The sequence below is a fragment of the Nitrosomonas sp. genome (genome assembly GCF_020852615.1).
GTDB lineage: Bacteria > Pseudomonadota > Gammaproteobacteria > Burkholderiales > Nitrosomonadaceae > Nitrosomonas.
This window is the reverse complement of record NZ_JADZAJ010000020.1, coordinates 1-52,426: the sequence shown is the minus strand read 5'-3', so window position 1 is coordinate 52,426 and position 52,426 is coordinate 1. Positions and strand designations below refer to the sequence as shown.

Below are 52,426 nucleotides of genomic sequence, written 5' to 3'. Positions count from 1 at the left end.
TCAATACCATACCAGACCCCAGATACCAAAAAATCAATCGGTTACCAAAATCACTACCCCCTCACTACCCCCAGCAACCTATACACACAACTTTATAATAATTAACCATCCCGAAATCATGGTTAATGTTTCTCAAAGATATAAATCGGGTTGTACATACAGGTTCTCAGGCAAAGTAGAACGCTCGGCCAGCCAGCAGGCCGGGCCAGTCTGAGCATTGAGGTACTTCTTGATAGATTGCAGGGCAGATTAAGATACGAAGGTTACCGGTGTTTCTATGCTGACCGGGCCGCTCCATCCAAAAACCAATGGTGACACGCCCACGGAGGTCAATTTTGGTATTGCTCCTCTCAATTTTCTAATCAGTTTTCACGCTGATTACTAACAGTACGATAAGAAAACAGCTTGGCTGCCGCAGGACGGGATCTTGGCAAAACCACACCGAATGAAGAAACACATACACACCAAGCCGTCTGATCCTGCAAAAACAGGCAGATTATTTATTTTCGAATAACCCCCTCGTACTGCAATATTGCTCTATTTTCAATAATGTAAAATTGAATTGGGCAACAGAGTTAGTAATTTTTTTGTACCAATATCGGCTCCGGAGAACCGGAAGCTGTAATGATACTTGCTGTCCGGCCCGCTGCTTCGCGATCGGAGAAAGGGCCAATAAGGATTTTATGGAGCCCGCTTGTTTGGTTAATACGAACCTGCTGGGTTATTGAAGGCAATGCCGACTTCAGCCGCATCAGATAAGACTGTGCGTTATATGCTGATCCAAACGCCGCGAGCTGCAAATAAAAATCTCCCTTATCCTCACCGGAAGCTGATCCCGGTTCAGCCCTGGATTCCACCTGTGTGAGAGCATTACCAGTGCTGCTGAAACGATCCGGAATGATACTTTCAACCTCTACCTGGGCACTGCCGTTTGCCAGAACACCAAGCTTATGCGCTGCCACATAAGACAGATCAATCAGACGATTCCCCAGAAAAGGCCCCCGGTCATTGATACGCACAACAACAGAATTCCCATTCTGTAGATTTGTAACACGCGCGTAACTTGGTATGGGCAGGGTTGGATGGGCTGCAGTCATGGTATACATATCATAAACTTCGCCTGAAGAAGTACGTTTGCCGTGATACCGCTTACCGTACCATGAAGCATGACCGCGAGCCTTATAAGGTCTTAGGGCTGTCATAGGCGTATAGGTTTTTCCCAGTGCTATATAGGGACGCATTGCCGCGGTTTTCAGCGGCTCTATACGGGGAATTGCATCAGGAACAGAATCCAGATTTGAAGGAGGATTTTGCTCCGGGCCATCATCCAGATAGTACCCTCCCCCTGCTCTGGCATGTGAATGTGTTGATGATTGACCCAGTCGCGGAGTATTGCTGCAGGCAGAAACGATGAATATCGTTACGACAGCTAAAAGGAAAAACAACGAATCCCTGCTCGCAGCTGAAAAACCATAATTAAAGTTTATTTTCATATTGTTATGTTTTAACAAGTTTGGGATGGGTATGAATACTCATCAGAATTCCAAATCCCAGCAATATGGTAACCATGGAAGTGCCGCCATAACTGATGAGTGGAAGTGGTATGCCAACAACAGGCAAAATACCACTTACCATGCCCATGTTGACAAATACATAAGTGAAAAGGGTCAAACTGATCGACCCAGCGACCAGCCTTGCAAATCGTGTTGGAGCCTTTGTCGTGATTACCAGGCAGCGCCCGATTACTATCAGATAAAGTGACAACAACAAACTGTTACCTATCAGCCCGAATTCTTCTGAAAATACCGAGAAAATAAAATCTGTACTGGGCTCCGGCAGAAAATCAAGCTGAGATTGAGTACCTTTCAACCACCCCTTGCCTGAAATTCCCCCTGACCCGATAGCGATGCTGGATTGTATCGTATGATAACCAGCTCCCAAAGCATCTTGTGACGGATCCAGCATGGTCATAATTCGCTTGCGCTGATAGTCATGCATGCCAAAATTCCAGAGCAATGGCATACTCACTGCTGCTGCCACAACCAAACCAGCCAGAATCCGCCATGGCAATCCCGCCAGGAAAATTACATAAAAACCGCTGATCAGGATAAGCAGAGCAGTCCCTAAATCAGGTTGACGTATAATTAACAAAACCGGAAGCAGTAAAATCAGCGCTGCAACGACATAATCACGCCAGCGCAATGTAATATGTGCTTTATCAAAATACCACGCCATCATGAGCGGCACCGCAATCTTGAGTAACTCGGAAGGTTGAACATGCACAAATCCGAGGTTCAGCCAGCGGCGTGCGCCATTCTGGATCTCACCAAATAACGCCACAGCAACCAGCAAAATAATACCCAGCACGTAAACCGGCAAGGCTAACCGCATAATCTGCTGAGGCGGGATGTTGGCCACCGTCCACATCACCACACATGCAATCACCATATTGATCAGCTGACTGATTACTCTGGCATGGCTCCCGCCGGCAGCACTGTAAAGCACTATCAGGCCGGTCAACATAAGCAGAAAAATCCCGGCAAGCAAGAAATTATCAATATAGCGAACGAGGTAATGCCATATTTTTCTAATATCCGGGGAGCTCATATTATGCCGGGATCCTAAAATTCACAGCGGCTTTCCGAAATTTACAACAGCCATAAAGCAGCAACCTTTTTATATCGCCAATCAGATCTTTCCGGAAACAGCTTATACCCTACCCTGCTTTTTCAGCAGACTCCGGCATTTTCCCAAGAAAAAAATAATCCAGCACCTTACGAGCTATCGGTGCTGCGGTCGAACCTCCTGATCCGCTGTTTTCAACCAGAACCGTCAGAACGATCCTGGGATTCTCTACGGGCGCAAAAGCCGTAAACAGAGCATGATCCCGGTGTCGTTCATTGATTCTACTGGCATTATAACGTTCGCCCTGTTTGATATTAACCACCTGAGATGTACCGGTCTTGCCAGCAAAAGTATAAGCAGCGTTAGCACCTGCACGTGAAGCCGTGCCACCAGGACGAGTAACATCAGCCAACGCACGCTTAACATAATCCAGATATTCCTGCTTCACATTAAGCCGATACATTTCTTCTGCAGAACTATCCTCGACAAGCCCCTTGTAATGATCCACCTGCTGCTTAACGAAATGCGGTCTATAGGCCTTGCCGTCATTTGCCAGCAGCATCATGGCAAAAGTCAGCTGCAGTGGTGTAGCCAGATTAAACCCCTGGCCAATGCCCACCGAAATGGTGTCGCCTGGCAGCCAGTTCTGTTTGAACCGCTTTTTCTTCCACTCCGGTGATGGTAGTAACCCGGTAGCTTCTCCGGGAATATCAATACCGGTCTCCTTACCAAAACCAAACTGTCCAATAAAATTATGAATATTGGTTATCCCCAGATCATGCGCAAGCATGTAATAGTAGGTATCACATGAAATAACCAGAGATTTATGCAGATCCACCCAGCCATGCCCTCCCGGTTTCCAATCACGAAAACGGTGCGAACTGCCGGGCAAACTAAAAAACCCCGGGTCACTGAATGAATAACGAATAGAGCGCTTCCCCAGCTCCAGCCCGGCCAGCGCCATAAATGGCTTAAAAGTGGAGCCCGGGGGGTACACCCCACGCAATGCGCGATTATTCAACGGGCGATCAATGGACTCATTAAGCAAGCGCCAGTTAGCATGATCAATGCCATCTACAAACAGATTGGGGTCAAAACCCGGCTTACTGACAAACGCAAGGATTTCGCCACTGGTTGGATCCAGCGCAACCAGGGCGCCGCGATAATCTCCGAAAGCCTGTACCGCCGCCTGCTGCAATCCAATATCGAGAGAAAGCGTAAGATCGTTCCCGGCCACAGGAGCCACACGGGACAAAGTTCGTACAGAACGGCCAACTGCATCAGTTTCAACCTGCTCAAAACCCGTCTGCCCATGCAAAGCACCCTCATAGCTTTTTTCAACACCAATACGCCCGATATGTGTAGAGCCACGGTAATTTTTCAGCCGTTTATCCGCTTCCAGCTGTTCCAGATCTCTGTCATTGATCCGACCAATGTAGCCAATCACATGAGAAATCAACTCTCCTTTCGGATAATGCCTGAGTGGGTAAGCCTTAATATCCATCCCGGGAAAACGATACTGATTCTCTGCAAAACGAGCTACCTCAATCTCTGTTAAGCGGGAACGTATAGGCAAACTTTTAAATCGCGTACTTTCCCGTTTTAATTTATTAAAACGCTGACGATCCTCCGGAGTAATTTCAATCACTGTTGCCAGTTCATCAATAGCCGATCCAAGGTTTTTAACCTGATCAGGAATAATTTCCAGCGTGTATGCCGTGTAGTTTTGCGCCAGGATTTCTCCGTTACGATCGAATATGAGCCCGCGGTTAGGCGTCAACGGCTGGATAGCAATACGATTTGCTTCTGCAAGCGTCGTATAGTGCTCGCTTTGCAATACCTGCAAATAAAAAAAGCGGCTGAACAATAAAACAAACAAAACCACAACGACAACTGCACAAATAGCCAGCCTGATACGAAAAGATCGAATTTCCTGTGTATGATCACGCAACTCAACAATTTCATTCATATTTCATCAGGCTCAATTCGTTGCTTCCGAAAACTCCCCAGCAAAAATACGAGCAAAGGCCAGCATAGCGCTCCAGTCACACTGGCAAGCAGAAGATACCACTCCGGAATATAAGTCCCCGCCAGAATTCCGGTCAAAAATAATACTGCCTGCCCAAGCAAAAGCACCCACAAGACAGCAGGAATTTGTCGAAAAGCATTAAACAGCCGTAAGCGCCGATGCAAAACCAGCGCAAAAAAAGTAATGAGGCAGTAAGCAATTGCATGCTGTCCCATAATACTGGTATCAATCACATCCATTACCAGCCCGCATAAGAAAGCAACACCCAACCCCATTTGCTGCGGCTGATGGATGTTCCAGTAAAGCAGCATCAGCGCTAAAAAATCCGGTCGCAGCGCCAGCATCACCTTATCAAACGGCATCAGGTTAATTAAAACAGCTGCCAGCAGACTCAGATAAATCAGGGATTTTTTTGCAGGTAGCAGAAATTCCTGGGTAACATACTCATATCCCGTGGTTCTTGGTTTGCCGGTTTCTCTGTGGCGCATAGGACTCGGGGTTGTCTGAAGTTTTTGGAGCAGATGCAGAATCAATCAGGATAAGCACTTGTCTATGACGATCTACTCCCGCTACGGGGATGCATATAATACGCGCAAATTTATGCGAGCGATCATACTCAATATGAGTTACCCGCCCTACAGGCAGTCCAGCCGGGTAAACACCACCAATCCCGGAAGTGGTCAATAGATCACCCTCCTGAATATCTGTGTTGATTGATAAAAAACGCAGCTCCAGTTCACTGTTTTTACCGGCACCGGAAACCACTGTTTTTAAGCTGTTACGATCAATCTGCACGGGGACCATATAATTTTTGTCGGTAATCAGTGTCACTTCTGACGTCCAGGGAAAAACCTGTGTCACCTGACCGATCACGCCGAGGTCATCAATCACAACCTGCCCTGGCCTGATTCCCCTGGAACTGCCCTTATCCAGGGTTATCTTGCGACTGAACGGATCTCGCGGGGTATAAAGTATTTCAGCCAGAACGGTTTGCATTTCCGTTTGCCTGGCAGCCCCAAGCAGTGCACGCAAGTGCTCATTCTCACTGGTCAAAGCCTGCAGCCGGAAAAAATCACGCCGGCTGTTCAGATACTCACGCCTGAGGTGGTTAATTTCTTCCACGAGTTTAAAATCGGCAATATACTGATCCAGTCTCTCCTGCAGTGAAAAAGGCAGATACGCCAGTTTCTGCAATGGAAAAATAACCGTTCCGATTATTCGCCGCACTTCTGAAATGAAGTCTGACCGGGAATCCGCCACCATGATGGAAATGGACAGTAACACGAAAAAAAACAGCCGTGCCAGCGGACTCGGGCCTGTCTTGAAGAACTGCGGGGAAGTTTGCATGTAGCCTCTCTCAGTATTTCCACATCCCGAGTAGATAACCCTGTGCCTGATGGCCTGAGACAAAATTGTCGATGATCAGGAAATTCAGATAAACGGCATATGTCACTGGAGTATACCAAAGCTCCCGGCACAAGCACACGATGCGGCAAGACAACCGCAGAGCAAAGGGTAACCTGAAAAGTCAGACTGATGTACCGAAACCGCTACTCTGTCAAATCAGCCAGACCAGCAATAGCGACAAAAAATCCTTTATACAATACAATACAACTACAGGTTCTGGCAGTTACACAATGATCGCAACTGTCTGCAAAATCTGAAACCTGATGCAATATACGAGCGCTTTTATGGCTTGAGAAAAAGCATGTCCGCTATCACAGCATACTATTTTGATGAACTGCTCAATAATCTCTGGCAAAAACTCCGACTGAATGATCCATGTTATCCAGTGCTATTCCAGCCCCTCGCACAACACAGGTAAGCGGGTCATCTGCAATAACCACTGACAACCCCGTTTCCTCCATCAGGAGGCGATCAATACCATGCAGCAAGGCACCGCCACCTGTCATGACCATACCCATTTCTGCAATATCGGATCCGAGTTCGGGCGGCGTTTGCTCCAAAGCTGTTTTAACTGCGCTGACAATGCTATTCAATGATTCGGCCAGCGCTTCAAGGACTTCATTACTGGAAATCGTGAAGCTGCGTGGAATACCTTCTGCCAGGTTGCGCCCCTTCACTTCTATTTCACGGACTTCTGATCCCGGATAAGCTGACCCAATTTCTGATTTAATAATTTCTGCTGTTACTTCACCAATCATGATGCCGTAATTACGGCGGATATAATTGATGATTGCCTCATCAAACCTGTCACCACCAACCCGTACTGAATTGGAATAAACAACTCCTCCAAGTGAAATCACTGCAACCTCGGTTGTACCCCCGCCAATATCCACCACCATGCAGCCGGTGGGTGTTTCAACAGGCAAATCGGCGCCAAGCGCAGCGGCCATAGGTTCTTCAATCAGCTCAACCTTGCGTGCACCTGCTCCATACGCAGCTTCCCGGATAGCACGTCGCTCTACCTGGGTTGAACCACAGGGGACCGAAATAACGATACGTGGGTTCGCAGAAAATAAACGAGGGGGGTGCGCTTTCCGAATGAACTGCTTGAGCATTTGCTCGGTTATGGTGAAGTCGGCAATAACGCCATCCTTCATTGGCCGGATTGCCGTAATGTTTCCCGGAGTTCGCCCCAGCATCTGTTTTGCGGCCAGCCCAACCTGCTGAATCATACGTTTACCGCCCGGCCCGCCTTCATGGCGTATAGCAACTACCGAGGGTTCATTCAGCACAATGCCATGACCGCGGACGTAGATCAGCGTATTGGCTGTGCCCAAATCAACCGCCATATCTGTCGAAAAATAGTTACCCGGGAAATTATTGCTCAGGAAGTTAAACATAATGAAGTTATCCAGTATGGCAGACCAAATAGTTTGTACGCAAAGCAGAGATTTATGGTTCCGTTTATCAGACAGACGCCGCAGATGTATAAAAATATGCGTTTAACAGGTGTGCATGATACTCTACTCGCAGCCTTGGTATAAACAGAAAGCTACTAATATGACATTATCACTAAGCGATATCAAACGTGTTGCAAAACTCGCCCGCATTGAAATCAATGAAATGGAAGCACAACAGAATCTGGCTCAGCTGTCAGGAATTTTTAATTTAATTGAACAGATGCAAGCCGTTGACACCCGTGGAATCCAGCCAATGAGTCACTCCCGGGATATGGTGCAAAGGCTGCGCGAGGATGAGATTACCGAGTCTGATCAGCACACCCTGTTTCAATCAATCGCTCCTCAGGTTGAGGATGGCTACTACCTGGTCCCCAAGGTAATCGAATAAAATACAGACTGCGAAACCCCAGTCGCTATCTTGACCCGTTTCTCCACTTATTTATTTTTTAACTCATCCCACTGCACTGACAGACCATGTTAAATGCCAGCCTCAGGCAGCTTTCCCTGTTGCTCTCGGAAAAGAAAATATCCAGCACAGAGCTCACCCATGAATTTCTGACCCGCATCAAGGTACTTAATCCTGATCTCAATGCCTTTATTACGACTGATGAGGAAAAAAGTCTGAATCAGGCCAGGCTTGCTGATGAGATGATTGCCACGGGACGTTCCACTCCGCTTACAGGAATTCCTGTAGCACAAAAAGATATTTTTTGTGCTACAGGATGGCTAACTACCTGTGGGTCAAAAATGCTTTCAAATTTTGTTTCTCCCTATGATGCAACTGTAGTGGCGCGCCTGGATCGGGCGGGGATGGTAAATCTTGGCAAAACCAACATGGATGAATTTGCCATGGGCTCCAGCAACGAAACATCCCATTATGGTCCGGTAAAAAACCCCTGGGACAGACGGGCCGTTCCCGGAGGAAGCTCAGGGGGATCTGCCTGTGCGGTCGCAGCCAGACTGGCCCCGGCGGCAACCGGTTCAGACACGGGGGGCTCCATCCGTCAGCCCGCTGCTCTATGCGGAATTAGCGGAATCAAGCCTACCTATGGGCTGGTTTCCCGTTATGGCATGATTGCATTTGCCTCCAGCCTTGACCAGGGTGGCCCCATGGCCAAGTCAGCTGAAGACCTGTCCATATTACTCAACGCCATGGTCGGATTTGATGAACGGGATTCAACCAGCTTGCAACGGGAAAAAGAAGACTACACACGGGATCTGGAAAAACCGGCAGGCGGACTGCGCATCGGCTTACCCAGGGAATTTTTTGCAGAAGGAATGAGCAGCGACGTCTCCAGTGCCGTTGACGCCGCACTGGCAGAATATCGAAAATTAGGTGCAACATTCGTTGAAGTCTCCCTGCCAAACAGCAGACTGGCCGTCCCCGTCTATTATGTGCTCGCGCCGGCCGAGGCATCCAGCAATCTGTCGCGCTTTGATGGCGTACGTTATGGTTACCGTGCCGCTCAATACGACAATCTGGAAGAACTGTACGCAAAAACACGCGCTGAAGGTTTTGGAGAAGAGGTAAAGCGTCGCATCCTTATTGGGACTTACGTGTTATCTCACGGCTATTACGATGCCTATTATCTGCAGGCACAGAAATTACGCCGTCTGATTGCCGAAGATTTCACCAAAGCTTTTGAGCAGTGTGACCTGATTATGGGACCTACCTCGCCCACCGTAGCATTCAACATTGGTGAAAAATGCGGGGATCCCATCCAGATGTATCTGTCCGATATCTATACCAGTGCCGCCAGCCTGGCGGGGCTGCCGGGCATGTCAATACCGATTGGATTTGGCAATCAGAACAGGCCAGTGGGGCTGCATATCATTGGAAATTACTTCAGGGAAGCGCATATGCTTAATGTCGCCCACCGTTATCAGCAGGTAACAGACTGGCACAAGCTCACCCCACCGGAAAGCGGCAACTAAAACACCCGATCCACTCATTGTTTGTTTAACAGTAAGCGATTAAAAAAGGATTAGCAGATCATGCGATGGGAAACTGTAATCGGCCTTGAGATACACGTACAGTTATCAACCCGGTCCAAAATTTTTTCCGGCGCATCGGTAGCGTATGGCGCCCGACCAAATTCACAGGCCTGCGTTGTGGATATCGCCCTTCCCGGCGTTCTGCCGGTACTTAACCGTGGCGCTGTCGAACATGCAATCCGATTTGGCCTGGCAATCAACGCCACCATTAATTCCCCATCAATTTTTGCACGAAAAAACTATTTTTACCCTGATTTACCCAAGGGGTATCAGATCAGCCAGCTGGAACATCCGATCGTAGAAGGCGGGTGTATTACCATCCAGGCAGGGGAACAGGAAAAAACGATTCGACTGACTCGTGCCCATCTCGAAGAAGATGCCGGAAAATCCACACATGAAGAATTTCATGGCATGACGGGAATTGACCTGAATCGTGCCGGGACGGGCCTGCTCGAAATTGTCTCAGAGCCAGATATGCGCAGCAGTACCGAGGCCGTAGCCTATGCGCGAGCGTTACATTCACTGGTACGCTGGATCGGTATATGTGATGGCAATATGCAGGAAGGATCATTCCGCTGTGATGCCAATGTCTCCGTACGGCCATCAGATTCGGAAACACTCGGAACCCGTTGCGAAATCAAAAATCTCAATTCGTTCCGCTTTCTTGAGCGAGCCATCGATTATGAAGTGGCCAGACAAATCGATATTCTGGAAAATGGCGGTAACATCACCCAGGAAACCCGCCTGTATGATGCCGATCAGGATGAAACCCGCACCATGCGCAGCAAAGAAGATGCACATGATTATCGCTATTTTCCAGACCCTGACCTGTTACCAGTCATTATTCCCCGGGAATGGATCGATCAGCTCGGTGAGAAGTTGCCGGAGCTGCCGGAAGCCAGGCGCGACCGTTATATTCGGGATTTTGGTTTATCGGCCTATGATGCCAATATACTGACCGCAACGCGCGAGCTGGCTGATTACTTTGAGCAGGCAGTCAGGCTGCTCCCCGAGCAAAGTAAACTCTGTGCCAACTGGATTATGGGCGATGTCAGTGCAAGGCTGAACAAGGAAGGACTTGAGATTTCTCAGTGCCCGGTCAGCCCGGCACAATTAGCCGGGTTATTGCTGCGCATCACTGACAATACCATTTCAGGAAAAATCGCCAAGGACGTGTTTGATAGCATGTGGCAAGGAAAGGGTGACAGCGCGGATACAATCATCGATGCCAGAAATCTCAGACAGGTGTCGGATAACACCGAAATTGAAAAATGGGTAGATGATGTAATTGCTGCCAATCCACAACAGGTAGCCGATTATCGGGCCGGTAAAGAAAAAGCTTTCAACTCCCTGGTTGGCCAGGTAATGAAAACGTCAAAAGGCAAAGCCAACCCTGCTCAGGTTAATGCGGCACTAAAAAAACGTCTGGTGATATAAATTGTAAAGCGTAGCGTGCCAGGCAGGCACCAGATAGATCAGGGGAAAAGAAAAGACCGGTTGACGACCACCAAAAAACGGTTGTGTATGCGCCCTGCTGCAAAATAACTAACCTGAATCAACGATTCAGACTCGATTTAATTTTACAGACAACCTTGCAGCAAATCGAGCCTGAACTTCCGGAAAAAAGTATCGCCTGTACTTATTTAGGCAGAGCGTTACATTTATCAATAAACGCCTGGCGCTGTGCTTCATTATTTTTGTAGTAATCCAGTGCTCTTTCCATTCCTCTTCCGGCACAGTTTTCCGAAGATACTTCAGGAGGTCCGCTGCAACCGATTAAAGCGGTACTAAGGCCCAGAATACAAATGATGTAATATTTAAAGTTCATTTACGTTTCCTCTATAAAAATCCGCTAAAACCTGACGCTCGCGCCACAGTTGTTGTCGGTCGGGTTAACTTACCCAAACTTCGAAATTCCGGGTAGGCATAAAAATTTCATTCACCCGGAACTACCAGACAGCCACAGCTGGTGACTAATCGGCACAACCATTCTACCCGACTTCCTGTAATTTGAGATTGTTTCCTGCCCTCCTGTGCAGAGGTTCCTTAAATCTGTCGAAGTGGTAACGTAACAGGGAAGAGCTATTTTGAAAATTCATTCCTGGAGAAATTCATAAATAACTGGCTTTTAACATCGGTATAACAGCAAACAGAGCCTAAAGCCCCATTTGCTGTCCATTACCGCAATTATTTCACTGTGCCGTAATACTGATTTTCTTGGGTTGTACCGCTTCCCGCTTGGGAATCGTAATAACCAGCACCCCATCTTTTGTAACAGCTGAAATCGCACCCAGATCCGCAGTATCCGGCAAGCTGAAACGGCGATAGAAAGAACCGTGAGTTCGTTCTATCCGCTTGTAGCCTTCTTTTTCAGTTCTTGCTTCGGTTTGTTTTTCTCCCTTGATTGTGAGCACGCCATTTTCCGTTGATACATCGATTGCTTCGGGCTTTACCCCGGGTAAATCAGCATGCAGCACAAATTTGTCACTTTCTTCCTTGATATCAACTGCCGGAGCCCATTCAGCAATGGCCGAAGAACCCCCAGCAGCCATATCATCACGGGCCCGCTCCAGTTCACGTTGCAGTTGTGTCAGTAACCCCCATGGTTCATATCGCGTAATTGCCATAACAACCTCCATACAATCGCTACTATTTACAAGACAGGTATCCTGTCTATTACAAACAGTACACCTGAACACTTTCTGCTGCCGGTTTCCCTGCAGCTTCGGTGTCAATATAAGTACACCGTTTGTTTTTTCAAGGGAATAAAAACAGTAAAAATCCGGAATAAAAAAGGAAGTAATACCGCTTTATGAGGATAATACCGGCGCAGCACAGCCAGGAATCCATTCAAAAACACCAGCAGCGAACCACCTTAAACCATGAATATCGCCTCCAATAACGGCATCATTACGGACCAGAATGCCAACTGCTAAGCCTGGGATAAGAACCAGCCGGTTACATGTACTGCGTATCTATGCTCACCCAAGGGTGCTGGGCATGCTGCTGCTGGGTTTTTCTGCCGGACTGCCGATGCTGCTGGTACTCGGCACATTGTCGTTCTGGTTGCGTGAAGCAGGTATTGATCGGGCAACCATCGGCCATTTGAGCTGGGTGGGTCTGGCCTATGGTTTCAAGTGGGCTTGGGCACCGCTGGTGGATCGGATGCCGTTGCCGTTACTCACCCGCTGGCTGGGGCGTCGCCGTGCCTGGCTGTTTTTGTCACAGATTCTGATTGGGGGGGCGCTGATCGGTATGGCCAATACTGATCCGGCCGGGGATTTGTCACGTATGGTGGTTTTTGCGCTGATCGTGGCGTTTGCTTCCGCTGCCCAGGATATCGCGCTGGATGCTTACCGGATCGAAGCCGTTGCCTTGCGACTGCAGGGAGCAATGGCAGCCACGTATCAGGCAGGCTACCGGCTGGCAATGATTCTGGCTTCGGCTGGTGTACTGTGGATTGCAGCAATGTTTGATGCTTCGCCGGGTGAATACAGCGCCTCATCCTGGCAAATAGCCTATTGGTGCATGGCTGGCTGTATGCTGGTTGGTGTTGTAACGACGTTAATGATACGGGAACCTGATGTACCGGCAGATCAGCCCGCTATTAGAGACACAAAACAACCGGCCGGCTCACATTCTGAAAGATTATCCGCACAATTAACCACCTGGCTGCATGACGCAGCAGTTGCGCCGTTCCAGGATTTTTTCCGGCGTTATGGCTATCACGCACTGCTGATCCTGATGCTGATCGCTGTATACCGGATTTCGGATGTCGTCATGGGCATCATGAGCAACCCGTTTTATGTGGATATGGGCTACACCAAGGACGAAGTGGCCACCATTTCCAAAGTGTACGGTGTGATCATGACCATTCTGGGAGCAGCCACCGGTGGTGTTCTGATTGCCAGAATCGGTGTTATCCGTACCTTGTTTCTGGGAGCAGCATTATCAGCCGCAACCAATCTGCTGTTCGTATGGCTGGCCGGCCGGGGACATGATATCGGCGGGCTGATCTTCACTATCTCCGCTGATAATCTTGCAGCCGGTATCGCCTCCTCCGCTTTTGTTGCCTATCTTTCAGGACTGACGCACACCGCCTATTCTGCCACGCAATATGCACTCTTCAGCTCCATCATGCTGCTGCTGCCAAAATTTATTGCCGGATTTAGTGGTGAGTTTGTTGATACTTACGGCTATGCCACATTTTTTACCGGCACCGCCCTGCTGGGTATACCGGTACTGGTGCTGGTATGGAAGGTGGGGCGAATCAATTTTTCGAGATCGGCAGAAAAATCAAGCGAAATCTGATACCGGGGGCAGAACAAATAGTCGTGTCACCAGCCGTCATTTGATCGGCTTCCTGCCGGTATGCTGCTTCGGCCCGTCTTATGCGCTTACATCCGGTATTCCAGACCGGCAAAGAAAGAGCGGCTATCTCCCAGGAAGAACAAGGCCGAATTCGCTCCACCAAAGGCACCCACACCCGCGATGTCGGTTACGGAAACCGTCGCTGCATATTTCCGGTTAAAGTGATTGTAATTACTGCAGGGTATCCGTCATAAGGAGAGGAAAAGAGCATAACAATGTGGCAAATTACCGCGCGACAATCTGTCACATGTTCAACTTCATTTTTTTAATTTACATTTTGCAGATATTGACTGCCGGGAATAATTTTTATGCAATAAGCATACAAGTTAAAAACACAAACTGTTTTCAGGGTAGCCTGGCAAACGGCCTGTGTGGTAACGATGTGTTAATGATTCTGCCTGCGGTAACATCTATCCGGTTACTGTTATACACCAGTATGTTAATCAGCCGAAACAACCCGCCGTTCAGATACCGGAAAATCTGCCATCTGCTGATGCCGGTCATTTCCCTTCCATTTATATTAGCAAATGGTATTGTTTTCGAACCTGAACCCCTCCATCCCAGTCCCTGGCTAAGGTTCCGGACGCAACCGGCTATCAGTAAGGCTGCCTGACGATTTCCGCTGATAACTCTGCTTCCCTGATTCAACTGCTTTGCTTCAACCGGGAAAAACAGCATCACCGTATGGCACAGTGCCATACGGAAACACTGCTGGCTGCACGCCGGGGAGACAAGGGAGATTTTCATGCAGCAACCGGTTTCAATGGCCATGAATTCAGACAAAAGGACGGGCGGGAGTCCGGTTACGCAGCCATCCTGTTCCAGGGGTGTTTGTTATCACACCCGGCAAAATCAGGAGGAAATGGTCGAATCAGTATGGGGAATTTTTTTCTGATGGCCGCGCTTGCAGTGCTGGCTGGCCTTATTGGCCCGCATGACTGTTGAAAAATACCTGTTATCAACCAAGGATGAAAAATGAAAAACTTTGCTGATGTTCTTTCTAATTACCTGCAGCACGTTCGCTGTTTCCAGGCCGCAGCGGCGATGGCAATATTTTTCTCTGCGCAGGTTTATGCACAGGAAACTGGAGAAACCGGACCTGCATCTTTATTACTGCACGCTGCACGAGTTTTTGATGGAAATGAAATGCGCAGTGGTTTGTCGGTACTGGTGAAAGACGGACGTATTGCGAGAATCGGGCCACGTCATTCATTCAAAACGGGCGAGGCATCCGCTGACATTGATCTGGGTGAGGCAACCCTGTTGCCGGGGTTTATCGAATTACATGCCCATCTGGCCTTCCAGAAAGTACCGGCAGACATCGTGTTGAAGCATGGGGTGACTACCCTGCGGGATGTGGGCGGGCCTGTTCATCCACCTTATGGTGGAGAGGGCAGTTTACGTGTGCTCACTTCCGGCCGGATCATTACTGCACCACATGGATATCCGATCGTTACCATGGGTGCCCTGGATCTGGCAATTCCCGTTGCCAGCGAAGCTGAGGCGCGAGAAGCCGTGCGTCACCTGGTTGGTGAGGGTGCAGTGATCATCAAGATTGCGCTCGAACCCGGCAGTGAAGCAGGTGCCCCCTGGTCTTCTCACCATGATCATACGCACCACGATGCAGCGCATACTGCACCAGCTGACTCTCATCATCATGCCCATGCTGCTTCACATGATCAGTCGGCATGGCCCATGTTGCCGGAATCTATTGTCAAGGCTGTTGTCGATGAAGCACACCGGCATCAGCGTAAGGTATCAGCCCATGTGGCGGAGCCATCAGGTGTGCAGGTGGCATTGAATGCGGGGGTCGATGAATGGGCGCATATGCCTTGTAACCCGATTCCTGAGCCGTTGCTGAAACAGGCCAGAGCACAGAATGTCACGATTATCGGTACACTCGATACCCTCTCAAAATGTGGCGGGATTGCGCACAACACAACAACCTGGGCCGAACTTGGCGGTGAACTACTGTACGGTACGGAAATTGCCCACCCCGATATTCCCTGGGGGATCGATGCGCAAGAGCTGATGTATCTGATGCACCTGGGGAAGATGACGTTGCCAGATGCCCTGGGAGCAGCAACAGCGAAAGCTGGCCGGTATCTCGGTATTCCCCTGCTGGGGACGATACAGCCCGGTGCACCGGCCGATCTGATCGCAATCCGGGGTAACCCCGAGCAGCAGCTGAAGCGGCTGGAGTATCCTGATCTGGTCATTTCCGGCGGACAGGTTGTCGTTAATCACTTTGGATCACTGCAGTAGCGTGTTTCGAACAAGTTATCCGTTACACGCATTACCTTTGCTGCGGGAAGATTAATCAGGGATATGGCTGATACGGTAAAATGCCAAGATGCCAAAAAGATTGGGGGAAAAAGACACTTTCCCATCGTTGTTCGTTACTCGCCTTTCCAGAATATTGACCCGGTGCTGCTGACAAAGCTGCTCAAAATCGTGCAAAGTGCAAAGATGTACATTGGGTGTGTCGTACCACTGATACGGCAGATTTGATGAAACAGGCATATTCCCGCAAGCCACCTGTATACGGTTTTTCCAGTAGCCAAAATTGGGAAAGGAGACGATACCTTCCTTGCCGACACGCAATATCTCCCGAATAATGTATTCGGTATTTCTCATCGCCTGCAATGTCTGGGAAAGGATCACGTAATCGAAGGATTCATCCTCAAATCCGGACAGACCGGCCTCAAGGTCATTCTGGATGACATTAACTCCGTTTTTCATACAGGCCAGTATATTGTCGGCATCAATTTCCACACCGTAGCCTCGTATATCCAGTTTATCTTCAAGGTAGCGCAACAATATTCCGTCACCGCAACCCAGATCAAGCACACTGGAACCCGGCCTGATCCAGGCCGCAAAGGTGGCAAAATCCGGACGCAGCGTCAGTACCGGTCTGCCGGCTTCAGTTGTCATCATGTTCAGATAATCCGTTAACAGGTAATCAGCTAAATAGCGATATTGTTCATGTAGGCACGCACCAGCTGGTGATAGTAATCATCCTGCATGAGAAAGGAATCATGTCCGTAAGCGGACGGGATTTCCGCATAACTGACATTCAGCTTGTTATCGAGCAGCGCTTTAACAATATCGCGCGAACGCTCCGGTGAAAAACGCCAGTCGGAAGTAAAGGAAAGCACCAGAAAATCCGCCTGCGCCCGGGCAAAAGCAGCACTCAGATTGCCATCGTAATCCAGTGACGGGTCAAAATAATCCAGTGCTTTCGTCATCAGCAGATAAGTATTGGCATCGAACAGATCGGCAAACTTGTCACCCTGGTGGTGCAGATAGGATTCAATCTGGAATTCCACATCGTAGTTGAATGCAAGGGCACCGTTACGCAGCTCGCGACCAAATTTGCTGGCCATGGAATCATCCGACAGATACGTGATGTGACCGAGCATGCGGGCAAGGCGCAGCCCTCTGCGCGGATACGTACCATGGGAATAGTAATCTCCTCCGTGAAAATCAGGGTCGGTCAGAATCGCCTGCCGCGCGACATCATTGAAAGCGATATTCTGTGCGGTCAATCTGGCGGCTGCGGCCACCACTATTGCATGGCGGACTCTTTCCGGCGCATCCAGCGCCAGTTGCATGGCTGACATACCGCCCAGGCTGCCGCCCATAACCGCAGCAAAACGGTCGATACCAAACTGATCGGCAAAACGGATATAGGTTTTTGCCCAGTCACTCGTCGTTACCAGCGGAAAATCCTGGCCATAGCGCTTTCCGGTTCTGTCATTGATACTGACAGGCCCGGTGGAGCCGTGGCAACCACCCAGATTATTGATACCAATGACAAAAAATTTACGGGTATCAACCGGCTTGCCCGGGCCGATCATATTGTTCCACCACCCTGTATTCTTGGGGTTGTCTGCATAAACGCCAGCCACATGATGGTTACCGGACAAGGCATGACAGATCAGCACGGCATTGGATCGCTCCGCATTCAGCTCACCATAGGTTTCATAGACAAGCTCATAGTTATCCAGTACAGCACCGCTTCTCAAACTGAGCGGAGTATCAAAATGGGCGCGTCGTGCCGAAACTATGCCGATTGAGTCAAAATCTTGCGTAGCCATTTGGGAATGGTAAATGTCGAGGTGTGAAGTGAGTGCCCATTGTATCCAATCCTGTCGGATTGAGGGAAAAGCGAATCAGCTGTTGAGCTTTTGCACCAGTTCCTGAATTTTTTCCGGCTCATCCGCCTTGAGGATTTTTTGTGTCAGACGGGTAATATCCGGCAAATGACTACCGAGAATCTCGCGCTTCACGGTTAGCAGTTGTGTCGGATACATGGAAAACTGTCGCAACCCCATCCCGAGCAGCAAACGTGTGTATTTTGAATCCCCCGCCATTTCTCCGCAGACAGAAACCGGGACACCGGCTTTCCCGGCGCTCTGGATAATTTGCGCCAGCAGGCGAAGGATAGCCGGATGCAGCGGATCAAACAAATGAGCAACGGCCTCATCCGTACGGTCAATTGCCAGAGTGTACTGAATAAGGTCATTGGTACCAATGGACAAAAAATCCAGCCTGCGCATGAACAATTCAAGACTGAGCGCAGCAGCCGGAATCTCCACCATACATCCTACCTTGATGTGTTCATCGAAAGACCGGTTTTCATCACGCAGACTTTGTTTGGCAAACTCGATCATCTGCAGTGTCTGATCGACCTCTCTGCTGCTGGACAGCATCGGAATCAGGATCCGGGTTTTGCCCGGTACGGAAGCACGTAAAATAGCGCGCAGCTGCACCATAAACATGCCGGGTTCAGCCAGACTCATGCGAATTGCACGTAACCCAAGGGCCGGGTTGAGTGTCGTACGATAAGCACTGCGCAGATTCTTATCTGCACCCAGATCAAATGTACGGATCACGACCGGCTGTCCGCGCATACCATTTACAACAGTGGAATAGGCCTCAAACTGCTCTTCCTCCCCTGGCAGGTCATCCCGGTTGAGAAACAGAAACTCACTGCGAAACAGGCCGATTCCCATGGCACCGTATTCTCTCGCCTGTTCAACCTCCTGCGGCAGCTCGATATTGGCCAGTAACTCTACCGCTGCACCATCGAGTGTGATCGCTTTTACCGAACGAATACGCCAGAGTTTGCGTTTTTCCAGTTCAAGCTGGCTTTGCTTCAGGCGGTACTCAGCGAGAATATATTTATCCGGATTGACAATAACGATGCCGTGGTTACCGTCCACGATCAGGTTGTCATTTTCGTAGATCAGCTGCTGGGCGTGTTGCATCGCCACGATCGAAGGAATGTTGAGGCTGCGCGCAACGATGGCGGTATGTGACGTTGGCCCGCCCATGTCGGTCAGAAAAGCGGAGAACTGATGCTGCTTGTATTGCATGACGTCAGCCGGGCTGAGGTCGTGTGCCACCAGAATACTGGAGCCATCGTGCTTCAATGGTGGCGGTGTGTAGCCAGGGTGTCCGAGCAGCACTTTCAATACCCGTTCAACCACTTGAGCAACATCAGTCTTACGTTCGCGCAGATAGGCATCCTCTATCTCTTCAAAACGGGAAATCAGCACCTCCATCTGCTGCGTAATCGCCCATTCTGCGTTGCATTGCGCCTGCTCAATCATTTCCAGTGCCGCCTGGGAGAGCATGGGGTCATCCAGAATCATTTGATGCAGTTCCAGAAAAACCAGAAACTCAGCCAAGCCGGAACCCTGTCCATCCGCTATTTTCAGTGCCTCCAGCTCTCGCCGCACAATGGAAAGCGCATTGCGCAACCGCGCCTGTTCGGCTTCAATCCGGTTTTTCGGCAGCAGGTAATGAGGAACATTCAGCACTGCTGATGAGGCCAGGTGAGCGTGCCCTATCGCAATACCATCAGAGACACCGACGCCATAAAGGATGAAACTCATTCCCCTTCCCCGAAATAATCATTGATCAGTGCTTTCAGTGCCTCCATAGCCTGAACTTCATCGGGACCGGAAACCTCCAGATCAACAACCGTGCCTTTACTGGCAGCAAGCGTCATGACACCCATAATACTTTTTGCATTTACCCGGCGGCCGCTGCGTGTCAGCCAGACCTCACTCTCAAATTCACCCGCCAGTTTTGTCAATTTGGCTGAGGCACGCGCATGCAGGCCCAGCTTGTTACGGATGGTCAGTGATTCAGTTTGCATTATCCTAAAAACCTCAGTTGGACGGACAGGAGTGTGCCTTTCTCCGAGTGCCGGATAAGGCGCAATAACACGAAATGATCTTTCCTTTCAAGGAGTTGCAACAACAGACTGCACCCGGAAAAAGGTGTAATCCCGCTCGTAGCAAACTCACCAGAGAGATGAATACGAAAATGGAAATAAAGTTGAAAATTGTCATGATGTTAAGGCAACAAACAAGCAGTCAACCGGGGTTTTTAGGGTTATTGTTTTCCGGAGGCAGCTGCATAATATTTTCCCGACCACCGGCCAGGGCTTTATCAATCAACTGTGGCAAAGGCAGGTGCCGGTATTGCACAGCACGCAGCAACATGGGCAGATTCAGCCCGGACAGGCATTCGATATGTCCGCTGCGGATCAGCCTGCGCGCAATATTAGCCGGTGTCGCCCCAAACACATCCGTCAGAATCAGAACACCACTCCCCTGATCCAGCTGTTTAAGTGTTACCTGCAATCCGGCAGCTTCAACATCCGGATCTGCCACAGGAGAAACCACATGATTAACCAGCAGCGGAGGACGTTCCCCCAGAACATGTACGACGCAATCAATCAGACTGGCGCCTGACTGCTCATGACTGATGACCAGAATGCCGATCATTTTGTAATTCACCCGCCCGTTTACCCAAAATAAACCCGGATTTTATCACTCACTCCCGCTTACCGAATTCTGATCACGCCTGTTCCGCTGCCGAATATCAAACGGCAGATCTACAAGAGCTAAAGTTGCCACGACAATCGTCGTTAAACCGTAGTACCTCTGAAAAATATCGGTTTTATTCATGAAAACAGAGATGACTGAAACAAACAGCAAAGGTTTTACCCTGGTTGAACTGATGATTACCATCAGCATTGCCTCCATCCTGCTCGCTGTGGCGGTGCCGGATTATCAGTCGATCATGCGGGAATCACGCCTGACCACACAGGCAAACGAACTGATGACTTCACTGCATTACGCCCGTTCCGAAGCCGTAAAGCGCGGTATCAGGGTCACCATCTGCAAAAGCTCGGATAGCGCATCCTGTACCAATGGAAGCAACTGGCAGGATGGCTGGCTGATTTTCAGTGACACAGGCACTGCCGGATCTGTCGATGGTACAGATGAAATATTGCGGGTCTTTCCAAAAATGACAGGCAGCACACTGAATGGCGGGTCAAATTTCGGCAACTGGGTTTCCTATCTGCCCAGTGGACGCAGTCAGGGAAACGGCAACCTGCCTAACGGGATGTTCGGCCTGTGCAATCAGGCAAACGGACGCAACATCATCATCAATACTTCCGGTCGTCCCAGAGTGGAGAAAGTATCGTCATGCTGAACATTCATCAAAAATCTTCAGGAAACATACCGGCGATGCATGCCCAGACGGGTGCCGGCATGATCGAAGTACTGGTGGCTATCATTATTCTGTCCGTCGGATTGCTCGGACTGGCAAAGCTCCAGGCAACCGGACTGGCACATAACCAGAGCGCCGGTTTTCGCTCCACCGCTTCCATGATGGCTTACAACATTCTGGACAGTATGCGTGCCAATCGGACTGAGGCGGGTGCAGGCAGCTATAACCACTCACTGGAAGATGCGGCACCAGCCGGGGATACTCTTCCCGAGCAGGATATAAGCAACTGGCTCAATGAACTTGCCTTGCGATTGCCAGAAGGCACGGGAGGCATTGCAGTTGATGCCAATAACAAAGTAACCGTTCTGATTCAATGGGACGACAGTCGCGGTGCGGTGGCTGCGCAGCAGTTCATCATGACAACCCGGCTGTAAACAGGCGGTGAGATAAGAAATATGCAAATAAACCCAAAATCTGTATGGAATCAGCAGGGATTAACCCTGGTGGAAATGATGATTGCCATGACCATCGGACTGGTACTGCTCGGTGGGGTAATGACTGTGCTGACTTCCAGCAAGAGTACTTACCGCGTCAATGAGGCAATGGCCAGGATACAGGAAAATGCGCGTTACGCTTTTCAGATCCTGTCGCGCGATATTCGCATGGCAGGGTATCAGGGCTGTGTAGGTGACGGGATCACGGTAGCCAATATCCTTGGCAGCAAATCGGATTTCTTGTGGCGATTACATCAGCCTCTGGAAGGATTCGAGGCAACCGGCGCAACTGACTGGACACCCGGATTACCCGGAGACATTCTATCTCCGCAGGGTGACCGGGATATTCTCGTCGTACGCGGGGTTGAAAATACCAATACCAGCGTACTCTCACACTCATCAGAACCCGCCGATCTTGGTGTATCCCCCGGTAGCGGACTGCAGACAGACGATACTGTACTGGTAAGTAACTGCCAGGGAGCGGTTATCTTCCAGGTGACAGACGTCAGCACTTCACCAGGCCAGGACACAATCAAACATGACGCCGGCGGGAGTGCCCCCGGCAATTCTTCAGCATCGCTGGGTCGGGTATTTACCGGAGGAGAAATAGGACGGATCAGCACAAAGGTCTATTACATCCGGGTAAATCCTCGCGGGATTTCCTCTCTTTACCGGAGAAACGGGAATCTGGCTGCTGACGAACTGGTTGAGGGCATAGAGAACATGCAGATTCAGTATGGTGAGGATACCAACGGGGACAGGGCTGTAGATAGTTACCGCACAGCGAATCTGGTGGCGGACTGGGAGAATGTTGTCAGTGTACGTATCGATCTGCTGGTGCAATCCGTGGAAGACGGGATTACCGGTCAGCCGCAAACCTATACCTTCAATGGTGTAAGCGTGACACCAGCGGATCGTCGACTGCGCCAGACATTTTCCACTGTAATTTCGCTGCGTAACCGCAGTGCTTAATGGTGCTTTCTCAAGAATAGAAAACATGGATATGAATTTTTCAGCAGACCCCGGCCGCGACAAAGAATCATTCTTTAAACCTCGGCAGACTGTACCTGCGGATGTTCATCACATTTCATTCACAGTAAAAATCCAGCTGCTTCACAATAATTCAAACGGATCATCACGGGCCGCACCACGCACCTGGTCCAACTGCTCCGATCATCATCGCAATTGGCACAGCAGCGGAATGATCCAGCGCTTTTACATCCGGCTGTCCGGATTGCTTCACGCCACGGGTATCCGCAATGACAACGGTTATGCCACTGCCAGACAGCAAGGGTCTGTACTGATAACCGGCCTGATCTTTCTGGTAATCCTGACGTTACTTGGGACAACTGCCTTGCGGGGCACGCTGCTGGAAGAAAAAATGGCCGGCAATCTGCGCGATGAAACACTTGCCTTCCAGGCGGCAGAAGCGGCCCTGCGCTCGGGTGAAATATTCCTGGAGCAGGTCACCATTCCTGAATTTAATGGCTCGGACGGGTTATATCACCACGCAGACTCCCCTGCACCTGATCCCGTTAACTGGGCAGGCTGGGGAACCATCGGCAGAGTAACAGCCGATATCGATATGGATGGCGTGGCCAGCCAGCCTCGCTACATTATCGAACAGCTTCCCAGCATTCCATCGGAAGGGAAAAGTGGCAGTGCACAGCAGTCCGGCACATCACTGAACGCAAGCATGTTCCGCATCATTGCCCGTGGCGTGGGAGGGAATGAAGCAACGGCCATTCTGCTGCAAAGTACCTACCGAAGATAAATAAATCACAGAGCTGGAACTCAAGGAGCCTGAAGTGAAAATCAACCATATTCTGGCAGGGATTGGAGGGGCGGTATTATCACTTGCCCTGACGCCCTCACCCGCCTGGTCAGCAACCACCCTGTCTGATGTGCCCCTGTTTCTGACATCCCCGGTACATCCCAACATTATTTTTACACTGGATGATTCCGGTTCGATGCAGTTTGAAATCATGCCGGAAGAGCTGATTACAAATAGTGTGTATTTCGTTTACCCCAGAGCGGATGGTGTGTATGGGGGGAGCAGTGATTACACTAACAAGGTTGTCGGTTTCGATTCTAATAACTGGCGTACAACCTCTTTACGCTCCAGCCATGTTAACAGGATCTACTATGACCCGACCGTGCGCTATCTGCCATGGAGCAAAGCCGATGGGACACTGATGGATAATGCCAGCATTACCTGTGCCCCGCACAACCCGTTCAACACTGCCAAAGGCTGCCGCGATCTGACCGTGAATGATACTAAAAAAGTGGATTGGCTTAAGGATAATGGCACGACGACGAATAAAAACCAAACCTTTTATCCGGCAGTTTATTTTCACTACAACGGCAGTGGTGCAACTGATTCAGCTGCCAGTTACACGCAGGTTGAAATCAAACCGGAAAATGCCCCCTTTAACGGCGGAGAAAATCGCACTGATTGTGCAGCTGCACCAATCTGTACTTATGCAGAAGAAATCCAGAATTTCGCCAACTGGTACACCTATTACCGTTCCCGTGTTCTGCTGGCGCGCGCCGGTGTCGGCCGTGCGTTTGCGGCACAGGGCAACAACATGCGTGTCGCATTTGGCGCAATTAACCAGGGAAGCGCACCACTTGACGGAAAATCTACGGCAACACTGATTACCGGTGTCCGACAGTTTGACGGAGCAGACAAGGCTGATTTCTTCGATAAACTTTACGGGCGCACCATTCCGGCACAGGGCACGCCACTGCGCACTGCTACAAAAGGTGTGGGGGAATACCTGAAACGTGCCGATGACAAGGGCCCCTGGAGCAGCAAGCCGGGGACAGGTGGAGCCGACAGCTCTCAACCGGTCTGCCGGCAGAACTATCATATCCTGATGACCGATGGCTACTGGAATGATTCATCCTCTCCCAATACAGGCAATTCGGATGGGACAGCCGGCAGCAATATCACGAACCATTTTCCCAATGTATCGCCAGGATCTTTCAAATACACTCCGGCACTGCCATACCAGGACGGCTACAGTAATACCCTGGCCGATGTGGCGATGGAATACTGGAAAACCGATCTGCGCACTGATCTGGACAACAAGGTACCCACCAACGCCAGGGATCCGGCTTTCTGGCAACATATGGTGAATTTTACGATTGGGCTGGGCGTCGAGGGAACACTGACCAGTTTACCGGGCAGCGCGGGCGGGCCGGCCGGCTGGCCGGACCCAACGGCGGCAGACGCGGCAAAGATTGATGACCTCTGGCACGCTGCAGTCAACAGTCGGGGAGAATTTTTCAGTGCGCAGGATCCGGCTGCTTTTACCAGCGGGCTAAGCAGTGCACTCAACAATATGACTGCCAGAATCAGCTCTGCTGCTGCAGTAACCACCAATACCAGCCGGCTTAATACCGGTGCACGGATTTACCAGGCAAAGTTCAACAGCGCTGACTGGAGCGGGCAGCTGCTGGCGTTCAATCTGGAATCCGATGCGTCACTGGGAACATTGCAGTGGGAAGCTTCCGCGCAAATACCCAATCCTGCTGACCGGAAAATTTTTACGCACAACGGCACAAATGTGCTGGCATTTACTGCCGCCAGCTTTGCTTCGTTTTCTGCTGCGCAGAAAACAGCGCTGAATACGGACATATCCGGGGTGAATGACGGGAAAGGAGCCGATCGTGTCAAATGGCTGCGCGGCGACAAAACAACTGAAATAGAACAGGGTGGCGCTTTCCGCAACCGCAATAACGGGGTACTGGGTGACATCGTCAACTCGGATCTGCTGCATATCAAATCGCTGGATTTCAGCTACGATTCCCTGCCAGGCGGAACACCGGGTCAGACAACCTACCATGTTTACCGGCAAACGAATAACAGCCGCATATCGGCACTTTATACCGGAGCAAATGACGGCATGCTGCATGCTTTCAATGCCGATACCGGAAAGGAGCTGTTTGCTTATGTTCCGGCTGCCATTTATTCCGGGTTAAGCCGGCTGACTGCGCCCGGTTACACACACCGCTATCTGGTTGATGGTAATGCCTACGCCGGGGATGCCTACATTGGCGCAACACCTGCCTGGAAAACAGTGTTGCTGGGAACATTGGGGGGAGGTGGAAAAAGTGTATTTGCACTGGATATTACCGATCCGGCGAATTTTTCCGCATCAGATGTACTGTGGGAATTCACTGACACCGATCTCGGTTATGTTCACGGCCAGGCAAAAATTGCACGATTGAATGATGGCTCCTGGGCAGCCATTATCGGTAACGGCTACAACAGCACCAGCGATAAAGCGTACCTGCTGATTGTTGATCTGCAGACTGGTGCACTCATCAGAAAAATCCCGACAAGCCCAGGTACCGGCAATGGCCTTTCCACTCCGGCGCTGGTGGATACCAACGACGATAAAATTATTGATCTCGTTTATGCGGGTGATTTACAGGGAAATGTGTGGAAGTTTGATCTATCACAACCGGATGCTGCCCAGTGGGATGTAGCATACAAATCCAGCGGTACCAGGTTGCCACTCTTTACCGCCAGAAATGGCAGTAATCAGGTACAGCCGATTACTTCGCCACTGGAAGTGGGCTATCACAAACAGGACGGATACATGATTTTCTTTGGTACGGGTCAGTTTGTGGCTTCCGGTGATGTTACCGACAACAGGACACAGAGTCTCTATGGTATCTGGGACAAAAACAACGGCAGCAGCAGCCGGGTTCCGGAAACAGATCGCAGCGTGCTGCAACAGCAAACCATTACGGCTGAAACGGTCGTCCCGCCTTTTGAGCGTACCGTGTCCGGCAATCCGGTCGACTGGCTGACCAAACGCGGCTGGTATATCGATCTGTTGCAGCCCCCGGCGGCAACCAAGCAGGGTGAACGCTCGGTTATTATGCCTATGCTGAATTTTGGACGGATCATTTTCACTACACTGATTCCTTCCACAGATGCCTGTGAAGCAGGCGGCCGCAACTGGCTGATGCTGCTGGATGCCGCGACTGGCGGGATGATATCCACACCGCAGTTTGATACCAATCATGACGGCAAACTGGACAGTAACGACCGGATTATCGCCGCAGTAGGCTCCGACGGCATTCGCAGTGAATCAGTTGCCATTAGCGCGGGTAGTGTGACACACCTGATTGCTGCGACCACGACCGGTGCAGTTGAGAATGTAACAATCAAAAATGGGGAAGGGCCACCACGCCGGTCCTGGAAACAGATACAGTAAACAGGAGGATCCGTTAAATGAATCTGACTCGAATCCATGCAGGAAATCGCGGGTTTACGCTGATCGAGACGATGATTGTGGTAGCAATTGTTGGTATTCTGGCTTCCATTGCTTATCCATCCTATCAGGAGCATGTGCGCCGCTCCAACCGTACTGAAGCCAGGGGCATCCTGCTGGAAATGACGCAGCTGCTGGAACGCAATTACACCGAAGCCAACCGCTACGACAAGACCGGTAGCGGTAGTGATTTCACGCTACCGGTTACGCAGTCACCCAGAACGGGGACGGCAAAATACACCATTCGGTTTGCAGCAGGCCCAACACAAAATACCTATACGCTGGAGGCGGTACCGGCAGGCTCTATGGCAAACGATACTTGCGGCACATTAACATTGACACACACAGGGGTCAGAGGAGCGGATGGCGATGTCACCGAATGCTGGCGCTGATCATCAGGCTGCACCCGACCGGGTGCGGTGACTCTCTGTCAGGTTTTCAATACGCAGGTCAATATCGACTTTTGCCCACACTCCGATTTCATTATTCAGCAAAGTGTCGGTGAGCGGATTGCGTTCAAGCCATGCCTGCGGGATATGTAACAGGCAGTGTTTCCCGTTCAGGGACAACACCATATCGGGCAAATTGACATGTGTCCGGCTGCGATAAAAAATTGCGGCAATCCGCAGCGCAACTGAACGGACAAGGTTGACGGGCTGGCTGAGAAAATCCCGGGTTTTGGCAAGTGAGCCATGATGCGAAAGCACCAGCTGGCTCAACTGAAACTGTTCCATCCTGGAAAATCCGGGAATATCCGCATTTTCCAGAATATACGCTGAATGTTTGTGATAGCCGGTATGTGCTACTGAAATCCCGATTTCATGTAAGCGTGCGGCCCATGAAAGCATTTTCAGTGCATCTTCCACTTTTTCCTGATCGGGACTGCCGGCCAGAAGCTGTTTGCCGAGCATCACCGCAAGAGATTCGATTCGGGCAGCCTGAACCGGGTCGATCCGGTAGCGCTGCATAAATTCCTGCACAGAGATTTCACGTACATCTTCCTTGTGAAAGCGTCCCAGCATGTCGCAGAGCACGCCTTCACGCAGCGCACCGCTGGCAATCGCCATACGATCCATGTTCAGCTCGGTAAAAACTGCCGACATGATGGCAAATCCGCCTGCAATGATTGCCCTGCGGGCAGGGTTCAACCCTTCAATTTCCAGCTTCCTGATATCGCCCGCCCTGAGCAGGAAGTCGCGCAATTTTTCCAGTCCTGCGAGGGTAATGATTTCCTCGTTATTGCCATCGTTATAACCATTGCGGGCAAGGATATGCGCCAGTGCACGAGCCGTTCCGGAGGAGCCGTAAGCCTTTTGCCAGTGTGACGGGGAAAATTCGGCTGCAATGGCCTGTATTTCGGTACGCGCAGCCAGTTCAGCGCGTTTCAGGGATCCTTTGGTGATTTTTCCATCAGAAAAAAAATGCCGGCTGTGGCTGATACAGCCCATGGGCAGACTTTCCAGCTTGCTGGACTTCAGCTGGCTGCCAATAATCAGCTCGGTAGAACCACCGCCAATATCAACAACGAGCAAAGCATCATCGGAGGAAGGCAGGCTGTGCACAACACCGAGATAGATAAGCCGCGCCTCTTCATGTCCGGCAATGATTTCAATCGGGAAACCCAGCGCGCTTTCGGCCTTGCGAAGAAAATCTGCCGCATTACGGGCAACGCGCAGCGAGTTCGTTCCCACTGCCCTGACTGCATGATGCGGAAATCCGCGCAAGCGCTGACCAAACCGCTCCAGACAGGCCAGCGCACGGCTTTGTGATGCTTCATCCAGAAGCTGATCTTCAGATAATCCTGCTGCAAGCTGTACCGTTTCCTTCAGGTTGTCCAGCAGATAAAGCTGCCTTTCCGCCACTCTGGCGACTTGCAGGTGAAAACTGTTGGAACCCAGATCGACTGCTGCGAGTGTGGAATATTCGTGCATGTTTCCAGTATGGCTCCGGGTAGATTACTTCCCTACTTCGCGCTCAATCTCATCAGCTGAAACATGGCGAACATCCTTGCCCTTAACCATATAGACCACATACTCCGACATGTTTTTGGCATGATCGCCAATACGCTCGACAGCCTTGGCAGCAAACAGTATCTCAATCGCTGTCGATATTTTACGTGGATCCTCCATCATGAATGTGACCAGGTGCCGGATAATCGAGCGGAATTCCTCATCCACTTCCTCATCCTGCCTGACAATTTCCGCTGAAGCATTTGGATCCACTCGAGCAAAGGCATCAAGCGCCTTGCGCAACATATCCATAGCGATCGCTGCAATATGCCGTATTTCAACAAAGCGCGGCATGTGCATCCGGTCTGCAGCGTAGATCAGTTTGGCCATACGGGCAATTTTGGCAGCCTCGTCACCGATTCTTTCCAGATCCGTAATCGTGTTGATGACGGTCATGATCATGCGCAGATCAATCGCCGTTGGCTGCCTGCGGACAATAATCTGGGAACAGAGCTCGTCAATCTTGACTTCCATGGCATTAACGCGATGATCATTATCAATGACCTGTTCAATCATGGCCTCATTACCTTCAGTCAAAGCCTCAATCGCGTTTTTGATCTGTTCTTCCACCAATCCCCCCATTTGCAGGACACGGGTACGGATTTCTTCAAGATCAGCATCAAATTTTTTGGAGAAATGTTCTTTATTGGGCATGTTTGCATCCTGGGAAGAAGTAATCGCGTCATCCTATACATCTATCATGATGGTCTGATGACAGGCTGAATAACTGCCGGAAAGCTGCAGGGCCAGTCGACACTCTGCCGGAACAAGGCAGAATACCGACCTTTTATTGACCTTTTTTATAGCGTAATGGTTTCCACCCCCTGATCCGTACCCATCAGCAGCACGTTGGCTCCCCGTCTGGCAAACAGGCCGTTTGTCACCACTCCGGTAATCTGGTTGAGTGTCGTTTCCAGCTCAACCGGGTTCATGATATTCAGGTTATGAACATCGAGAATAATGTTGCCGTTGTCAGTAGTCACGCCTTGCCGCCAGGCAGGTTGCCCGCCCAGCAGGGTAATTTCCCGGGCGACATAGCTGCGGGCCATCGGGATCACTTCCACCGGCAGTGGAAATTTTCCCAATACGCCGACCAGCTTGCTCCGGTCAGCGATGCAGATAAATTTTTGCGCGACGGCCGCCACGATTTTTTCACGTGTTAACGCACCGCCACCGCCTTTAATCATATGCATATTCCGGGTGATTTCATCCGCACCATCGATATACACCGGGATTTCGCTGACGGAATTGAGATCCAGTACCTCGATACCGTGCTGCTTCAGACGATTTGCAGTCACCTCGGAGCTGGCTACGGCACCCTCAATCCTGTGCTTGATCCTGGCCAGTTCGTCGATAAAAAAATTGGCGGTCGACCCTGTTCCGATGCCGATAATTTCACCTACCGGCACATACTGCAGCGCTGCTTGTGCTACTGCCCGTTTCTGCTCGTCTTGTGTCATGATGGTTTTAATAGTTAGTTCCTGAAATTCATGATTACTGCGGGATATCTCTAAAAATCGTTTTTGCGGGCGGATTATGGTGTTGCACAATGCTTCCTGCCCCACCTGTCCATATTTGATATATTGATATATCTCATTATTACGCTTTGTGTACCTTACGCTCCATCCCGTATAACCGGATTTCCAAAAGTCCCCCTGTAATGAGTCAGATTTCCGGGGTGGGGCTGCTTTCCTGCGGCATCCGGACAATATCGGCCGGATACCGCTTTCCACCCCGACTGCTCAGCCTCAAGCGTACCATAACTTGAAGTCAGTATAATGGTCGATTCAGTCAGTTTTTCTACAGATTTCAGCAACTTTCCTTCCATTTTCCAAATGAGTGCGATCAGATTACTGCCGGATGGATTGATTAGTCAGATAGCCGCAGGAGAAGTCATTGAACGCCCCGCTTCTGTACTGAAAGAATTGCTGGAAAATGCCATTGATGCGGGTGCGGCTGAAATCACGGTCGATATCGCGCAAGGCGGCCTGAAACTGATCCGCGTCACCGATAACGGCTCAGGGATCTCCGCAGAAGAATTGCCACTCGCACTGACGCGTCACGCAACCAGCAAAATTGCCAGTCAGGAAGATTTGCACAAAATCACCAGTCTGGGATTTCGCGGAGAAGGACTGGCCAGTATTGCTTCAGTTTCCTGTCTGTTACTCATCAGCCAGCAACCCGATGAAAAACACGCCTGGCAGATACGCACCGAAGGTACACGGATGTTACCGCCTGAGCCCTCATCCCACATGGCGGGCACTACAGTTGAAGTCCGCGATCTGTTTTTCAACCTTCCCGCCCGGCGCAAATTTCTTAAAACTGAAGCTACGGAGTTTGCACACTGTGAAGAAATTTTTCGGCGTATGGCGCTTTCTCATGCAGGCATCACTTTTACACTGCGTCACAATGGGAATGTACGCCATCACTGGCAGGCGGCAGAAACCGCCACACGCATCAAAGCTGTGCTGGGTGAGACATTTTCGGAATCAGCCGCCTGGCTGGATGAACAATCAGCTGGCATCAGTCTGCGGGGCATGCTGGCGCAACCGGCATATTCACGTGCAGCACGCGATATGCAGTATTTTTTTGTGAATGGACGTTTTGTGCGTGACAAACTCATCGCTCATGCCCTGCGCGAGGCTTACCGTGATGTGCTGCACCTCGATCGCCATGCCGCTTTCGTGCTGTATCTGGATATTGATCCCGAACAGGTTGATGTCAATGTTCATCCAACCAAAATTGAAGTTCGCTTCCGGGAATCACGGGCTATCCATCAGTTCATCTACCATGCAGTCAGCAAGGCACTGTCTCTGCCGCGCGCAGGTACAGAACTGCCCGTTTCTCCGGTGGCGATACCCGCCAGCAACCCGGCTGCTGCAGACCATCCCCCTGCAGCCCGCACACCCGCTGCGCCTGTGCCAGGTTATTCCAGACAAACACATTTGCCGGCAGACAGGATTGCGCAGCCATTCAGCTTTTATCAGACCCTGTCGGGCAGCGGACCGGATTTCGCGGTCACACAGAACCAGAACCGTTCCCGGCAGACCGGAGAAGCAAGCCATGAGGATCCGGTTATCCCCCCGCTGGGTTTTGCACTGGGACAATTACACGGCGTCTATATCCTGGCACAGAACCGGAAAGGGCTGGTAATTGTGGATATGCATGCCGCACATGAACGCATCGTCTATGAACAACTGAAATCACAGCTGGATGAACAGACATTATCCGCACAACGGCTGCTGATTCCGGTCACATTTCATGCAGACAGTCTTGACCGTGCTACAGTGGAAGAAAATCAGCCTCTGTTGCAGCAACTGGGTTTTGAAATATCTGCATTATCAGCCACCACACTTGCCATACGTGCTGTCCCGGCCATACTGCAGCATGCTGATATAGAAAAACTGGTACGCGAGCTGCTGGATGAAATCAGAAACGGCGACCCTGCCCAGCGGCTTGTTGCTCACCGCAATGAATTACTGGCAACAATCGCCTGCCACAGTGCTGTCCGTGCCAATCGCCCGCTGACACAGATGGAAATGAATGAGCTCCTGCGCAAAATGGAAATTACCGAGCGTTCAGACCAATGCAACCACGGTCGCCCGACCTGGTTTGAAATCAGCCTGGCCGAGCTGGATAAAATGTTCATGCGTGGAAAATAATTATAACGTCATAATAAAAGCGGTTAAATACAATTGCATGCACCCGCAACCACACCGGGGCAGGTTAACACTTGAAGCCATTATCCAGAATCATTCTCTCCGGACTGCGACGACATGATTTCAAACCCAATCAATCCAGCGGTTATTCTGTCCGCCACACCGGTCGATACCGTTTCACAAACCCGGCCGGTCAATCCGATAACTCCTGTACCGGATGCCACACAGTCAGACACCCCTCCCTTTGTTCCTGGCCAGAAATATATGGCACAGATTGGTGAACGGCTGGCTGACGGTCATTCCATAGTCAATGTCGCCGGCAAATGGCTGCAGATGCGGATGCCTGCTTCGGTCAATACCGGGGATGTGCTGGAACTGACACTGATCGAGCAGGCTCCACGACTTAAATTTTTGCTGCAAAACAACATTCAGGGCAGCAGCAACCCGACAACACTCAGCCAAACCGGAAAATTTATTGCCCAGCTGTTAAACCAGCCCGTATCCACAGCCACAAAAACCGCAAACGAAACAATCCCGCTGTTACCGGCCCCCCCTGCGACCAGCACAGAAAAAGCACATTTATCCAGCCAGCTGCAGCAGGCACTATCAGCCAGCGGGCTGTTTTATGAATCACATCTGGCACAATGGCTGAATGGCGGCCGTTCGCTGCAACAGCTCCGGCAGGAACCACAGAGCAGATTGCCTGTATTTACACCCACCGCTGCAGCAGCCACTGATCCAGCCTCACCCGTTGCACCACAAGCCGCTGCATTGGTACAGCAGCAACTCCATACGCTGGAAACCGGAGTCATTCAATGGCGAGGAGAAATCTGGCCGGGACAGGTTGCGGAATGGGATATCACCGAGCACCTGGACGATAGAGAACAGGCCGGGGAACCATCCGGAAAATCCGGCCGATGGCAAACCCGTATTCATCTGCAATTGCCCAATCTGGGAAAGATCACTGCCACACTCATGATTGAGCCGCAGGGAATGCGAATCCGGCTGGATACCGAGTCTGATGAGATTACACAACAGCTCAAAAAAGAGCAGCTGACTCTGGCAAATGCCATGCAAACCACCGGACTGACAATACAGGCAATGGAAATTCAGCAGCATGAAAACACCTGATCTGAATGAACAGCAACCGTCAAGCAGCCTGACTGATCCACCTGCCGCCGCCGGGCAGAATGCGGTACCCGGTGCAGTGGCGCTTGCTTATCACGGCGGCATGACGGCTCCTCGCGTTGTCGCCAAGGGCCGGGGAGTAATTGCCGAAGCAATTATTCACCACGCCCGGGAAGCCGGCGTGTATGTGCATGAATCAGCTGAACTGGTGGCGCTGTTAATGCAGGTTGATCTGGATGATCACATCCCGCCAGAATTGTATATTGCAGTCGCCGAATTGCTGGCCTGGCTTTATCGGCTGGAAAACGGTATGACACCCCCGCCTGATCAGTAAAAAACCGGGCATATAAACAACCCGGATCTTTTTTAAACAGTCGGAGCCTGACGATTATTAAGCCAGGTTATCAATGTGAATTTGTACTGTATTTTCTGGCCTGTTGCTCAAGTTTGGTGATATAGCGTTGTATCAGCATCCTGGATTTTTCGGTCAGTTTTATAAACTCACATCCGATACGCGGACAGGTATCTCCATTGGGAAGTATAGTGGTACCAACACAGACAATCCGGATAGTGGCTTCAAACGCACCCAGTTCCGGTAAATCAATCTGACAACGCTCCAGTAACGTACCGGGTTTAAGGGATATTTCGGCACCCGGCTGATCAATCAGCGCCATTCCGCCACAACTGATGTCCAGCAGATTAAAGGCAAGAGATGTTTCCCCATCCTGCTCCAGTGAAGGAATGATACAAACAGCAGGATTGGTGAGCGGCGTGGCAATCCGGTAAAAATTGCGCCGTTGCATGCGCTTGAGCGTTTCCGGAATTGTGGTACTGAATGCGTTACGTCCTTCATAACGAACATGCTGCAGATTGTCGCAATCAAACTCTATCCTGATCCGGTTATGGCTGGTGGTACAGCGCAGTGTTCCGCGCTTGAGCGCCATCTGGTTTAGCGTCTCATTAATCCCGTAATCCAGTATCAGCAGTTTATTCTCCGGATCAACAGCCAACAGAGAAGAAAGGATAACGGAATGGCTGTTCCGGGCAAGCTGCAATGAAATCAGCGATTTTTCCTGCATGATTCCATTCAGGTAGAAGCATATTTCTGCCAGTGAATTTACGTTGTAGTCAGGTACATTCATATTTCCCGCTGCAGATGAAGAACCTGACCACTCTGCCTTTATCGCTGTTTTTGTCTGAGGTGTAACCATGATCTGCCTCGCCGGGTTTTATTATTGCGGATACTTACACCTGCATATTCATGATTTCCTGATACGCGGTTACCAGCCGGTTGCGCACCTGAATCATAGACTGAAATGAAACATTCGCCTTCTGCAGTGAGATCATGACATCATGCAGCTCTACATCCTGGTTACCGCGTACAAATTCCTGGCTGAGCTGGCTGGCTGTCTGCTGAACCGAATTAACCTGGTCCACCGCAGATTTAAGCAGCTGGCCAAAATCCGTCTGTGAAACTTCTGCCGCATTCGCAGCGGATCTGTCGCCACCGGCCACTTCTGCAGCAGCCCTAAGCTGCGTCAGTATCTGATCCATACCTGAAGCAATATTCATATTTTTCTCCAATGTTTATAAATTGATCAGCACTGGGCAAGCCGGTATTGCTGAAGTTTGTAACGTAACGTGCGCTCGGAGATACCCAGTTTCTCGACAGCCAGCTTGCGTGAACCATTTACAGCAGCCAGTGTTTGCAGAATATGCTCCCGTTCAAGTGACTTGATATCGCGCAGGGGTAACTCTTCTTTTCCGGACAGCTTGCCCGGGCGATTTTCTCCGGCAGAAGAAGCCGGCAGATTCAGATGTATTGCCTCAATCAATCCTGAAGCCAGGATTGTGGCCCGTTGAATCACATTCTCCAGTTCCCGCACATTCCCCGGCCAGGAATAGCGCTCCAGATGGCGTTCAGCAGATTCCGCCAGAGCGCAGCGAGGCTGCCCGGCCCGGGCGGACTTATCCAGGATACGTTGCGCCAGCGGCAGGATATCCTGCGGGCGATCGCGCAGTGGCAAAATTTCCAGAGGAAACACATTGAGGCGATAATACAAATCTTCACGGAAACGCCCTTCCTGCACGTATACCGGCATATTCCGGTTGGAAGTTGCAATCAGACGAATGTCGAGCCTGACTGGCCTGCTTCCCCCTATTCGCTCAACTTCACGCTCCTGCAGGACACGCAGCAACTTGGCCTGCAGGCCAAGCGGCATTTCTGAAATTTCATCCAGCAGCAGCGTACCGCCATTGGCCTGTTCGAATTTCCCCGCTTGTGCCTGAGAAGCACCGGTAAATGATCCTTTCTCATGACCAAACAATGTCGCCTCCAGCAGATTTTCGGGAATGGCGGCACAGTTGATGGCAACAAACGGTTTGGATGCACGTGGTGAATGGCGATGGATAAACCGGGCCAGCACTTCCTTGCCGCTGCCGCTCTCACCTGTCAGCATCACGGTAACGCTGGTTACCGCCACCTTCTTTGCCAGCGACAGCAAAGTCAGCGTGCGCGGATCTTCTGCCACCACATCGGATTCATCCTCACTGTTTACAGTCAGCAAATAATGCCTGACATGCGCCAGCAGGCTTTGCGGATCAAATGGTTTCAGTAAATAGTCACTCGCCCCGGCGCGCATCGCAGCCACCGCCTTATCGACTTCCCCATGCGCCGTCATCAGCACGATCGGGACCCAGGGGTGACTTCGCCGGATGGTTTGCAGCAGTGTATAGCCATCCATCGGGCGCATTTGCACATCACTGATTACCAGCCCTACCGGATGGGTCCGCAGCAGATCCAGCGCCTGCTCACCATTACCGGCAGCCAAGCTGGTATATCCATCCAGCCTGAGCGTTGCGCACAGCGCCTCCAGCAAATCCGGATCATCCTCAACGATCAAAACAGGCAAATTCTGCATTTCTTATTTATCCTCATTTTTCTGCTGTTTCGGATTTATCAAATGTGACGAATTTATTTTCAGGGTATTTCTGCAAAGACAGGCGGCACAATAAACAACACACGACACCGCAGCCCGCCTGAAAAACCAGTTACCGGTTTTCAGCAATACGTTTCAGACTTAATTACTTAATTTCTTCCATAGCCTTCCATAACCCTGGGCAAAGTAATCGTAAAACAGGTACCGCCGCCCGGAGCCGGATCAATCCGGATTTCACCATGCATTGACCGGATCAGGTTATGCACGATCGCCAGCCCCAAACCTGTTCCTTCTGTCCGGGTCGTAAAAAAGGGCTCGAATACCTGTTCGTGCAGATCAGGATCTATCCCCGGACCCTCATCACTCACCATCAGCCTTGCCTTATCTGCTGTTACCTCACAAACCAGTGTAATGACACCGTCTGCAGGCGAAACCTGTACTGCGTTATCCAGCAGATTCATCACGGCATTGCTCAGCGCCTCATGATCCACATTCAGGCTCACCCCTCTGCTGTTGTCCTGAACAACAAGCCTGAGATTACGCTGCTGTACCTGGGGTGCCATTACCTGCTGCAGATTTCTCAGCAGTGCTGACAGCGCCACATGCCCGGCCGACACCGGCCCGCCTTTCACAAATTGAAGCATGTTACGGATCAGGTGCTCTAAATGATGAAGACGCTCAATCGTTTTAACGGCAAAGTTTTTCCTTTCCTCATGATTAAGTGCATCTCCGCTTAAATGCCCGGCATATAACAAGGCAGTGGATAACGGTGTACGCAACTGGTGCGCCAGCCCCGCAGCCATCTCGCCCATTGCGGCAAGCCTCTGGTTACGGCGATTTTGCTCACGCAACGCATAAGCTTCTGTCATGTCGTGGAGCAGTAAAATACTCTCCCCGGTCATTTCCGAGACACTGCTCTCAATATAGATCCGGCGCGCACAGAACGCAGATTGCATTTTTCTTCCCACGAGCCATTCACCAGTAACACTGGTAGGCTGCAGGCGCTCCCGCACTATCTGCTGCCACAGCATTCCCAGCAACGGTTCTCCCAGCAAACGGATTGCCGCCGGATTCACCCGGCTGATACGGTTTTGATGCTCCAGCACGACAACTCCGCCAGGCAATGCTGTCAGCAACTGCCCGAGCTGTTGTGACAGCGCCTCTTTGGCGGCCAGCTCGCGCTGTAATTCCCCGTTCGCCAGCGCCAGTTCTTCAGTTAACCGGGTTACCTGCTGCTGCAATTCGCGATACACCACGGAAAGCTGACTGGAAGCCTGACTGAATACAGCAAAGGCATGCCGAAGCTCTTCATGATCTGCCGGTGGCATAACGCCAGCTTCTGTTTTCATGGAGAAATATTCCCGATTTCGATGTTGCGCAGCTTAGCACCTCATTCCGCGCCAGCCATCGGTGAAATAACACCGCCAAACGTTCTCTTTTCAGGAATTCAGGTGCAATAAATATCCCGATAATTCCGGTATCCGCAGAACCCGGCAAATTATTCAAATGACAAACCAGAACAAATTGAAATACTCATCGGGCTTCGTAAATCCAGGCAAACAAGGCAGGAGGTAGTTCTTTATGGCAACCGTCCAGGAAGAAATCCAGGCAGAAAAAAAGACATCCAGTCGACTGGATAAAATCAAACAGCTGCCAACCCAGAAAAAACTGGGTCTGATGGTAGCGGCTGCAGCCGTGATTGCGCTGGTTGCCGGCACCTGGCTGTGGAGCCAGACCCCGGATTATCGCGTTCTTTATGCCAGTCTGTCAGATCAGGAAGGTGGCGCGATCATCGATGCTCTGCAGAAAATGAATGTGCCGTACCAGTTCAGTGAAAGCGGCGGATCGATTCTAATTCCCGCCAGGCAGATCCATGAAGTTCGCCTGCGCCTGGCCGGCCAGGGGTTGCCCAAGGGAAATCTGTCCGGTTTTGAGATTCTGGAAAACCAGAAATTCGGCTCCAGCCAGTTTCTGGAGCAGATCAACTACCAGCGGGCACTGGAAGGAGAGCTTTCCCGTTCAATTCAATCCCTGTCCGCAGTCCAGGGCGCAAGGGTACATCTGGCAATTGCCAAACCAAGTATTTTTACCCGGGATCGCCCGCAGCCCAGGGTTTCCGTGTTACTGAACCTGTACCCGGGCAGAGTGCTGAGCGCCGAACAGGTCAGTGCAATCGTTCACCTGGTGTCCAGCAGTATTCCCGAGCTGTCCGTCAAGAACGTGACCGTTGTCGACCAGCAGGGCAACCTGTTGAGCGGCCAGAAAGATAATGAAACAGAAACCGGGCTTGACCCGAGTCAGCTCAAGTATGTGCAGGACATGGAACAGAATTTCATTCACCGTATCGAGGCGATACTGACCCCGATTACCGGTCAGGGCAATGTCCATGCGCAAGTGACGGCAGATATTGATTTTTCCCGTATCGAACGGGCCGAAGAAGTCTATAAACCCAACAACAGTCCGGCAGAAGCGGCAGCTGTTCGCAGTCAGCAGAAATCCGAGTCAGTCTCTGTTTCACAACCTGAGGGAGGCGTGCCCGGTGCGTTGTCAAATCGTCCTCCTGCACCAGCTGAAGCCCCGATAGAGGCCGGCAAACAGGCATCTGAAACAGCGGCAAAAACGACACCGACTGACACCAGAAAAGAATCCACGACCAATTATGAAGTAGATAAAACTGTTTCCCATACCCGGCAGGGGGGCGGCCGGGTCAACCGGCTTTCTGCTGCAGTGGTGATCAATTACCGTACCAGACTGAATGCTGAAGGCACTCCGGCAAACGAACCGCTTTCCGGCGAGGAAATCGAAAAAATTACGGCCCTGGTGAAACAGACCATCGGCTTCGATGAGGCACGTGGCGATACGCTGACCGTAACCAACAGCCAGTTCAACCTGCAGGAAGATGAAGTGGAAGCACTCCCGCTCTGGAAAGATCCGGATAACGTAATGTTCGCCAAAGATATTGGTAAACAACTGCTGATCGCCGGGATTCTGCTGTTCTTCCTGCAAAAAATCTTCCGGCCATTTCTCAGGAATCTGCTGCCTCCCCCGCCGCCAGCCCCGGTTGCAGCATTACCAGTCAGAAACGGGATGGAGCAGATCGCAGCAGGAACACAGGCCGACATCGCCAGGTCACCGACACTGGAAGAGAATCTGGGAAGAGCGCGGCTGCTGGCCGCCACTGAGCCGGCCATTGTGGCTAATGTTGTAAAAGGATGGGTGACGGGCAATGAATGACGAAGGCATACTCAAAAGTGCAATTTTACTGATGTCTCTGGGAGAAGAAGAGGCTTCCCAGGTATTTCGCCATCTTGGCCCCAAAGAAGTTCAGAAATTAAGCGAAACCATGGCTGCTCTCAACGATGTCAGACAGGAAACCATTGAAAGCGTACTGGCAGAATTCTGCCAGCGGGCCGAAGGGAAAACGTCTCTGGGACAGGGCGCACTCGACTATCTGCGTACCGTTCTCACCAAAGCACTGGGTGATGAAAAAGCGGCAAGTCTGCTGGACCGCATCAGCCAGGGCGATGAAACCAGTGGTATCGAAAGCCTGAAATGGATGGATGCCGCATCTGCTGCCGAGTTAATAAAAAACGAACATCCGCAGATTATTGCCACGATTCTGGTTCATCTGGAACATGATCAGTCCAGCGCGATCCTGGCCCTGTTCACTGAGCGGCTGCGCAATGATGTCCTGCTGCGCATCGCGACACTGGACAGTGTGCAGCCAATCGCGTTACGCGAATTAAATAACGTGCTAAGCAAGCTGCTGTCAGGTACCGACAGTATCAAAAAACCCCGTATGGGCGGCATTCGCACCACGGCTGAAATTCTTAATTTTATGCCGACCAATCTGGAAGCGAACATTATTGAAAACATTACCCAGTACGATGAAGAAATTGCACAGAAAATCATGGATGAAATGTTCGTCTTCGACGATCTGCTGAAAGTGGATGACCAGGGTATCCAGCTGCTGCTGCGGGAAATCCAGTCTGATTCCCTCATTACCGCACTGAAAGGTGCCAGGGAAGAATTACGCACCAAGATCTTCAGGAATATGTCACAGCGCGCCGCCGAAACCCTGCGGGAAGATCTCGAAAGCAAAGGGCCTGTTCGCGTTTCCGAAGTGGAAGCTGAACAGAAAAAAATCCTCAAGGCTTTACGTCAGCTTGCCGATGACGGTCGTATTGCGCTGGGTGGAAAAGGAGGAGACGGTTTCGTCTAAGCTCTTCCTGAAAAACGCCAGCCGCATTGAAGCGGACAGTCATTCCCGTCAGACATTTCGCTAACATAACAAGGAAACCAGATACCATGGAAGCAGCACATGTAATTCCCAAAAAAGAGCTTTCCACCTGGCAAAAATGGGAATTCGGCACGCTTGATTCACTTAAACCCAGACAAAGAAGCATTTTCCCGGAGAAAACAGCTTCAGCAACCGGGTCTCAGAATCCATCCGCAACCCCGATACAGACTGTACAAAAAACAGCAGAACAGGATCCTGTCGTCCTGCCTACCGCTGAACAGATCGAACAGATTTATCAGCAGGCTTATGAAGAGGGTAAAACGACGGGTTATCAGGAAGGCAGGGCACAGGCAGAGGACGAAATCCAGGTGGAAATCCTGCAGTTGCAGTCACTGATTACCCGTATCGAACAGGAATTGACACAGGTGGATCAAACCATGGCACAGGATTTGCTGACACTGGCCATTGATCTTGCCAGAAAAATTACCGGCCAGGCATTAACGGTCAAACCCGAACTGATTGTTCCGGTTGTGGAAGATGCCTTGCGTCAACTGCCTGCCGTCTCGCAGCCCGTCCGGCTAACCTTGCATCCCGATGATGCTGCACGTATCCGCAATCATCTGGAAAATCACACCGCACATCCCAAGTGGCATATCCACGAAGATAACCAGATCGAACCGGGAGGATGCCGGATTGAATCCGGTGGCTGCGAAGTCGATGCAACCCTGGCAACCCGCTGGCAGCGCACATTGGCTTCCATCGGCCAGGATTCACCCTGGCTGATTTAACCACACCAGGCAGAAGCTGTTTTGAATACTTCCAGGTCAGCCCATACCCCGCTCTGGCGTGATTTTATCCAGAATTGCCAGCGGCTGGTCGAACCGGTCAACCCCTTTCTCGTCAGTGGCACACTGACCCGTGTTGCCGGGCTGGTGATGGAAGCCATTGGATTGAAGCTGGCTGTGGGTACCAGTTGTATTGTTTCCCTGCCCAACGGAAACAGCGTCGCGGCAGAAGTGGTAGGGTTTTCAGGAGAACGGCTGTTTCTCATGCCTTCTGGTGATGTTTACGGACTGACTCCGGGCGCAAAAGTCGTTCCTGCCGAATATACCGGTGCAACACCGCGTATCGGGAGCATTCAGCACCCCCGCCGGCGTGTATCGGATCGGACAAAACATATCAGCGTCGGCCCGGAGCTGCTGGGACGCGTGTTAAACGGAGCAGGCGAACCACTGGATCGTTACGGGCCGCTGCATTGCATGCACAGTGCGCCGCTGTACAGTCGGCCATTTAACCCGCTGGAGCGGGCTCCAATTGAAAAAATACTGGATGTCGGTGTCCGTGCGATCAACACGCTGCTGAGCGTAGGTCGCGGCCAGCGCATGGGATTATTTGCCGGCAGCGGCGTGGGAAAAAGTGTCTTGCTCGGCATGATGGCGCGTTACACCAGTGCGGATGTTATTGTAGTGGCATTGATTGGCGAACGGGGGCGCGAAGTCCAGGAATTCATTGAAACCATCCTGGGTGAGGAGGGACTGGCGCGCTCGGTCGTGGTCGCCGCGCCGGCTGATACATCACCATTAATGCGGTTGCACGGTGCTGCCTACGCCACTGCGATTGCTGAATATTTCCGGGATGAAGGCAGGCATGTTCTGCTGATTATGGATTCCCTCACCCGCTTTGCCATGGCGCAGCGGGAAATTTCACTCGCCATTGGCGAACCACCCGCCACCAAGGGCTATCCTCCCTCCGTATTTGCCCGGTTACCGCAACTGGTGGAACGTGCCGGCAACGGCCGGCGAGGCAGCGGATCAATTACGGCCTTTTATACGGTACTGACTGAAAACGATGATCCGAATGACCCCATTGCTGACAATGCTCGCGCCATTCTCGACGGCCACATCGTACTTTCAAGGCGACTGGCCGAAGCAGGCCATTACCCGGCAATCGATATCGAATCTTCCATCAGCCGCGTCATGTCCAGTCTGGTAACACGCGAGCAGCTCAACCAGGCACAGCGCTTCAAAACGCTGTATTCCCGTTATCAGCGCAGCCATGACCTGATCAGCGTGGGGGCTTATGTGAGCGGGACCGATCCGCAACTCGACCAGGCTATTGAACTTTACCCGACACTTGAGTCATTTTTGCAGCAAGGCATGTTTGAACAGGAAGGCTATGCTGACAGTATGAAAAAACTCTCCGCCATCAGGCTCTGAATGTAACAAATGGCCACCCCCCGTTCACTCAAGCTGCTGCTCGACCACGCTCACAGGCAGACAGACGATGCCGCCATCAACCTGGGAAAACTGAATCTTAAGCAGCAGGAGGCTGAAAAAACCTTACAACTGCTGGTTGAGTACCGTGAAAATTACCAGACACAATTTCTGGAATCTGCCGGTAATGGTATCAGCCCGGTTGAATGGCGTAATTTCAAGGCATTTATCAGCAAACTTGACACAGCCATTCACGCTCAGCAAAAACTCGTCGCAATGACACAGCAGCATACAGAGGCGGGAAACATGCAATACCACGCCCACCGGAAAAAGCTGAAGTCCTACGATACCTTGTCACAGCGCGCCAAACTCCGCCATCAATCCTGTTTACAGAAACAGGAACAGGGTCGGCTGGATGAACATACCGCCCATGCCTTCAGCAAACAGCAAAGAAACGAAAATTAATGGCATAGAAACTGCTTGGTATCTGTTATACAGAAACCAACCCCTCTAAGGAGCGCCATGCCAAATCTGCCAGCCATCTCCAGCCCCGGTTTGCCCGCTGCAACCAGCGACCCCATGACAACGCTTTTACCGGGCGCTGCCAGCCCTGATACTACCGGACAACCTGCCGAACCAGTCTTTGGCCAGGTTTTTGGCAACATTCTGACCCGCATGGCGGGAGAAGCTCCGGACGTTAAAGATGATACCGATGCCGAGAATCCGGTGCTTGCGTTACCCGCCGATTCACTCATGATCAGCATGATGACCGCCCCCGTCAGTGAGCCCCGGCCCGTTCCTGAAGCAGCGCCAGAAGAGCTGTTATCCATGTTATCCGCAAATCTGGCACCCGATACCGGTTACCCGGCAGCAGATACGCCCGACATATCCGCTGGAGATACCCCGTTACCGGCAGCAATACCGGCAAATCCGCCATTCGCCCCCGGGGATTTTGCGCAGCGTACTCCCGCCCTGTTGCAGCCAACCCCCGGAAACAGCGGTGCAAGTACCACCATGCTCACACCGGCAAACGAACGCCCTGGCCCCGCCCGCCCCGGACCTGTCGAAGTACATTTTCAGCAAGGTTTGGATATATCCGGCCCAAACGGGACATTACCGGACCTGGCCAATAATCAGACAACGGATACGGCAAATTTTGCCGACAGCGGCAAAATCCTGCCATCTGCCGCGACTCCTGCAGCTGTTCATGCCAGCGGTACGCCACTTATTGATTCCACAGACAGCACCACGAAAGATTCCCCGGCAGTTGCCGCAGAATTCGGACACCCGGACTGGCCGGAAGAGTTTGGCCGGAAAATCACCTGGCTGGCCACACAGCGAATGCAGGCGGCGGAGCTGAAACTGCACCCCGCTCATCTTGGCCCGATAGAAATTTCGTTACAGATTTCGGCTGATCAGCAACTGACCGCCCATTTTATTTCCCATCACGCGGGGGTACGTGATGCCATCGAAGCCAATCTGCCAAGATTGCGCGAGATCATGGCAGAAAACGGCATCACGCTGACGGATACCTCAGTCAGTGCAGATACTCCCGGACAGCAGGCAGAAAACGGACAGCAAACACCCCGCCACCCGGCAGAAAATGGCCGTGGTCATTTCCGCTACGATTCAGCCGGCTCGCAAACGTCAGCCCGGCAGATCATCAGGCATGCGGGCATTATTGATACGTTTGCGTAGTCAGGGAATCGTCGCACGCATCCCGCCCGACTGGATTGCGTGCTTTCCAGAATTATCCGGACTGGAAACGCATCGACAAATCGGCTGCCTGTATATCCTTGGTCAGGCTGCCGATTGAAATCCGATCCACCCCTGTTTCAGCAATCGCCCGCACTGTACCAAGCGTTACGTTACCGGAGGCTTCAAGCACAGCAGGCCCGCCCGGAAACTGCCGGTTAAAAGTGACTGCATCCCGCAGGCCGGGCAGATCAAAGTTATCCAGCAGGACCATACGCGCCCCGGCAGACAGAGCCTGCACCAGCTCATCCTGTGTTTCCACCTCGATCTGGACAAACACGCCAGGCGGAACAATTTCAGCAGCCTTGTGCAGGGCAGCCTCAATACTGCCGGCTGCAATAATATGGTTTTCCTTGATCAGGATGCCATCATAGAGCCCGGTACGATGGTTAACTCCCCCCCCGCACCGTACCGCATATTTTTGTGCAAGACGTAACCCGGGCAGCGTTTTACGGGTATCGACAATCTGTGCTCCGGTGCCCTCAACCACGTCAACAAACCGTCGGGTACGGGTCGCCACAGCAGAAAGCATCTGCAGGAAATTCAGGGCAGTGCGCTCTCCAGTCAGCAGTGCCCGGGCATCCCCTCTGAGCACACACAAAATCTGATCGCCATTAACCTGCTGCCCTTCCTTCACGTGCCAGTCAATCCTGATGGAAGACGACAACTGGTGAAAACTTTCTTCAAACCATGGCATACCGCAAACCACGACAGATTCCCGGGCAACCACCCGGGCGTCCAGGCATTTCCCGGCCGGGATGAGGGACGCTGTTAAATCACCCGTACCAACATCTTCTGCCAGTGCGAAGCGCACCTGGTCACTCATTGCTTCATGCTGCAACATGCTTCAAACTCAGCCCTTTTACTATCTCAAAAATACGGAAAAACTATGCCGGACGGCCTGTTTAGCCTGATTCTCAACGGTATCGGAACCCTTCTCGGATTGATCGTCGCTGGTACTGTCGTGACTTTTTTCATTCGTGATGCCACCCAGGAAAAACACACCATACTGCGTAATTATCCCATTATCGGGCGGTTACGCTATTTTTTCGAAATTCAGGGAAAATATTTCCGTCAGTACCTGTTCTCCGGTGACCGTGATGAAATGCCATTCAACCGCGCCACCCGCCGCTGGGTATATAAAAATGCCAAAAACAAGGGCGGCACTGTCGGTTTCGGTTCCACTTACGATTTACGCGAGCCCGGTGCATTCATTTTCGTCAATGCTGCTTTCCCTATCCTGGAAGAAGATCAGCTGCCCACCCCGGCTCTGGCCATTGGCGAAGGCTACTGTGACCAGCCCTTCCTGGCACGCTCCATCATCAATATCAGCGCCATGAGTTATGGTGCCATTTCCATACCGGCGGTGCGCGCCCTGTCACTCGGTGCAGCCAAAGCAGGCTGCTGGCTGAACACAGGTGAAGGCGGACTGGCCCCCTGCCATCTGGAAGGGGAATGTGATCGCATCATGCAGATCGGTACAGCCAAATATGGTATTCGGGATATGCAGGGAAATTTTTCTGCCGCCCGTGCCCGTGAAATCGCTCAATCTGTCAGCGCATTCGAAATCAAGCTTTCTCAGGGAGCCAAACCGGGCAAAGGCGGCATGCTGCCCGCTTCCAAAGTCAATCCGGAAATAGCTGCCATTCGGGGCATTCCGCCCTGGCAGGATTCCATCAGCCCAAACCGGCATCACGACATTGGCAATATTGATGAATTACTGGATCAGGTAGCTTTTATCCGGGAACTGACCGGGCGGCCGGTTGGTGTCAAAACAGCCATTGGCGGCTGGCATTTCATCAACGAGCTGTGTGATGCCATCCTGCGCCGCGGTCTGGAATATGCGCCTGATTTCCTGACGATTGATGGCGGGGAAGGTGGCAGCGGCGCCGCGCCGCAAACACTGATCGACCACGCAGGGCTACCAATTACCGAAGCATTGCCACGCGTCATTGACTCCCTGATTGAATCTGATCTGAAACAGCGTATCCGCGTCATCGCAGCGGGAAAACTGGTGACTTCCGCACAGGGCGCATGGGCGTTATGTGTAGGTGCGGATTTTGTCAATACTGCACGCGGATTCATGTTTTCCCTGGGATGTATCCAGGCCATGCGCTGTCACCTGAACACATGCCCAACCGGTATCACCACGCATAACCCGCGTCTGCAGCGCGGCCTGGTAGTGGAAGAAAAATATCTGCGGGTAGCCAATTACGCCACCAACTTCAATCACGAAATTGACATGATCGCCCACTCCTGCGGATTGCAGCACGCCCGCGAACTGCGCCGGGAACACATACGCATCGTTGAAACAGCCGGCAAGAGTGTTGCACTGAACATACTGCACCCGTACCCGGAAATAAAACCGGCCAGACACGTATAAAACATTATTTCAACCTGCTTACTGTTTTCAGGTTTCCGCCCGATCATTGCACAATCACCATCTTGCTTCACATAAAATGACTGCCGCATAGCGGCTGGAAATAACGCCAGCCTTGTAACCCATTATCAGCCAGAGAGAAAATTGTGATACCCCTCGTAAAAAATAGGGCTCTACGTCTGTTTCTGATCATTTTGGTGCTTACCTGTTTTCAGCCTGCATGGGCGGAAAAGGCTTCAGGTGAATTTACCGCCAGACAAACCTGCCCGGCTTTTGTCTCCAAAAACAAATCAACCAACCCGGATAATGCACGCATCCAACCGGGTTACAAGTACAACATTATCGAACTTCTACCCGCCGGCAATCCGGCCTGGTACCGGATAACCGTACCCACAGCCAGTCCGAAAGAACGCTGGGTCAATGCCGGTTGCGGTGAAGCCCGATTAAGTGATGGCAGTCATAGCGACAATAATGGCGACAGCTGCCGTATTGCCGGACAGGCTGACAGCTATGTTCTGGCATTGTCATGGCAGCCTGCGTTCTGCGAAACCAGGCCTGACAAAGCCGAGTGCAGGATCACTGATCCCGGAGCCTATCAGGCCAGGCATTTCACACTGCATGGTCTGTGGCCCAACAAAAAAAATTGCGGCACTCATTATGGTTTCTGCGGAGAAATCAAAAACCAGAAAACTGATTTTTGTGATTATCCGGCAGTGACACTTGATACGGATTCCCAAGCTTCTCTGGCTGAAGTGATGCCGAGCGTAAACGCAGGCTCCTGTCTGGAACGTCACGAATGGCACAAACACGGCACCTGCTCCCGCTGGTCAATGGAAAGCTATTTCGATCTGGCAACTGACCTCACCCGGCAATTTAACGATGCCGGCATGGCTTACTTCATGAATCGAAAGATTGGCCAGCAAGTGCGTACCGAAGATTTCATCAGCCGGATCATTGCCGTGCTGGGGCCCGCCGCCAAAGACCGGATCAGCCTTACCTGCGACAAAGGCATGCTGATTGAAGTCAGACTGAATTTATCTATCAGTCTGGCGTATGGCACTGATCTCGAAAAACTGATACCGGAAGCACCCCTGCAAGCAGAATCAGATTGCGGGGAGGCCTTCCTGATTGACGCCATTGGCCAGTGATCATCCGGATAATCGCACAGTACTGCCGGCCCGGATCAATCAGGCTACTTTTCCGGATTCCATAAAAATAGTTTTATTTCCATACAGGAATCACTTGTGCGCCGGCAATCCATCAGACAAGATATGCAAAAATAATATAAGGACATCATATCGGCTTATATGAAAAATTCAGCCGCTCCGGTCGCGTTTCGCAACCATCTGAAAAATATATAACAAGGGGAAAATAATGAGTGAAAGACTTACCAAATCAGCGGCTCGCAATATTTTTTACGGAGGGACAGCTTTCTTTGTAATCCTTTTCATCGCGCTCTCCATTCATACCCATTTTTATATCGTCAACACTTCGACAGATGAATCAACCCTGACTGAATCTGTCGCCCGGGGAAAGCATGTGTGGGAACGCAATGCCTGCATCAACTGCCATTCGCTGCTGGGCGAAGGCGCTTATTTTGCTCCGGAGCTGGGCAACGTGTGGGTACGCTATGGCGGGCGTGATCATCCGGAAGGCGCCAGAATGGGCCTGAAAGCGTGGATGCGGGCCCAGCCGACCCGTGTACCGGGGCGACGCCAGATGCCGCAGTTCAATCTGAGCGAGCAGGAACTCGATGATCTGATCGATTTTTTTGAATGGACAAGCCGTATCAATACACAAGGGTGGCCACCTAATACAGCAGGCTGATTTCCCCCTCTGAACCATTCCATCCAAAGGAGAACATTTATGAAGTATGCAACTCAGAAACTGGCTTATCCGTATTTCATCGCGGCACTATCACTGTTCCTGGTTCAGGTGCTGGCCGGTGTGCTGGCCGGCAGCATTTATGCCATACCCAACTTTCTGTCGGAGAGCCTGCCGTTTCATATCATCAGGATGATTCACACCAACGCTCTGCTGGTATGGCTGTTGCTGGGTTATTTCGGTGCAGCCTATTTCCTGATTCCCGAAGAAAGTGAGCGCGACATCCACAGTCCCAGGGTTGCCTGGCTGCAGTTATTTATTTTCGTTTTCGCCGCGCTGTCTGCTGTGGTGAGTTACCTGTCAGGGATTCATGAGGGACGGGAATTTCTCGAACAGCCGTTATGGATCAAGGTATTGCTGGTAATCGCGTTTCTGCTGTTTCTCTACAACGTCTCCATGACAGTGCTGAAAGGGCGTAAAACGGTAGTAACGACGATACTGCTGCTCGGCATGTGGGGTGCAGCGCTGCTGTTCCTGTTCGCCTTCTATAATCCCAGCAACCTTGCACTCGATAAAATGTACTGGTGGTATGTGGTCCACGTCTGGGTAGAAGGAGTATGGGAACTGATCATGGCATCCATGCTTGCCTTTCTTCTGATCAAGATGACCGGTGTGGATCGTGAAGTGATTGAAAAATGGCTGTATGTGGTCGTCGGGCTGGCATTGTTCAGCGGACTGCTGGGTACCGGCCATCACTACTACTGGATTGGCACCCCCGGCTACTGGCAGTGGATTGGCAGCCTGTTTTCAGTACTGGAAGTGATGCCGTTCTTTGCCATGGTGCTGTGGTGTTTCCACATGGTATACCGCAGCGGGCGCAATCATCCCAACAAGGCAGCCATGCTCTGGAGTCTGGGTTGTCCGGTCATGGCTTTTTTCGGTGCCGGGATATGGGGATTGCTGCACAGCTTCTCACCCGTGAATTTTTACAGCCACGGCACACAAATTACTGCCGCCCACGGGCACATGGCGTTCTATGGTGCCTATGTCATGCTCAATCTGGCTTTCTTTACCTATGCCCTGCCCCAGCTGCGCAACGTACAGCCGTATAACCAGATTCTGAACATGTGGAGTTTCTGGGTGATGACGGCCGCCATGGCGTTCATGACCTTCACCCTGACTTTTGCCGGTGTGCTGCAAACCCACCTGCAACGGGTGGTAGGTATGGGATTCATGGAAATTCAGCAGCAGCTGGGTCTGTTCTACTGGATGCGACTGCTTGCCGGTGCCGTGTTTCTTGTCGGAGCGCTGGTGTATCTTTATGCGGCGCTGGGACCTGCCTCGAAACAGGTTTCACCATCAGCCACACTGCAGCCGGCCATCAAATGACACCTGTATCAGAGCCCGGCTTACCGGGTATTCCAAGGGGATTCCTGTGACTTCGGTGACGATGGAGTTACCTTTCTATGTACCGGTCGGCAATGAGTGCGAACTGTTTGAAACCGCCTGGCAGCGACGGTTGCCACTGCTGCTGAAAGGGCCGACCGGTTGTGGCAAAACCCGCTTTGTCACTCACATGGCCGCACGGCTGCAGCGGCCGCTGTTTACCGTATCCTGCCATGACGACCTCACCGCAGCTGATCTCACCGGGCGTTTTCTGATCAAGGGCGGAGAAACGGTATGGGTGGACGGCCCGCTGACCCGCGCCATCCGTGAGGGAGGTATCTGCTATCTGGATGAAATTGTGGAAGCACGCAAGGATGTGACGGTGGTACTGCATCCGCTCACCGATGACCGGCGCATGCTGCCGCTGGAGCGTACCGGCGAAACGCTGCAGGCGCCGGATACCTTCATGCTGGTGGTGTCCTACAATCCGGGTTATCAGAATATTCTGAAAGCCCTCAAACCCAGCACACGACAACGGTTCATTGCTCTGTCATTTGATTTCCCGCCACCGGAAATCGAGCTGGACATCATTGCCAGCGAAAGTGGCCTGACCAGGGATCGCTGTACCGCGCTGGTCAATCTGGCGACACAACTGCGATTGCTGAAAGAAGCGGATCTGGAAGAAAGTGTTTCCACCCGCTTGCTGGTGTATTGCGCCACGCTGATGGCCGCCGGGCTGGATCCCTGTCAGGCGGCACAGGCGGCATTGATCGAACCGCTGAGCGATGAGCCGGAAATCCAGCGAGGGTTATTTGAACTGGTCCGCGCCACTTTCGGCTGAATACCATGTGGCAATGGCTGGAACTGGAAGAACAGATCGGCCGTTTCTGGCACCGGCTGGTCAGCCGGGCTGAGAGCAGCTTTCCGGACTATCCATCAGCAGCCGTTTCACTCGAATCTGTATATGCTTCGCTATGCACATTCTTTCATGGCATGGGTGGCAGCCATACGCTGCCATTGGTTGCCGGCATGCCGCAACTGTCCCGCCACCGCAGAAAACTGAAACAACGCCTGGGCAGTGATACGGAAAAACTACCGCTGGCAGTGCTGGATCCGGAGCGCTTATTACTGCCGGCTGAAATCAGCCTGTTCCCGGCAGCATCACTCAACCGGCAGTGCTATTTCTGGCTGGCTGCTTTTTTTGCATCGGCCCCGAAATCCACACCCGCCTCATTCCCGAATGACCCGCTGCAAGCGGATCTCATTTTTCTTCACCACGCTGATCAGATCAGCCGCCATGTTTGCAAACACTATCCCGGACTGGAAAAAATTTACCGGACACTGTGCACCCACATGCTGTCATCGCGTTTACACCGCCCGCTGCCGACGCAGGAACAGACGGTAGAAGCAATCGTCCTTACCCTGCTTGGACAGCGATGCACCGATCCGGCAATAACCAGTCTGCTCGCGCGCATCCGGCAGCCCGAACCCGATCTGGAAGGACTGCAGGCAGATACAGGGTATCGCCCGTTCCTGCCGGTACCATTATGGGGAATTATTCAGTCGGGCTCATCGCAGCGAAGTACTGATCGAGCCATGCCTGCAGATACGGATCATGCAAATCCGGCACCTCAGCAGGAAGATAAGCGCAGAAAAAAAGCCAGACGGGGAAAATTCGACCAGAG

The 52,426-nt window shown here is 51.4% G+C and carries 48 protein-coding genes and 1 pseudogene; 27 read left to right on the top strand and 22 right to left on the bottom strand.

Annotated elements, in window-relative coordinates:
• Nucleotides 1–575 precede the first annotated feature (575 nt).
• From IT527_RS04330 to IT527_RS04305, 6 genes are all read right to left on the bottom strand, one after another.
• Complete coding sequence (locus IT527_RS04330) at nucleotides 576–1,493, bottom strand: septal ring lytic transglycosylase RlpA family protein (protein ID WP_292967045.1); 918 nt, start codon at nucleotides 1,491–1,493, stop codon at nucleotides 576–578.
• A 4-nt stretch (nucleotides 1,494–1,497) separates the two neighbouring features.
• The gene (gene rodA / locus IT527_RS04325; protein ID WP_292967042.1) at nucleotides 1,498–2,607 is read right to left on the bottom strand and encodes a rod shape-determining protein RodA; all 1,110 of its coding nucleotides are present in this window, start codon (nucleotides 2,605–2,607) and stop codon (nucleotides 1,498–1,500) included.
• 109 nt (nucleotides 2,608–2,716) lie between these two features.
• Nucleotides 2,717–4,594 (bottom strand): penicillin-binding protein 2, encoded by a 1,878-nt coding sequence (gene mrdA, locus IT527_RS04320; protein WP_292967040.1) that lies wholly within the window; start codon nucleotides 4,592–4,594, stop codon nucleotides 2,717–2,719.
• Nucleotides 4,591–5,142 carry a rod shape-determining protein MreD gene (gene mreD / locus IT527_RS04315; RefSeq protein ID WP_292967038.1) on the bottom strand — a complete coding sequence of 184 codons (552 nt, stop codon included), beginning with the start codon at nucleotides 5,140–5,142 and terminating at the stop codon, nucleotides 4,591–4,593. Before mreD ends, mrdA begins: the two co-directional genes overlap by 4 nt.
• Nucleotides 5,099–6,001 (bottom strand): rod shape-determining protein MreC, encoded by a 903-nt coding sequence (gene mreC, locus IT527_RS04310; RefSeq protein ID WP_292967035.1) that lies wholly within the window; start codon nucleotides 5,999–6,001, stop codon nucleotides 5,099–5,101. The genes mreD and mreC overlap by 44 nt, the downstream gene beginning before the upstream one ends.
• A gap of 398 nt (nucleotides 6,002–6,399) precedes the next feature.
• Nucleotides 6,400–7,461, bottom strand: a complete 1,062-nt coding sequence (locus IT527_RS04305) for a rod shape-determining protein (protein ID WP_292967032.1) — start codon at nucleotides 7,459–7,461, stop codon at nucleotides 6,400–6,402.
• 160 nt (nucleotides 7,462–7,621) lie between these two features.
• Here IT527_RS04305 and gatC point away from each other — a divergent pair, with 160 nt between their 5' ends.
• The 3 genes from gatC (at nucleotide 7,622) to gatB (ending at nucleotide 10,953) form a co-directional block, all read left to right on the top strand.
• Nucleotides 7,622–7,909, top strand: a complete 288-nt coding sequence (gatC, locus tag IT527_RS04300) for an Asp-tRNA(Asn)/Glu-tRNA(Gln) amidotransferase subunit GatC (protein ID WP_292967029.1) — start codon at nucleotides 7,622–7,624, stop codon at nucleotides 7,907–7,909.
• 86 nt (nucleotides 7,910–7,995) lie between these two features.
• A complete protein-coding gene (gatA, locus tag IT527_RS04295; RefSeq protein ID WP_292967026.1) occupies nucleotides 7,996–9,456 on the top strand; it encodes an Asp-tRNA(Asn)/Glu-tRNA(Gln) amidotransferase subunit GatA in 1,461 nt (486 codons plus the stop codon).
• 60 nt (nucleotides 9,457–9,516) lie between these two features.
• Nucleotides 9,517–10,953, top strand: a complete 1,437-nt coding sequence (gene gatB / locus IT527_RS04290; protein WP_292967023.1) for an Asp-tRNA(Asn)/Glu-tRNA(Gln) amidotransferase subunit GatB — start codon at nucleotides 9,517–9,519, stop codon at nucleotides 10,951–10,953.
• Between the two features lie 202 nt (nucleotides 10,954–11,155).
• Here gatB and trbK read toward each other — a convergent pair whose 3' ends face one another.
• The gene (gene trbK, locus IT527_RS04285) at nucleotides 11,156–11,344 is read right to left on the bottom strand and encodes an entry exclusion lipoprotein TrbK (RefSeq protein WP_292967021.1); all 189 of its coding nucleotides are present in this window, start codon (nucleotides 11,342–11,344) and stop codon (nucleotides 11,156–11,158) included.
• A 364-nt stretch (nucleotides 11,345–11,708) separates the two neighbouring features.
• Nucleotides 11,709–12,143: an Hsp20/alpha crystallin family protein gene (locus tag IT527_RS04280; protein WP_292967019.1), complete on the bottom strand. Its 435-nt coding sequence runs from the start codon at nucleotides 12,141–12,143 to the stop codon at nucleotides 11,709–11,711.
• A gap of 295 nt (nucleotides 12,144–12,438) precedes the next feature.
• Here IT527_RS04280 and IT527_RS04275 point away from each other — a divergent pair, with 295 nt between their 5' ends.
• The 3 genes from IT527_RS04275 to IT527_RS04265 all read left to right on the top strand — a co-directional run bounded on the left by IT527_RS04275 (nucleotide 12,439) and on the right by IT527_RS04265 (nucleotide 16,152).
• Nucleotides 12,439–13,827, top strand: a complete 1,389-nt coding sequence (locus IT527_RS04275) for an MFS transporter (protein WP_292967017.1) — start codon at nucleotides 12,439–12,441, stop codon at nucleotides 13,825–13,827.
• A 744-nt stretch (nucleotides 13,828–14,571) separates the two neighbouring features.
• Nucleotides 14,572–14,832, top strand: a complete 261-nt coding sequence (locus tag IT527_RS04270; protein ID WP_292967014.1) for a hypothetical protein — start codon at nucleotides 14,572–14,574, stop codon at nucleotides 14,830–14,832.
• Nucleotides 14,833–14,862: 30 nt separating this feature from the next.
• Nucleotides 14,863–16,152 carry an amidohydrolase family protein gene (locus tag IT527_RS04265; protein WP_292967011.1) on the top strand — a complete coding sequence of 430 codons (1,290 nt, stop codon included), beginning with the start codon at nucleotides 14,863–14,865 and terminating at the stop codon, nucleotides 16,150–16,152.
• Nucleotides 16,153–16,203: 51 nt separating this feature from the next.
• Here IT527_RS04265 and metW read toward each other — a convergent pair whose 3' ends face one another.
• The 5 genes from metW to IT527_RS04240 form a co-directional block, all read right to left on the bottom strand.
• Complete coding sequence (gene metW, locus IT527_RS04260) at nucleotides 16,204–16,824, bottom strand: methionine biosynthesis protein MetW (protein ID WP_292967009.1); 621 nt, start codon at nucleotides 16,822–16,824, stop codon at nucleotides 16,204–16,206.
• A 29-nt stretch (nucleotides 16,825–16,853) separates the two neighbouring features.
• Nucleotides 16,854–17,987: a homoserine O-acetyltransferase gene (locus tag IT527_RS04255; RefSeq protein WP_292967007.1), complete on the bottom strand. Its 1,134-nt coding sequence runs from the start codon at nucleotides 17,985–17,987 to the stop codon at nucleotides 16,854–16,856.
• Nucleotides 17,988–18,062: 75 nt separating this feature from the next.
• Nucleotides 18,063–19,790 (bottom strand): phosphoenolpyruvate--protein phosphotransferase, encoded by a 1,728-nt coding sequence (gene ptsP / locus IT527_RS04250; protein ID WP_292967004.1) that lies wholly within the window; start codon nucleotides 19,788–19,790, stop codon nucleotides 18,063–18,065.
• Nucleotides 19,787–20,056 carry an HPr family phosphocarrier protein gene (locus IT527_RS04245; protein WP_292967002.1) on the bottom strand — a complete coding sequence of 90 codons (270 nt, stop codon included), beginning with the start codon at nucleotides 20,054–20,056 and terminating at the stop codon, nucleotides 19,787–19,789. The genes ptsP and IT527_RS04245 overlap by 4 nt, the downstream gene beginning before the upstream one ends.
• A 220-nt stretch (nucleotides 20,057–20,276) precedes the next feature.
• Nucleotides 20,277–20,690 carry a PTS fructose transporter subunit IIA gene (locus tag IT527_RS04240; protein WP_292967000.1) on the bottom strand — a complete coding sequence of 138 codons (414 nt, stop codon included), beginning with the start codon at nucleotides 20,688–20,690 and terminating at the stop codon, nucleotides 20,277–20,279.
• Between the two features lie 193 nt (nucleotides 20,691–20,883).
• Here IT527_RS04240 and IT527_RS04235 point away from each other — a divergent pair, with 193 nt between their 5' ends.
• The 6 genes from IT527_RS04235 to IT527_RS04210 all read left to right on the top strand — a co-directional run bounded on the left by IT527_RS04235 (nucleotide 20,884) and on the right by IT527_RS04210 (nucleotide 27,600).
• Complete coding sequence (locus tag IT527_RS04235) at nucleotides 20,884–21,405, top strand: GspH/FimT family pseudopilin (RefSeq protein WP_292966998.1); 522 nt, start codon at nucleotides 20,884–20,886, stop codon at nucleotides 21,403–21,405.
• Nucleotides 21,406–21,440: 35 nt separating this feature from the next.
• The gene (gene pilV, locus IT527_RS04230; protein WP_292966995.1) at nucleotides 21,441–21,857 is read left to right on the top strand and encodes a type IV pilus modification protein PilV; all 417 of its coding nucleotides are present in this window, start codon (nucleotides 21,441–21,443) and stop codon (nucleotides 21,855–21,857) included.
• A 21-nt stretch (nucleotides 21,858–21,878) separates the two neighbouring features.
• Nucleotides 21,879–22,889, top strand: a complete 1,011-nt coding sequence (locus IT527_RS04225; RefSeq protein WP_292966992.1) for a PilW family protein — start codon at nucleotides 21,879–21,881, stop codon at nucleotides 22,887–22,889.
• 229 nt (nucleotides 22,890–23,118) lie between these two features.
• Entirely contained in the window at nucleotides 23,119–23,691 is a 573-nt protein-coding gene (locus IT527_RS04220) for a PilX N-terminal domain-containing pilus assembly protein (RefSeq protein WP_292966990.1), read from the top strand.
• Between the two features lie 34 nt (nucleotides 23,692–23,725).
• Nucleotides 23,726–27,151, top strand: a complete 3,426-nt coding sequence (locus IT527_RS04215; protein ID WP_292966988.1) for a PilC/PilY family type IV pilus protein — start codon at nucleotides 23,726–23,728, stop codon at nucleotides 27,149–27,151.
• A gap of 17 nt (nucleotides 27,152–27,168) precedes the next feature.
• Nucleotides 27,169–27,600 carry a type IV pilin protein gene (locus IT527_RS04210; RefSeq protein ID WP_292966985.1) on the top strand — a complete coding sequence of 144 codons (432 nt, stop codon included), beginning with the start codon at nucleotides 27,169–27,171 and terminating at the stop codon, nucleotides 27,598–27,600.
• Nucleotides 27,601–27,603: 3 nt separating this feature from the next.
• Here the strand turns inward: IT527_RS04210 and ppx are convergent, their stop codons facing one another.
• The 4 genes from ppx to IT527_RS04190 form a co-directional block, all read right to left on the bottom strand.
• On the bottom strand, nucleotides 27,604–29,139 hold the full coding sequence (gene ppx / locus IT527_RS04205) for an exopolyphosphatase (RefSeq protein ID WP_292966982.1): 1,536 nt from the start codon (nucleotides 29,137–29,139) through the stop codon (nucleotides 27,604–27,606).
• A 24-nt stretch (nucleotides 29,140–29,163) separates the two neighbouring features.
• Nucleotides 29,164–29,871, bottom strand: a complete 708-nt coding sequence (phoU, locus tag IT527_RS04200; protein ID WP_292966980.1) for a phosphate signaling complex protein PhoU — start codon at nucleotides 29,869–29,871, stop codon at nucleotides 29,164–29,166.
• A gap of 146 nt (nucleotides 29,872–30,017) precedes the next feature.
• Complete coding sequence (rpiA, locus tag IT527_RS04195) at nucleotides 30,018–30,677, bottom strand: ribose-5-phosphate isomerase RpiA (RefSeq protein WP_292966978.1); 660 nt, start codon at nucleotides 30,675–30,677, stop codon at nucleotides 30,018–30,020.
• A 155-nt stretch (nucleotides 30,678–30,832) separates the two neighbouring features.
• Nucleotides 30,833–31,033 (bottom strand): hypothetical protein, encoded by a 201-nt coding sequence (locus IT527_RS04190; protein WP_292966976.1) that lies wholly within the window; start codon nucleotides 31,031–31,033, stop codon nucleotides 30,833–30,835.
• Nucleotides 31,034–31,052: 19 nt separating this feature from the next.
• On the opposite strand from IT527_RS04190, the gene mutL reads away from it, so the two are divergent.
• The 3 genes from mutL (at nucleotide 31,053) to IT527_RS04175 (ending at nucleotide 34,338) form a co-directional block, all read left to right on the top strand.
• Complete coding sequence (gene mutL / locus IT527_RS04185; RefSeq protein WP_292966974.1) at nucleotides 31,053–32,879, top strand: DNA mismatch repair endonuclease MutL; 1,827 nt, start codon at nucleotides 31,053–31,055, stop codon at nucleotides 32,877–32,879.
• 114 nt (nucleotides 32,880–32,993) lie between these two features.
• On the top strand, nucleotides 32,994–34,007 hold the full coding sequence (locus IT527_RS04180; protein WP_292966971.1) for a flagellar hook-length control protein FliK: 1,014 nt from the start codon (nucleotides 32,994–32,996) through the stop codon (nucleotides 34,005–34,007).
• A gap of 100 nt (nucleotides 34,008–34,107) precedes the next feature.
• Nucleotides 34,108–34,338, top strand: a complete 231-nt coding sequence (locus tag IT527_RS04175) for an EscU/YscU/HrcU family type III secretion system export apparatus switch protein (RefSeq protein ID WP_292967050.1) — start codon at nucleotides 34,108–34,110, stop codon at nucleotides 34,336–34,338.
• Between the two features lie 70 nt (nucleotides 34,339–34,408).
• Here IT527_RS04175 and IT527_RS04170 read toward each other — a convergent pair whose 3' ends face one another.
• From IT527_RS04170 to IT527_RS04155, 4 genes are all read right to left on the bottom strand, one after another.
• The gene (locus IT527_RS04170; RefSeq protein ID WP_292966968.1) at nucleotides 34,409–35,215 is read right to left on the bottom strand and encodes a flagellar brake protein; all 807 of its coding nucleotides are present in this window, start codon (nucleotides 35,213–35,215) and stop codon (nucleotides 34,409–34,411) included.
• A 34-nt stretch (nucleotides 35,216–35,249) separates the two neighbouring features.
• On the bottom strand, nucleotides 35,250–35,576 hold the full coding sequence (fliE, locus tag IT527_RS04165) for a flagellar hook-basal body complex protein FliE (RefSeq protein WP_292966965.1): 327 nt from the start codon (nucleotides 35,574–35,576) through the stop codon (nucleotides 35,250–35,252).
• 26 nt (nucleotides 35,577–35,602) lie between these two features.
• Entirely contained in the window at nucleotides 35,603–36,925 is a 1,323-nt protein-coding gene (locus IT527_RS04160; RefSeq protein ID WP_292966963.1) for a sigma-54 dependent transcriptional regulator, read from the bottom strand.
• Between the two features lie 167 nt (nucleotides 36,926–37,092).
• Nucleotides 37,093–38,292: an ATP-binding protein gene (locus tag IT527_RS04155; RefSeq protein ID WP_292966960.1), complete on the bottom strand. Its 1,200-nt coding sequence runs from the start codon at nucleotides 38,290–38,292 to the stop codon at nucleotides 37,093–37,095.
• A 232-nt stretch (nucleotides 38,293–38,524) separates the two neighbouring features.
• Between IT527_RS04155 and fliF the strand changes: the two genes are divergently transcribed.
• The 6 genes from fliF (at nucleotide 38,525) to IT527_RS04125 (ending at nucleotide 45,094) form a co-directional block, all read left to right on the top strand.
• On the top strand, nucleotides 38,525–40,177 hold the full coding sequence (gene fliF, locus IT527_RS04150) for a flagellar basal-body MS-ring/collar protein FliF (protein ID WP_292966958.1): 1,653 nt from the start codon (nucleotides 38,525–38,527) through the stop codon (nucleotides 40,175–40,177).
• The gene (fliG, locus tag IT527_RS04145; RefSeq protein ID WP_292966955.1) at nucleotides 40,170–41,165 is read left to right on the top strand and encodes a flagellar motor switch protein FliG; all 996 of its coding nucleotides are present in this window, start codon (nucleotides 40,170–40,172) and stop codon (nucleotides 41,163–41,165) included. The genes fliF and fliG overlap by 8 nt, the downstream gene beginning before the upstream one ends.
• An 86-nt stretch (nucleotides 41,166–41,251) precedes the next feature.
• Entirely contained in the window at nucleotides 41,252–41,971 is a 720-nt protein-coding gene (locus IT527_RS04140; RefSeq protein ID WP_292966953.1) for a flagellar assembly protein FliH, read from the top strand.
• Between the two features lie 21 nt (nucleotides 41,972–41,992).
• Nucleotides 41,993–43,399 carry a flagellar protein export ATPase FliI gene (gene fliI, locus IT527_RS04135; RefSeq protein ID WP_292966951.1) on the top strand — a complete coding sequence of 469 codons (1,407 nt, stop codon included), beginning with the start codon at nucleotides 41,993–41,995 and terminating at the stop codon, nucleotides 43,397–43,399.
• Between the two features lie 9 nt (nucleotides 43,400–43,408).
• Nucleotides 43,409–43,861: a flagellar export protein FliJ gene (gene fliJ / locus IT527_RS04130; protein ID WP_292966948.1), complete on the top strand. Its 453-nt coding sequence runs from the start codon at nucleotides 43,409–43,411 to the stop codon at nucleotides 43,859–43,861.
• A gap of 57 nt (nucleotides 43,862–43,918) precedes the next feature.
• Complete coding sequence (locus IT527_RS04125; RefSeq protein WP_292966945.1) at nucleotides 43,919–45,094, top strand: flagellar hook-length control protein FliK; 1,176 nt, start codon at nucleotides 43,919–43,921, stop codon at nucleotides 45,092–45,094.
• A 52-nt stretch (nucleotides 45,095–45,146) separates the two neighbouring features.
• On the opposite strand, the gene nadC is transcribed toward IT527_RS04125, so the two are convergent.
• Nucleotides 45,147–45,995, bottom strand: coding sequence for a carboxylating nicotinate-nucleotide diphosphorylase (nadC, locus tag IT527_RS04120; protein ID WP_292966943.1), 849 nt, complete (start codon nucleotides 45,993–45,995; stop codon nucleotides 45,147–45,149).
• Between the two features lie 45 nt (nucleotides 45,996–46,040).
• On the opposite strand from nadC, the gene IT527_RS04115 reads away from it, so the two are divergent.
• The 6 genes and pseudogenes from IT527_RS04115 to IT527_RS04090 form a co-directional block, all read left to right on the top strand.
• The gene (locus tag IT527_RS04115; RefSeq protein ID WP_292966940.1) at nucleotides 46,041–47,534 is read left to right on the top strand and encodes an FMN-binding glutamate synthase family protein; all 1,494 of its coding nucleotides are present in this window, start codon (nucleotides 46,041–46,043) and stop codon (nucleotides 47,532–47,534) included.
• Nucleotides 47,535–47,728: 194 nt separating this feature from the next.
• A complete protein-coding gene (locus tag IT527_RS04110; RefSeq protein WP_292966937.1) occupies nucleotides 47,729–48,679 on the top strand; it encodes a ribonuclease T in 951 nt (316 codons plus the stop codon).
• Between the two features lie 226 nt (nucleotides 48,680–48,905).
• On the top strand, nucleotides 48,906–49,358 hold the full coding sequence (locus IT527_RS04105; RefSeq protein WP_292966934.1) for a cytochrome c: 453 nt from the start codon (nucleotides 48,906–48,908) through the stop codon (nucleotides 49,356–49,358).
• A gap of 39 nt (nucleotides 49,359–49,397) precedes the next feature.
• The gene (locus IT527_RS04100) at nucleotides 49,398–50,744 is read left to right on the top strand and encodes a cbb3-type cytochrome c oxidase subunit I (protein ID WP_292966931.1); all 1,347 of its coding nucleotides are present in this window, start codon (nucleotides 49,398–49,400) and stop codon (nucleotides 50,742–50,744) included.
• Nucleotides 50,745–50,805: 61 nt separating this feature from the next.
• A complete protein-coding gene (locus tag IT527_RS04095; protein WP_292967048.1) occupies nucleotides 50,806–51,582 on the top strand; it encodes a CbbQ/NirQ/NorQ/GpvN family protein in 777 nt (258 codons plus the stop codon).
• Between the two features lie 5 nt (nucleotides 51,583–51,587).
• A pseudogene (locus IT527_RS04090) lies at nucleotides 51,588–52,426 on the top strand (protein norD); the annotation flags it as partial.

Bases quoted from the DNA above. Each gene is read 5' to 3' on its own strand.
- IT527_RS04330 (WP_292967045.1), bottom strand. From the start codon at position 1,493: ATGAAAATAAACTTTAATTATGGTTTTTCAGCTGCGAGCAGGGATTCG.
- rodA (WP_292967042.1), bottom strand. From the start codon at position 2,607: ATGAGCTCCCCGGATATTAGAAAAATATGGCATTACCTCGTTCGCTAT.
- mrdA (WP_292967040.1), bottom strand. From the start codon at position 4,594: ATGAATGAAATTGTTGAGTTGCGTGATCATACACAGGAAATTCGATCT.
- mreD (WP_292967038.1), bottom strand. From the start codon at position 5,142: ATGCGCCACAGAGAAACCGGCAAACCAAGAACCACGGGATATGAGTAT.
- mreC (WP_292967035.1), bottom strand. From the start codon at position 6,001: ATGCAAACTTCCCCGCAGTTCTTCAAGACAGGCCCGAGTCCGCTGGCA.
- IT527_RS04305 (WP_292967032.1), bottom strand. From the start codon at position 7,461: ATGTTTAACTTCCTGAGCAATAATTTCCCGGGTAACTATTTTTCGACA.
- gatC (WP_292967029.1), top strand. From the start codon at position 7,622: ATGACATTATCACTAAGCGATATCAAACGTGTTGCAAAACTCGCCCGC.
- gatA (WP_292967026.1), top strand. From the start codon at position 7,996: ATGTTAAATGCCAGCCTCAGGCAGCTTTCCCTGTTGCTCTCGGAAAAG.
- gatB (WP_292967023.1), top strand. From the start codon at position 9,517: ATGCGATGGGAAACTGTAATCGGCCTTGAGATACACGTACAGTTATCA.
- trbK (WP_292967021.1), bottom strand. From the start codon at position 11,344: ATGAACTTTAAATATTACATCATTTGTATTCTGGGCCTTAGTACCGCT.
- IT527_RS04280 (WP_292967019.1), bottom strand. From the start codon at position 12,143: ATGGCAATTACGCGATATGAACCATGGGGGTTACTGACACAACTGCAA.
- IT527_RS04275 (WP_292967017.1), top strand. From the start codon at position 12,439: ATGCCAACTGCTAAGCCTGGGATAAGAACCAGCCGGTTACATGTACTG.
- IT527_RS04270 (WP_292967014.1), top strand. From the start codon at position 14,572: ATGGCACAGTGCCATACGGAAACACTGCTGGCTGCACGCCGGGGAGAC.
- IT527_RS04265 (WP_292967011.1), top strand. From the start codon at position 14,863: ATGAAAAACTTTGCTGATGTTCTTTCTAATTACCTGCAGCACGTTCGC.
- metW (WP_292967009.1), bottom strand. From the start codon at position 16,824: ATGATGACAACTGAAGCCGGCAGACCGGTACTGACGCTGCGTCCGGAT.
- IT527_RS04255 (WP_292967007.1), bottom strand. From the start codon at position 17,987: ATGGCTACGCAAGATTTTGACTCAATCGGCATAGTTTCGGCACGACGC.
- ptsP (WP_292967004.1), bottom strand. From the start codon at position 19,790: ATGAGTTTCATCCTTTATGGCGTCGGTGTCTCTGATGGTATTGCGATA.
- IT527_RS04245 (WP_292967002.1), bottom strand. From the start codon at position 20,056: ATGCAAACTGAATCACTGACCATCCGTAACAAGCTGGGCCTGCATGCG.
- IT527_RS04240 (WP_292967000.1), bottom strand. From the start codon at position 20,690: ATGATCGGCATTCTGGTCATCAGTCATGAGCAGTCAGGCGCCAGTCTG.
- IT527_RS04235 (WP_292966998.1), top strand. From the start codon at position 20,884: ATGACTGAAACAAACAGCAAAGGTTTTACCCTGGTTGAACTGATGATT.
- pilV (WP_292966995.1), top strand. From the start codon at position 21,441: ATGCATGCCCAGACGGGTGCCGGCATGATCGAAGTACTGGTGGCTATC.
- IT527_RS04225 (WP_292966992.1), top strand. From the start codon at position 21,879: ATGCAAATAAACCCAAAATCTGTATGGAATCAGCAGGGATTAACCCTG.
- IT527_RS04220 (WP_292966990.1), top strand. From the start codon at position 23,119: ATGATCCAGCGCTTTTACATCCGGCTGTCCGGATTGCTTCACGCCACG.
- IT527_RS04210 (WP_292966985.1), top strand. From the start codon at position 27,169: ATGAATCTGACTCGAATCCATGCAGGAAATCGCGGGTTTACGCTGATC.
- ppx (WP_292966982.1), bottom strand. From the start codon at position 29,139: ATGCACGAATATTCCACACTCGCAGCAGTCGATCTGGGTTCCAACAGT.
- phoU (WP_292966980.1), bottom strand. From the start codon at position 29,871: ATGCCCAATAAAGAACATTTCTCCAAAAAATTTGATGCTGATCTTGAA.
- rpiA (WP_292966978.1), bottom strand. From the start codon at position 30,677: ATGACACAAGACGAGCAGAAACGGGCAGTAGCACAAGCAGCGCTGCAG.
- mutL (WP_292966974.1), top strand. From the start codon at position 31,053: ATGAGTGCGATCAGATTACTGCCGGATGGATTGATTAGTCAGATAGCC.
- IT527_RS04180 (WP_292966971.1), top strand. From the start codon at position 32,994: ATGATTTCAAACCCAATCAATCCAGCGGTTATTCTGTCCGCCACACCG.
- IT527_RS04175 (WP_292967050.1), top strand. From the start codon at position 34,108: ATGACGGCTCCTCGCGTTGTCGCCAAGGGCCGGGGAGTAATTGCCGAA.
- IT527_RS04170 (WP_292966968.1), bottom strand. From the start codon at position 35,215: ATGGTTACACCTCAGACAAAAACAGCGATAAAGGCAGAGTGGTCAGGT.
- fliE (WP_292966965.1), bottom strand. From the start codon at position 35,576: ATGAATATTGCTTCAGGTATGGATCAGATACTGACGCAGCTTAGGGCT.
- IT527_RS04160 (WP_292966963.1), bottom strand. From the start codon at position 36,925: ATGCAGAATTTGCCTGTTTTGATCGTTGAGGATGATCCGGATTTGCTG.
- IT527_RS04155 (WP_292966960.1), bottom strand. From the start codon at position 38,292: ATGAAAACAGAAGCTGGCGTTATGCCACCGGCAGATCATGAAGAGCTT.
- fliF (WP_292966958.1), top strand. From the start codon at position 38,525: ATGGCAACCGTCCAGGAAGAAATCCAGGCAGAAAAAAAGACATCCAGT.
- fliG (WP_292966955.1), top strand. From the start codon at position 40,170: ATGAATGACGAAGGCATACTCAAAAGTGCAATTTTACTGATGTCTCTG.
- IT527_RS04140 (WP_292966953.1), top strand. From the start codon at position 41,252: ATGGAAGCAGCACATGTAATTCCCAAAAAAGAGCTTTCCACCTGGCAA.
- fliJ (WP_292966948.1), top strand. From the start codon at position 43,409: ATGGCCACCCCCCGTTCACTCAAGCTGCTGCTCGACCACGCTCACAGG.
- IT527_RS04125 (WP_292966945.1), top strand. From the start codon at position 43,919: ATGCCAAATCTGCCAGCCATCTCCAGCCCCGGTTTGCCCGCTGCAACC.
- nadC (WP_292966943.1), bottom strand. From the start codon at position 45,995: ATGTTGCAGCATGAAGCAATGAGTGACCAGGTGCGCTTCGCACTGGCA.
- IT527_RS04115 (WP_292966940.1), top strand. From the start codon at position 46,041: ATGCCGGACGGCCTGTTTAGCCTGATTCTCAACGGTATCGGAACCCTT.
- IT527_RS04105 (WP_292966934.1), top strand. From the start codon at position 48,906: ATGAGTGAAAGACTTACCAAATCAGCGGCTCGCAATATTTTTTACGGA.
- IT527_RS04100 (WP_292966931.1), top strand. From the start codon at position 49,398: ATGAAGTATGCAACTCAGAAACTGGCTTATCCGTATTTCATCGCGGCA.
- IT527_RS04095 (WP_292967048.1), top strand. From the start codon at position 50,806: ATGGAGTTACCTTTCTATGTACCGGTCGGCAATGAGTGCGAACTGTTT.